General features: G+C 66.9%; 47 protein-coding genes and 2 pseudogenes (1 of these 49 only partly in view). 21 read left to right on the top strand and 28 right to left on the bottom strand.

Annotation, left to right across the window (positions count from 1 at the left end):
* The 4 genes and pseudogenes from ASE48_RS03255 to ASE48_RS33295 form a co-directional block, all read left to right on the top strand.
* A partial coding sequence (locus ASE48_RS03255) for a fumarylacetoacetate hydrolase family protein (protein WP_327049638.1) occupies positions 1-282 on the top strand: 282 nt, incomplete at its 5' end.
* A 9-nt stretch (positions 283-291) separates the two neighbouring features.
* Positions 292-1416, top strand: a complete 1125-nt coding sequence (locus ASE48_RS03250; RefSeq protein WP_082613953.1) for an acetaldehyde dehydrogenase (acetylating) — start codon at positions 292-294, stop codon at positions 1414-1416.
* Positions 1413-2206 (top strand): annotated as a pseudogene (gene dmpG, locus ASE48_RS03245) (4-hydroxy-2-oxovalerate aldolase); the annotation flags it as partial. The gene ASE48_RS03250 and the pseudogene dmpG, both read left to right, overlap by 4 nt.
* 84 nt (positions 2207-2290) lie before the next feature.
* A pseudogene (locus ASE48_RS33295) lies at positions 2291-2566 on the top strand (4-hydroxy-2-oxovalerate aldolase); the annotation flags it as partial.
* 23 nt (positions 2567-2589) lie between these two features.
* Here ASE48_RS33295 and ASE48_RS03240 read toward each other — a convergent pair.
* Positions 2590-3150, bottom strand: a complete 561-nt coding sequence (locus ASE48_RS03240; RefSeq protein WP_268766270.1) for a TetR/AcrR family transcriptional regulator — start codon at positions 3148-3150, stop codon at positions 2590-2592.
* A 297-nt stretch (positions 3151-3447) separates the two neighbouring features.
* Here ASE48_RS03240 and ASE48_RS03235 point away from each other — a divergent pair, with 297 nt between their 5' ends.
* The 3 genes from ASE48_RS03235 (at position 3448) to ASE48_RS03225 (ending at position 5183) form a co-directional block, all read left to right on the top strand.
* A complete protein-coding gene (locus ASE48_RS03235; protein ID WP_268766268.1) occupies positions 3448-3882 on the top strand; it encodes a nuclear transport factor 2 family protein in 435 nt (144 codons plus the stop codon).
* A 92-nt stretch (positions 3883-3974) separates the two neighbouring features.
* Positions 3975-4700: a peptidase E gene (locus ASE48_RS03230; protein WP_057165529.1), complete on the top strand. Its 726-nt coding sequence runs from the start codon at positions 3975-3977 to the stop codon at positions 4698-4700.
* A 3-nt stretch (positions 4701-4703) separates the two neighbouring features.
* Positions 4704-5183, top strand: a complete 480-nt coding sequence (locus ASE48_RS03225) for a GNAT family N-acetyltransferase (protein WP_057165527.1) — start codon at positions 4704-4706, stop codon at positions 5181-5183.
* A 1-nt stretch (position 5184) separates the two neighbouring features.
* Here the strand turns inward: ASE48_RS03225 and ASE48_RS03220 are convergent, their stop codons facing one another.
* The 5 genes from ASE48_RS03220 to ASE48_RS03200 all read right to left on the bottom strand — a co-directional run bounded on the left by ASE48_RS03220 (position 5185) and on the right by ASE48_RS03200 (position 10283).
* Complete coding sequence (locus tag ASE48_RS03220; RefSeq protein WP_156409025.1) at positions 5185-6009, bottom strand: alpha/beta fold hydrolase; 825 nt, start codon at positions 6007-6009, stop codon at positions 5185-5187.
* 130 nt (positions 6010-6139) lie between these two features.
* Positions 6140-7132 (bottom strand): SIS domain-containing protein, encoded by a 993-nt coding sequence (locus ASE48_RS03215; RefSeq protein ID WP_057165524.1) that lies wholly within the window; start codon positions 7130-7132, stop codon positions 6140-6142.
* Entirely contained in the window at positions 7129-8328 is a 1200-nt protein-coding gene (locus ASE48_RS03210) for a glucosamine kinase (RefSeq protein ID WP_057165523.1), read from the bottom strand. Before ASE48_RS03210 ends, ASE48_RS03215 begins: the two co-directional genes overlap by 4 nt.
* A gap of 21 nt (positions 8329-8349) precedes the next feature.
* Positions 8350-9663 carry a glycosyltransferase gene (locus ASE48_RS03205; protein WP_057165521.1) on the bottom strand — a complete coding sequence of 438 codons (1314 nt, stop codon included), beginning with the start codon at positions 9661-9663 and terminating at the stop codon, positions 8350-8352.
* Positions 9663-10283 (bottom strand): TetR/AcrR family transcriptional regulator, encoded by a 621-nt coding sequence (locus ASE48_RS03200; RefSeq protein WP_057165520.1) that lies wholly within the window; start codon positions 10281-10283, stop codon positions 9663-9665. Before ASE48_RS03200 ends, ASE48_RS03205 begins: the two co-directional genes overlap by 1 nt.
* 208 nt (positions 10284-10491) lie before the next feature.
* Between ASE48_RS03200 and ASE48_RS03195 the strand changes: the two genes are divergently transcribed.
* The 3 genes from ASE48_RS03195 (at position 10492) to ASE48_RS03185 (ending at position 14995) form a co-directional block, all read left to right on the top strand.
* The gene (locus ASE48_RS03195) at positions 10492-11880 is read left to right on the top strand and encodes an NAD(P)/FAD-dependent oxidoreductase (RefSeq protein WP_057165518.1); all 1389 of its coding nucleotides are present in this window, start codon (positions 10492-10494) and stop codon (positions 11878-11880) included.
* A 13-nt stretch (positions 11881-11893) separates the two neighbouring features.
* Positions 11894-13351, top strand: coding sequence for an aminobutyraldehyde dehydrogenase (locus ASE48_RS03190; protein ID WP_057165612.1), 1458 nt, complete (start codon positions 11894-11896; stop codon positions 13349-13351).
* A gap of 216 nt (positions 13352-13567) precedes the next feature.
* Positions 13568-14995 carry an APC family permease gene (locus tag ASE48_RS03185; RefSeq protein ID WP_057165516.1) on the top strand — a complete coding sequence of 476 codons (1428 nt, stop codon included), beginning with the start codon at positions 13568-13570 and terminating at the stop codon, positions 14993-14995.
* 7 nt (positions 14996-15002) lie between these two features.
* Here the strand turns inward: ASE48_RS03185 and ASE48_RS03180 are convergent, their stop codons facing one another.
* The gene (locus ASE48_RS03180; RefSeq protein WP_057165515.1) at positions 15003-15362 is read right to left on the bottom strand and encodes a hypothetical protein; all 360 of its coding nucleotides are present in this window, start codon (positions 15360-15362) and stop codon (positions 15003-15005) included.
* 78 nt (positions 15363-15440) lie between these two features.
* Between ASE48_RS03180 and ASE48_RS03175 the strand changes: the two genes are divergently transcribed.
* Entirely contained in the window at positions 15441-15935 is a 495-nt protein-coding gene (locus ASE48_RS03175; RefSeq protein WP_057165514.1) for an NUDIX domain-containing protein, read from the top strand.
* A gap of 5 nt (positions 15936-15940) precedes the next feature.
* Here the strand turns inward: ASE48_RS03175 and ASE48_RS03170 are convergent, their stop codons facing one another.
* Positions 15941-16384: a hypothetical protein gene (locus tag ASE48_RS03170; RefSeq protein WP_057165513.1), complete on the bottom strand. Its 444-nt coding sequence runs from the start codon at positions 16382-16384 to the stop codon at positions 15941-15943.
* A 330-nt stretch (positions 16385-16714) separates the two neighbouring features.
* Between ASE48_RS03170 and ASE48_RS03165 the strand changes: the two genes are divergently transcribed.
* Positions 16715-18781 carry an adenylate/guanylate cyclase domain-containing protein gene (locus ASE48_RS03165; RefSeq protein ID WP_057165512.1) on the top strand — a complete coding sequence of 689 codons (2067 nt, stop codon included), beginning with the start codon at positions 16715-16717 and terminating at the stop codon, positions 18779-18781.
* Positions 18778-20187: a mechanosensitive ion channel domain-containing protein gene (locus ASE48_RS03160; RefSeq protein WP_057165511.1), complete on the top strand. Its 1410-nt coding sequence runs from the start codon at positions 18778-18780 to the stop codon at positions 20185-20187. The genes ASE48_RS03165 and ASE48_RS03160 overlap by 4 nt, the downstream gene beginning before the upstream one ends.
* An 86-nt stretch (positions 20188-20273) precedes the next feature.
* On the opposite strand, the gene ASE48_RS03155 is transcribed toward ASE48_RS03160, so the two are convergent.
* The 3 genes from ASE48_RS03155 to ASE48_RS03145 form a co-directional block, all read right to left on the bottom strand.
* Positions 20274-21269, bottom strand: coding sequence for an esterase family protein (locus ASE48_RS03155; protein WP_057165510.1), 996 nt, complete (start codon positions 21267-21269; stop codon positions 20274-20276).
* A 169-nt stretch (positions 21270-21438) separates the two neighbouring features.
* Positions 21439-22836, bottom strand: coding sequence for a mechanosensitive ion channel domain-containing protein (locus ASE48_RS03150; protein WP_057165509.1), 1398 nt, complete (start codon positions 22834-22836; stop codon positions 21439-21441).
* The gene (locus ASE48_RS03145) at positions 22833-25001 is read right to left on the bottom strand and encodes an adenylate/guanylate cyclase domain-containing protein (protein ID WP_057165508.1); all 2169 of its coding nucleotides are present in this window, start codon (positions 24999-25001) and stop codon (positions 22833-22835) included. Before ASE48_RS03145 ends, ASE48_RS03150 begins: the two co-directional genes overlap by 4 nt.
* Positions 25002-25092: 91 nt before the next feature.
* On the opposite strand from ASE48_RS03145, the gene ASE48_RS03140 reads away from it, so the two are divergent.
* Positions 25093-26424: an NAD(P)/FAD-dependent oxidoreductase gene (locus ASE48_RS03140; protein WP_057165507.1), complete on the top strand. Its 1332-nt coding sequence runs from the start codon at positions 25093-25095 to the stop codon at positions 26422-26424.
* A gap of 10 nt (positions 26425-26434) precedes the next feature.
* On the opposite strand, the gene ASE48_RS03135 is transcribed toward ASE48_RS03140, so the two are convergent.
* The 10 genes from ASE48_RS03135 to ASE48_RS03095 form a co-directional block, all read right to left on the bottom strand.
* Positions 26435-27715: an alpha-amylase family protein gene (locus tag ASE48_RS03135; protein ID WP_057165506.1), complete on the bottom strand. Its 1281-nt coding sequence runs from the start codon at positions 27713-27715 to the stop codon at positions 26435-26437.
* Positions 27712-28191 carry a nucleoside deaminase gene (locus ASE48_RS03130; RefSeq protein ID WP_057165505.1) on the bottom strand — a complete coding sequence of 160 codons (480 nt, stop codon included), beginning with the start codon at positions 28189-28191 and terminating at the stop codon, positions 27712-27714. Before ASE48_RS03130 ends, ASE48_RS03135 begins: the two co-directional genes overlap by 4 nt.
* Before the next feature lie 9 nt (positions 28192-28200).
* A complete protein-coding gene (locus tag ASE48_RS32535) occupies positions 28201-28407 on the bottom strand; it encodes a hypothetical protein (protein ID WP_156409010.1) in 207 nt (68 codons plus the stop codon).
* 134 nt (positions 28408-28541) lie between these two features.
* A complete protein-coding gene (locus tag ASE48_RS03125; protein ID WP_057165504.1) occupies positions 28542-30218 on the bottom strand; it encodes a tetratricopeptide repeat protein in 1677 nt (558 codons plus the stop codon).
* A 20-nt stretch (positions 30219-30238) separates the two neighbouring features.
* Complete coding sequence (locus tag ASE48_RS03120; RefSeq protein WP_057165503.1) at positions 30239-31282, bottom strand: hypothetical protein; 1044 nt, start codon at positions 31280-31282, stop codon at positions 30239-30241.
* Position 31283: 1 nt separating this feature from the next.
* The gene (locus tag ASE48_RS03115) at positions 31284-31883 is read right to left on the bottom strand and encodes a TetR/AcrR family transcriptional regulator (protein WP_057165502.1); all 600 of its coding nucleotides are present in this window, start codon (positions 31881-31883) and stop codon (positions 31284-31286) included.
* A 162-nt stretch (positions 31884-32045) separates the two neighbouring features.
* A complete protein-coding gene (locus ASE48_RS03110) occupies positions 32046-33641 on the bottom strand; it encodes a hypothetical protein (RefSeq protein WP_057165501.1) in 1596 nt (531 codons plus the stop codon).
* 12 nt (positions 33642-33653) lie between these two features.
* Positions 33654-34349, bottom strand: coding sequence for a cysteine hydrolase family protein (locus tag ASE48_RS03105; protein WP_057165500.1), 696 nt, complete (start codon positions 34347-34349; stop codon positions 33654-33656).
* Positions 34346-35746, bottom strand: coding sequence for an allophanate hydrolase (locus tag ASE48_RS03100; RefSeq protein ID WP_057165499.1), 1401 nt, complete (start codon positions 35744-35746; stop codon positions 34346-34348). Before ASE48_RS03100 ends, ASE48_RS03105 begins: the two co-directional genes overlap by 4 nt.
* Positions 35747-35803: 57 nt before the next feature.
* Positions 35804-36475, bottom strand: a complete 672-nt coding sequence (locus ASE48_RS03095) for a GntR family transcriptional regulator (protein WP_057165498.1) — start codon at positions 36473-36475, stop codon at positions 35804-35806.
* Between the two features lie 131 nt (positions 36476-36606).
* Here ASE48_RS03095 and ASE48_RS03090 point away from each other — a divergent pair, with 131 nt between their 5' ends.
* Positions 36607-37230: a PaaI family thioesterase gene (locus tag ASE48_RS03090; protein ID WP_057165497.1), complete on the top strand. Its 624-nt coding sequence runs from the start codon at positions 36607-36609 to the stop codon at positions 37228-37230.
* Here the strand turns inward: ASE48_RS03090 and ASE48_RS03085 are convergent.
* On the bottom strand, positions 37202-39220 hold the full coding sequence (locus ASE48_RS03085) for an FUSC family protein (RefSeq protein WP_057165496.1): 2019 nt from the start codon (positions 39218-39220) through the stop codon (positions 37202-37204). The genes ASE48_RS03090 and ASE48_RS03085 overlap by 29 nt on opposite strands.
* 61 nt (positions 39221-39281) lie before the next feature.
* On the opposite strand from ASE48_RS03085, the gene ASE48_RS03080 reads away from it, so the two are divergent.
* Entirely contained in the window at positions 39282-39992 is a 711-nt protein-coding gene (locus tag ASE48_RS03080) for an EthD domain-containing protein (RefSeq protein WP_057165495.1), read from the top strand.
* Positions 39989-40744 (top strand): enoyl-CoA hydratase/isomerase family protein, encoded by a 756-nt coding sequence (locus ASE48_RS03075; protein ID WP_057165494.1) that lies wholly within the window; start codon positions 39989-39991, stop codon positions 40742-40744. Before ASE48_RS03080 ends, ASE48_RS03075 begins: the two co-directional genes overlap by 4 nt.
* Before the next feature lie 4 nt (positions 40745-40748).
* On the opposite strand, the gene ASE48_RS03070 is transcribed toward ASE48_RS03075, so the two are convergent.
* Together ASE48_RS03070 and ASE48_RS32530 are read right to left on the bottom strand one after the other, a co-directional pair.
* Complete coding sequence (locus tag ASE48_RS03070) at positions 40749-40943, bottom strand: (2Fe-2S)-binding protein (protein WP_057165493.1); 195 nt, start codon at positions 40941-40943, stop codon at positions 40749-40751.
* A gap of 4 nt (positions 40944-40947) precedes the next feature.
* Positions 40948-41157, bottom strand: a complete 210-nt coding sequence (locus tag ASE48_RS32530; RefSeq protein ID WP_156409009.1) for a hypothetical protein — start codon at positions 41155-41157, stop codon at positions 40948-40950.
* Between the two features lie 260 nt (positions 41158-41417).
* Between ASE48_RS32530 and bfr the strand changes: the two genes are divergently transcribed.
* Genes bfr through ASE48_RS03050 form a run of 4 tightly spaced genes read left to right on the top strand, consistent with a single transcriptional unit; the run spans position 41418 to position 45016 of the window.
* Complete coding sequence (bfr, locus tag ASE48_RS03065; RefSeq protein WP_057165492.1) at positions 41418-41909, top strand: bacterioferritin; 492 nt, start codon at positions 41418-41420, stop codon at positions 41907-41909.
* A gap of 54 nt (positions 41910-41963) precedes the next feature.
* Positions 41964-44060 carry an MDR family MFS transporter gene (locus ASE48_RS03060; protein WP_442928665.1) on the top strand — a complete coding sequence of 699 codons (2097 nt, stop codon included), beginning with the start codon at positions 41964-41966 and terminating at the stop codon, positions 44058-44060.
* A 42-nt stretch (positions 44061-44102) separates the two neighbouring features.
* Positions 44103-44585 (top strand): carboxymuconolactone decarboxylase family protein, encoded by a 483-nt coding sequence (locus ASE48_RS03055; protein ID WP_057165490.1) that lies wholly within the window; start codon positions 44103-44105, stop codon positions 44583-44585.
* Between the two features lie 47 nt (positions 44586-44632).
* A complete protein-coding gene (locus ASE48_RS03050; RefSeq protein WP_442928664.1) occupies positions 44633-45016 on the top strand; it encodes a hypothetical protein in 384 nt (127 codons plus the stop codon).
* On the opposite strand, the gene ASE48_RS03045 is transcribed toward ASE48_RS03050, so the two are convergent.
* From ASE48_RS03045 to ASE48_RS03030, 4 genes are all read right to left on the bottom strand, one after another.
* Positions 44967-45833, bottom strand: a complete 867-nt coding sequence (locus ASE48_RS03045; protein WP_057165488.1) for a cytochrome c biogenesis CcdA family protein — start codon at positions 45831-45833, stop codon at positions 44967-44969. The two genes, ASE48_RS03050 and ASE48_RS03045, sit on opposite strands and share 50 nt — an antisense overlap.
* Positions 45834-46316 (bottom strand): protein disulfide oxidoreductase, encoded by a 483-nt coding sequence (locus ASE48_RS03040; protein WP_442928663.1) that lies wholly within the window; start codon positions 46314-46316, stop codon positions 45834-45836.
* Positions 46317-46399: 83 nt separating this feature from the next.
* On the bottom strand, positions 46400-47755 hold the full coding sequence (locus tag ASE48_RS03035; protein WP_057165487.1) for a cytochrome P450: 1356 nt from the start codon (positions 47753-47755) through the stop codon (positions 46400-46402).
* 30 nt (positions 47756-47785) lie between these two features.
* Positions 47786-47993, bottom strand: the 3' end of a protein-coding gene (locus ASE48_RS03030) for a limonene-1,2-epoxide hydrolase family protein (RefSeq protein WP_268766269.1). 260 nt of this gene lie beyond the right edge of the window; the window shows 208 of its 468 coding nt (coding positions 261-468); its start codon lies off the right edge, out of view; the stop codon is at positions 47786-47788.

Genomic DNA, 47993 nt, shown 5'->3' with positions numbered 1-47993 from the left:
CCGGAGCGGGTGTCGCCCAAGGACATTGACATCAAAAACATCAGCGCCGTGCTTAAACGCAACGGCGAGGTGGTGGCCGAGGGCCGCAGTGACGCTGTGCTGGGCAATCCGGTGACCTCGGTGGCGTGGTTGGCSCGCAAGGTYGATCAGTTCGGGGTGCGTCTTCGTGCGGGTGACATCGTGTTGCCGGGTGCGTGCATGCGTGCGATAGATGCTCGTCCCGGTGACGATTTCGTAGCAGATTTCGACGGGCTAGGTTCAGTTCGTCTTTCTTTCGAATAGGAGCCGTATATGGCTGAGAAGTTGAGTGTCGCGATTGTGGGGTCGGGCAATATCAGCACCGACCTGCTGTACAAGYTGTTGCGGTCRGACTGGTTGGAGCCGCGCTGGATGATCGGKATCGACCCGGMSTCTGAGGGTCTGGCCCGGGCCCGCAAGCTCGGGCTGGAGACCAGTCATGGGGGCGTGGACTGGCTGCTGGCGCAGAATGAGAAGCCCGACATCGTCTTCGAGGCGACCAGTGCCTATGTGCACCGYGATGCCGCRCCGCGCTATGAGGCGGCCGGGATCACCGCGATCGATCTGACCCCGGCYGCGGTGGGGCCGGGGGTGATYCCGCCGGCGAACCTGCGCGCGCATCTGGATGCGCCGAACGTGAACATGGTGACCTGTGGTGGGCAGGCGACCATCCCGATGGTCTACGCCGTGAGCCGCGTGGTGGATGTGTCCTATGCCGAGATCGTGGCGTCGGTGTCCTCGGCGTCGGCGGGTCCGGGGACGCGGGCCAATATCGATGAGTTCACCAAGACCACCAGTGCCGGTGTGCAGCACATCGGWGGSGCGCGTAGCGGTAAGGCGATCATCATYYTGAACCCGGCGGAGCCGCCGATGATCATGCGCGACACCATTTTCTGCGCGATCCCCGAGGACGCCGACCACGACGCGATCACCGCGTCGATCAAGGAGGTCGTCGCCGACGTGCAGACCTATGTGCCCGGCTACCGGCTGCTCAATGAGCCGCAGTTCGATGAGCCCACGGTGTTCAACGGCGGCAATCATCTGGTCACCACGTTCGTGGAGGTGGAGGGCGCCGGTGATTACCTGCCCCCCTATGCCGGGAACCTGGACATCATGACCGCGGCGGCCACCAAGGTCGGCGAGGAAATCGCCAAGGAACGTGTCTCGGCAGCCTATGTGCCCGGCTACCGGCTGCTCAATGAGCCGCAGTTCGATGAGCCCACGGTGTTCAACGGCGGCAATCATCTGGTCACCACGTTCGTGGAGGTCGAGGGCGCCGGTGATTACCTGCCCCCCTATGCCGGGAACCTGGACATCATGACCGCGGCGGCCACCAAGGTCGGCGAGGAAATCGCCAAGGAACGTGTCTCGGCGACGAGCGCAGGAGCACAGGCATGAGTGGCACAGGCGAGATTTTCTTCAACCCGGTGTGGGATGTCCGGATGACCGACACGTCGCTGCGCGACGGGTCCCATCACAAGCGCCACCAGTTCAGCGCGGACGAGGTGCGCTCCATCGTGGCCGCACTCGATGCGGCCGGGGTGCCGGTCATCGAGGTCACCCACGGYGACGGGCTGGGCGGCTCGAGCTTCAACTACGGGTTCTCCAAAACCCCTGAGCAGGAACTGATCAAGCTGGCGGCCCAGACCGCCACGAACGCCAAGATCGCCTTTTTGATGCTGCCGGGTGTGGGCACCAAGGAGGACATCAAGGAGGCGCAGAACAATGGTGGTGAGATCTGCCGGATCGCCACGCACTGCACCGAGGCCGATGTCTCCATCCAGCACTTCGGGCTGGCCCGCGAACTCGGGTTGGAGACGGTCGGGTTTTTGATGATGAGCCACACCATCAGCCCGGAGAAGCTGGCCGCCCAGGCCCGCATCATGGCCGATGCCGGCTGCCAGTGCGTGTATGTGGTCGATTCCGCGGGAGCGTTGGTGCTCGACCAGGTCGCCGACCGGGTGGCCGCGCTGGTCGCCGAACTCGGCGAGGACGCCCAGGTCGGCTTTCACGGGCATGAGAATCTCGGGCTCGGGGTGGCCAACAGCATCGAGGCCGTGCGCGCCGGGGCCAAGCAGATCGATGGCAGCACCCGCCGCTTCGGCGCCGGTGCGGGCAACGCACCCGTGGAGGCCATGATCGGTGTCTTCGACAAGATCGGCGTGAAGACCGGTATCGATTTCTTCGANCCCGCCGCTTCGGCGCCGGTGCGGGCAACGCACCCGTGGAGGCCATGATCGGTGTCTTCGACAAGATCGGCGTGAAGACCGGTATCGATTTCTTCGAGATCGCCGATGCCGCCGAGGATGTGGTCCGCCCGGCCATGCCTGCCGAATGCCTGCTCGACCGTAACGCCCTGATCATGGGTTACTCCGGGGTGTACTCCAGTTTCCTCAAGCACGCCATCCGCCAGTCCGAGCGCTACGGCGTCCCGGCGCATCAGCTGCTGCACCGGGCCGGGCAGCGCAAGCTCATCGGCGGCCAGGAAGATCAGCTCATCGACATCGCCCTGGAAATCAAACGCGAACAAGAGGCGCAGAACGCCTGACTTTCGGCGGGCCGAGTGCAGCGTCAGCCAAGATTGATAGCCACCATGGCGCGCTCCAGGCGCTCGAGCAGATCCCCTACAGAACTGCGCTGCTGGATGATGGCCGGAACATTGGTAGCCCACACATCCGCGATCAGGTCGACGAGCAACCCGCTATGCTCGTCACGAGTGGCACCGAGGGCATTGATGAATATGCTGGCCAATGTATTTCGGCATAGAGCCGCGTTCTCCGCAGCATCGCCATTCGCATAGAGATAGGCGCGAACGGCAGCGTCTGCAAGCACTGGTTGAGCGCACAGCTCGCGCGTCGTCTTCTCGACGACAACCAGCACCCGTTCGATCGGACCGGTCAACAGCCCGAGGTCGCCGTGCCGCGAAGAGATCTCAAGTAGCCATTGGTGCAGACATGCCACGAGGAGATCGTCTTTCGACGCGAAGTACCGGTACACCGTACTCGCCGATACCCCGGCACGTGCAGCCACATTGCGAATCTGCACCGCCGCGTGTCCACTGGTGGCCAAAGCCCTTGCGGCCGAGATGATTCTCGACCGGCGCTGGAGCCGCCTGGGTGCAATCGCGATCACGGCGTGGGTCGGCTGGTCGTACTGAGACTCGAGTTGAGTCGGCAAAAGCACTCCCCGTTTCGAAATCCGCCGACGGCCCGACAGTCGGCGGGTGTCCCTGAGGGGGTATGGATGTCAGCCGTGATCAGTCCGAGGCTCTGGCCCTACCCGATGGCACTGTACGAGCGGACCATTCCGCCGGCGAACTGGTATCTCGGTGAACGGAACGCCGCAACAACGCTTGTCGAGCCCCGACTCAGAATCGTGTGAGGTCATTGCGTACGACGACGACCTCAGCCCACCGAAGGGAAGTGCGCCGTGACACGCGAGGCCATCAGCCGGATCATCGACGAGCGGTGTATCGAGCGGGCTCTGATCGAAGTCGCTCGTGCCATGGATGAACGCGACTGGGACGCGATAAACCAGATACTGGCGTTCGACGCCGTCGGCGACTTCGGCACCGGACGACTCGACGGACGCGCGGCGATCATCGAGATGATCCGAGGATTCATGGACAATTGCGGGGTCACCCAGCACCTGCTCGCCAACATCCTCATCGACGTGGACGGGGATCACGCCACCAGTAGGGCCTACGTACGAGACCTGCACCTGTCGCATAGCAACCCGGACCTGACGTTCCACACTCTCGGCGACTATCACGACCGGTGGGAACGCCGCGACGGACGTTGGTGGCTGGTTGAGCGGATCAAGGACAACCGTGGCACCGTCGGCTCTCTGGACGTCTTCGCCTAGGCCGAGGCTGTCAGCGTGGGTGGCAGCCAATCGGTCCGCGACGAGTCGATAAGTGGGTTGATCCGACCGGATTCCGCGCCTACCGTCGCACCATGCCCGCAGACGCACCGACCATCCTGGCCACCAGTGGAGGTATCGGTCCTGGACTGCGCACCCGGCTCGCCTTCACCGCATTGACCGACCTCGCCGTCGAACTGGCCGGGGTGACCGGCCGCGCACCGCGGATCTGCTTTCTTGCCACCGCAATGGGCGATGACAAGACGGTGCTGCATTACCTGACCGAGGCCGCGCAGAGCAGAGGCTTCTCGGCGTCGCACGTATCGCTGTTCCCGATGCCGACGGTCGAGGATGTCACCGCGCACCTGCTCGATCAGGACGTGGTGTGGGTGTTCGGTGGCAGCGTCGCCGGTCTGCTGGCGATGTGGCGCCTCCACGGGGTCGACGCCGCGATGCACGCGGCGTGGCAGGCGGGGGTGGTCTTGACCGGGATCTCGGCCGGTTCTATCTGCTGGCATGCCGGTGGCACCACCGATTCGTTCGGGCCGCAGTTGCGTCCGATCACCGACGGTCTGGGTTTTGTGCCCTATGCCAACGGCGTGCACTACGACTCGGAGCCCCAGCGCCGCCCACTGCTGCATTCCCTGGTCGGCGAAGGGGTGCTCCGGGCTGCCTACGCCACCGACGACGGCGCCGGAATCCTCTATCGGGGAACAGCATTCGTCGAGGCCGTGGCCGAGAATGACTGTGCCGGCGCCTACTTCGTCGAAGCCCGCGACGGTGTGGCGGTGGAGACGGCCCTCGATGTGCGGCGGCTGTAACCGATGCACCACACCGATTTCCGGCCGGCCACCGCCGATGACTTCGCGTTCTTCTTCCAGTTGCACAAGGACACCCTGGGTCCCTATGTCGAGCAGGTCTGGGGATGGGACGACGAGGTTCAACGCACCTACCTGCAGCGCACGATCGACTACGACACCACCCAGGTCATCGTCGTCGAGGGGACCGATGCCGGACGGCTGAAGGTGGAACGGCGACCGCAGGGGGTCTACCTGGGCCTGATCGAGATCGCCCCGTCTCATCAAGGACGCGGCATCGGCACACAGATCGTGCGCAGCCTTCTGGACGAAGCCTTCGCCGACGGCAAGCGCGTATGTCTCAATGTGTTGCGCGTCAACACTTCTGCCTACCGCCTGTACCGCCGGCTCGGATTCGCCCAGGCGGCCGCCACAGAAGTCAGGTTCCAGATGGTGGCAGAGCCGCCGCCACTTCGCCACGGACTGAACCAGACTGCCCGCCGCTGATCTACGTGATGGACCAGAACTCGAGCAGGGTTCGGATTGTCGCCACCAAAGGGAGCGGTTGGTCCAGCATCGGGTGGTGCCCGGCCTCGGCGAGTTCGACGAATGGACCCCGCAGCTGCAGCAGGGAACGAATCTGGTCGGCCATCGGCGGTGGCACCAGGCCGTTCTCACACCGCAAATACCCTATCCGGCAGGGAATTCGGGCGAAGACATTCTCCAGGATCTCCTCGTCTGCCGACGTCTCTTCAAGCCGTAGCCCGCCGAAGATCTCGGGGTCGAACTTCCATACCCACCCGCTGTCGGCCTTGCGGACGGACTGCGCGGCGATATGGCGTTCGATGAAGGGCAGTGTCACCGGTTGCGTGGGCACCGCTCGGAAGCGGGCCAGGATTTCTGCCTCGGTGCGGTATCCGGGAGTGTCTCGGCGACGGGTGGCCAACCGCGATTCCTCGGGAATGCGGTCACGCAGCGGTGAATCGATGACCAGCACGCTGTCGATCTGCTGCCCGTAGCGGGTGGCGGCCGCCGCGCCGACCCATCCGCCCATGCTGTGACCGACGACGGCGGGCCGGGCCGACGATCCGGAGGCCTCCGCCGCGGCGAGAACCTCGCGCGCCCACATCGACATGGAGTATTCCGGACGTGTGCCGCTGTCACCGTGCCCGCTCAGGTCGAGAGCGACGACCCGGTGGGTGGGGGTGAGCAGGGGAGCGATGTGATCCCACCATCCCGAGTGCGCGCCGCCGCCGTGGACGAGCACCAGCGGTGGCCTATCGGTATCGCCCCACAGCCGCAGCTGGATGCGGCACCCGCGGACGTCGACCATGGAGTGTTCCGGCCGCACAGCAAGGGCGGTGTTGAACCATTCCGGTACGTCGACCAGCGGTTCCGGACCCGACGGCTTACCGCGCCGGAAGTTGAGACTCACCTTGAGCAGTGTGTCGCATCCGCCTGACCTACCCGTCACCCGGCCCCGCGGAGTCCCCGTTCGCCGCCTGCCAGTCCCGAGCCGCGACCAGTTCCGGAATGAGCGGCTCGGTCAACAACCGGACATCGTCGACGTCGTCCCCCGGGTAACGCACCGTATGGGTGGCGGTGGGCACATCGCCACCCACCCCGACCACCGTCGTACCGCGCGGGCCGGTCCATTCGGCCATCTGGGCTTCCCACTTCGACCCGGCGAACACCAGCATCCGCAGATCGCTGTTCTTGGTGCGGTACACGTCGACATGACTCCAGTCGCCGGTCTCGCACCCGATCGCTGAGCGCCGCGGTCCCTCCCGGAGCATCAACGCACCCTGCTGGGCAGAGGAGAAACGATGTGCCGGGGCCACCAGATGTGTCTCCGCCTCTCCGAGCAGCGATTCCGAAACCTGGGGACGCCAATCGCTTTCGGCGGCCAGCAGCCACTCACTCGCGTGCGCCGCCGACTCCACGGCCGCGATCAGGTCGGCGGTGGAGGTCCCGGTCAGTTGACATTCGAGCGCCATCAACATCGCCAGGGTGTGCTGGTAGCTGCGGCAGGCCACGCCGCCCACTTCGGGTTCGGCCAACAACTCGACGGTGTCGGCGCAGCGGGTGGTGATGGTGGACCCGGGTGTGTTGGTCAGCGCCACGGTATGCGCCGAACCATCGAGGCGTTCCAGAGCATCGAGCGTCTCGACCGATCCGCCGGTCGCCGAGGTGGCCACCACGAGGGTGCCCGGCCCCCATCGGGGCAGCAACTCCGAGGACGCGATCTCGGACACCGCGCAGATGCCGCGGGCCCGCAGCCGCGCGGCGGCGATGCCGCCGGCGTAGGCCGAGGAGCCCATGCCCAGCAAGACGACGCGTTCGACATCGGCGGGAACGGTGTGCGCCCACGGGTTCCGTGTCGCCAGTGCACCGGCCAGATTGGTCAGCACGTCGGGCTTGCGGGCGAGATCGGTGGCGAATCCGTCGGGTTTCATCGGCTCGTTTCGTTGAGTAGGGCGGGCAGCGCCGCGTCCGGGACGTACATCCAGCGCGGTAGGTGACGGCCCGCGTAGACGATCTCACGCAGCACCTGTTGCAGGCGGAAGGCGCCGAGGGCGTTATCGATGTGCAGGTCGGTATTGCCCCGGTGGGTCAACCTGCCGAGGTACGCGTCGTACAACGCCGCCCGCGACACCGCGTCGACCTCGGCGAGGGTGTCCGCACCGAGATCGGAGCGTTTGACGGCGACGATGGCGACGTGGGACAGCGACTGCAGGATGCCGGCAAGATCGACGGCGGCCGGTACGGGTAGGACGCGTTCGGCAGGCGGGAGCACCGGATTGCCGTCGAAATCGGTGATGAACAGCCGATCGTCGGCGCGCAACACCTGACCGACGTGCAGGTCACCGTGTGCATCGAGCACCGGCACATCCACCAGTCCGGACAGTCCGTCCAGGATGCGCTCGATATCGTCGGCGCGCTCGGTGAGCAGCACGGCGTTGGCCGGACCGGCGAGCAGGCGTGCCTGGGCCAAGGTGTCGAAAGCGCTGTCGCGCCAACGTGTCGCGTCCTCGGACGTCGACCGGGTCGATGTGCTGCCCAGCGCCGCGTGCATGTCGGCGACCACGATTCCCAGGGCGCCGCAGGTTTCGGTGACGACACCGAGATCGCCGCTGGTGGCCGCGGCGATGAACAGATCCTTCGCCCAGGTCCAGCCGTCGACGGCACCCGGAAGGTAGCCGTTCACCGTGGCGACCAGGGTTTCGTCGCCACCCTGCGGTGTCCAGGTGACCACACCCCACGGGGTCGGCATGGATGTGAACCCGGCGGCAGTGAGGGCCGCGAGCCTGCCCGGCGCGGGATGCGGCCCGGGCTGCAGATGGGTCGCCCACTTCACCACGGCCAGCTCGCCGACGATGACCGACTCGTTGGTCTGGTCGACGGTGACCGGACGTTCGGTGCCCGGCCGGTACCGCTCGGTCCATGACACCACGGAGAACCGGCCGTGCGACGAAGTGCCGGGGGCCTGGGCGAGCAGGCGCAACAGCGCGTCGGCGGTGCCGTCGCCCGCCGTCGCGCGCTGCCAGCCACCGGATGCCCAGACCACGGGAACAGCCGACAACGTCCCGTCGTGATCGACGATGGCCAGCGCGTGGCCATCGTCGAGCGCGAGGAGATCGGTGGGATCCATTGACCCGTCGGGCAACACGGGTCAGCCGCTGGCCGTCTGGTGCGACAAACCGGTGCGTTCGATGACGTCGGCGGCCACGCTGAGGCCATCGCGTGCGCGGACAGCCGCACCGATCTTGGACACCCGGTCGCGCAGTTCCTGATCGGCCAGGATCGTGTCCACGGCGGCGGTCAGTTCGGCATCGGCGAAATGGTAGGTGTCCAACCGCACGCCCAGCTTCAATTCGTCGATGCGCTGGGCATTTTCGTACTGATCCCAGAACAGCGGCAGCACGATCAGCGGCTTCCCGAAATGCAGGGCCTCGGTGGTGGTGTTGTTGCCGCCGTGCGAGATCACCGCATCCACGAGGGGGATGATCCTGGTCTGCGGCAGCATCTGCGCTCCGACCATGTTGTCGGCCAGCGTGATCTTGTCCGACTGCGGGCCCTTGCTGACGATGAAGCGGTGCCGGGTGGTCCCGAGGATGTCGACCAGCCGCTGCATCAGCGACACGTCAGCCGCGCCGAGCGAACCCAGCGACAGATAGAGCAGTGCGCTTTCCTCCGGGCGGTCGGCCATGGCGGCGGGCAGTTCGTAGTCCTCGTCGGTCTCGCGGATGCTGGAATCCACTCGCGTCCACGATGCGTCCAACGGCCGCCTGTCGACGTAGTCCGCCTCGGCCGGATAGATGTAGATGGTGGCCGCGTTGTCGCGCGGCATGAACTCCAGATCGGGTAACGGCGCCCCACCCTGTTCGCGTACCCAGGCGTCGAAGTCTTCCCACAGCGGCCGCAACGCGCGGTCCAATTCGGCACGATATCCCGGCCATTCGGATCTGTCGTCACTGGGCAGACCCGAAAAAGGCGGCGGGACATCAGGTCCGGGCACTTCCAGCGGGCTGCAGGAGATGAACCGCACGAACGGCTTACCCGCGGTGGACAGCGCCGGAAACAGCACCACGTTGTCTTCGACGATCACATCGGGTTGGTGCTTGTCGATGATCTCGCGTAGGCGTGGTTCGCAGTACTTGGCGCCGTCGATGAGCGCCTGGTAGGTGGGACCGATGAAGGTCTCCAGCTGGTCGAGGGTCGGCTTGGCGAATTCGGGGGCCGTCTCGGCGATGAAGTCGGTCCAGAACTGGCCCGCGTCACCGTCTTCGGCGCCCTCGACAGGAGCGGCCAGATCGACGAGTTCCTCGATGAACCCGTACTTGGCGATCTTTCCCGCCCACGAGGATTCGGCGGCGAAGACGATGGTGTGGCCGCGGTCGCGGAGCTTGGCTGCGACGCCGATGCATTGATTGGTGGGTCCGTAGGCGGACTCCGGCCAGAACATTATGGTCAACGCCTGGGACATCATTCGGTCCTTTCGCCGTCAGCGCAGCGGGGTAGGGGATGGCCGGTAGCCACCCGCGCGTAATCGAGAATCAGTTCGGTGGACGCGTCGGCATCCAGACTCGGATGGCGGGCCACCATGCGGTATCCATAGGCGTCTTCCAGCGCCACGATGTTGCGCGCGATGGTCAGCGACGGTGACGTCAACGTGAAGACGCCCCGGGCGGCACCCGATTCCAGGATGACCTGGTACATCGCCACCTGGCGGTCGAAGAGCGCGGTGAGCAACACCGCGTAGGTCGGGTACCGGCCGGCGGCCCCGCCGAGCTCGCAGAGCAGTTTGACTGCCGGGTCATCGGAGTCGACCGGCAGACCGGACTCGATGGTGAGCACCAGACGGCGGTCGGGTTCGGCGATGCCCTCGATGCGGCGGAGGCGGTCATCGTAAAACCGCTCCATGCCCGCCCTGTTGGCCTCCACGAGGAGCGTCTGCACGTCGGGAAAGTGGTACAGGACGGCGCCCGAGGTGAGCCCGGCCTCGGCCGCGACCTGATTGAGCTGGACGTCCGCGCCGTGTTTCATCACCGCCCGTTGTGCGGCGTGCAGCAGGTTGGCGCGTCGTTCGGTGCGGCTGACCGCCACGGGGTCCCTCCTACTCGTCTGTCATGAGTCACCGTGCCAGACAGGCTGCCATAGCGGAAGCATTTCTTGAAGAGAAACTCAGGTTTTACATAAGTAACCACATTGACATGCAGTTTTTGGTGTTGTGTTCTCTGAACGACAGTGCAACTATCGTCCTGCCATCGACCGAATCAACGATGGCGGTCACCGATCGACAACGGAGCAGGACGTGAGAACCACCGACGAGTTACGTGACGCAGAACCACGGCCCGTGTGGTGGGACGGCGTGCACACCGAACCGCAGACGCAGCCGTTACGCGGGCGTGTCAGCGCGGACCTGGTGGTCGTGGGCGGCGGATATACCGGTCTGTGGGCGGCGATCGAAGCGCTCACCGCGGACCCGGGCCGCCGGGTGGTCGTGCTCGAACAAGCGTGGGTGGGTGCGGCGGCATCGGGGCGCAACGGTGGCTTCGTCTCCGAGTCGCTCACGCACGGCATCGCCCACGGCCAGGCGATGTGGCCCGACGAACTCGACGAGTTGCAGCGCCAAGGCCGGCAGAACGTCGAGCAGATCGCAGATATCCTGCAGCGCAACGAGATCGATGCCGATCTGCGCTTGGTCGGCAAAACGACGCTGGCCAGAACTGCGCACGAAGTCGAGGCGCTGCGCAACGCCGTGCCGAGCTATGCCCGCCACGGCGAGGACGTCGAGTTCCTCGACCGTGAGCAGGTCCGTGCCGACATCCACTCGACCGCCTTCCACGGCGGGCTGCGGATCCACCGCGGCGGCCTGGTCGACCCGATGGCGCTGGTGCTCGGATTACGCCGCTTGGCAGAGGAATTGGGTGCCGTCATCTTCGAACGGTCGCCGGCCACCGGGATCACCCGGACCGGTGGCAACCTCACCGTGCGCAGCACATACGGCGAGGTCGACACGTCACACATCGTGCTCGCCACCAACGCCTATCCGCCGTTGTTGCGGCGGCTGAAGTCCTGGATTCTTCCCGTCTACGACTACGTGCTCGCGACGGCACCGCTGACCGCCGGTCAGCTTGACTCGATCGGCTGGACGCAGAACCAGGGACTCACCGACGCCGGCAACCAGTTCCACTACTTCCGCCGCACCCGCGACGACCGCATCGTGTGGGGCGGCTATGACGCGATCTACCACTACGGCAACGCCGTCGCCCCCGAACTCGAACAGCGCGACCGGTCACACCGACTGCTGGCCCGGCACTTTCGCGAAACATTCCCTCAGCTTGAGGACCTGCCGTTCACCCACCGCTGGGGTGGCGTCATCGATACCACCAGCAGGTTCACGCCGATCTTCGGAACAGCATTCAACGGGCGCCTGGCCTACGCGGTCGGCTTCACCGGCCTCGGTGTGGCATCGACGCGTTTCGGCGCGCGCGTAGCCCTGGATCTGCTGGGCGGGCGGCCGACCGAACGCACCAGCCTTCGGGCCGTCACCAGCAGCGCCGTGCCGTTCCCGCCCGAACCGCTGCGCTGGTCGGCGGTCGAGATGACCCGTGCGGCCTTGGCCCGTGAGGACGAAACAGGCCGCAGGGGAATGCTTCTGCGCACCCTGGACCGCTTCGGTGTGGGCTTCAACAGTTGACAGGAGTATGCGCATGACCGCAGGACTGTTCCATCGGGGTGAACGGATCGCCGGCTCCGGCGGCGAACGCACTCTGGTCGACCCGTCGACAGGGGAGCCCACGACGACGATCTCCGAGGCGTCGATCCAGGACGCCGAGTGCGCCGTCACGGCCGCGGCCGAAGCCTTCCCAGGGTGGTCGCGCCGGACTGCCGGCGAGCGCGCGCGGGTGCTGCTGCGCTGGGCCGACCTGATCGACGCCCATGCTGCCGAGCTCACCGCACTGGAGGTCGCCGAAACGGGCAAGCCTGAGTCGGTTTTCCGCGACGGTGAGCTGCCTTTCGGCACCGACAATCTGCGCTTCTTCGCAGGGGCGGGCCGCTCCCTGGAGGAGACCGGTGCCGGCCTGCTCAGCGAGGGGTACACGTCGATGATCGTGCGCCGGCCCGTGGGTCCCGTCGTCGGCATCGCGCCATGGAACTTCCCGATGATCATGGGGCTGTGGAAGATCGGGCCCGCGCTGGCCGCCGGCAACACCATCGTCATCAAGCCGGCGCCCTCGACCCCGTCGACCACGCTCTACATCGCTGAACTCGCGATCGAGGCGGGTGTTCCACCAGGGGTGCTGGAGGTGGTGACCGGTGATCAGGCCGTCGGTGCGGCCCTGGTCGCCGATGAGCGGATACAGCTCGTCTCGATCACCGGATCGACACGTGCCGGTCGTCAGGTCATGTCGACCGCATCGGTCCGCGGCGCCCGGGTTCATCTCGAGCTCGGCGGCAAGGCACCATGTCTGGTGTTCGAGGATGCTCACCTCGACGACGCGGCGCACGGTATCGCGATGGGCGCGACCTACAACTCGGGGCAGGACTGCACCGCGGCGACCCGCGTGTATGCGCACGAATCGATCATCGACGATCTCATCGAACGTCTCACGGTGGCTTTCGGTGCCATCCGCGTCGGCGACCCGCACAAAGCGTCCACCGACATCGGCCCGCTGATCAGTGTCGAGCACCGGGCGCGGGTTCACGGTTTCGTCGAACGTGCCGTCGAGGCCGGCGCCACGGTGCGTACCGGAGGTGTGCTGCCGGAAGGCCCCGGCGCGTATTATCCGCCGACGCTGATCACCGGAGCGGAGCAGTCCGCCGAGATCGTGCAGGACGAGGTCTTCGGGCCGGTCCTGGTGGTGTTGCCGTTCGGCGATGAGGCAGAAGCGATCCGGCTGGCCAACGACTGCCGGTACGGCCTGGCGTCCTCGGTGTGGACCTCGGATGTGGCACGCGCACTGCGCACCGCGCATTCGATCGAGGCCGGTGTGACATGGGTCAACGACCACCTGCCGATCGCCTCCGAGGCGCCACACGGCGGCGTCAAGGCAAGTGGTTTCGGCAAGGACATGAGTCAGGCCGCGGTCGCCGAATACACGGTCGCCCGGCACATCATGGTCAAGCACGCGCCGCGGGTGGCGCACAGTTCGTTCCGACCGTCCTGAATATCACTTCTCCGAGACCGTTCTGGCGCAGCTGTGGCCAGGTCGGTGACGAGTGCTGCTCGACAGCTCGAAAGATGTTGCGCCACAATAATTCAAGAAGCGCTGCGACATTGACGTCGAAGCCTTAACGTGTGAACAACACGCGCGGCCCCTCCTCCCAAGAGGACGCCGCCGGCCTTTCGGATCCACGACCCCACGCACTGGAGGAACACACCTATGACAACCAATAGGGAAGCAGCAGAGCTGCATTCGGTGGACGAGGTGCTGCCGCGCAAGATGCGCTGGTTCGACGGTTTCGCGATGGCGATGACGATGCCCGCCGCGCTGGTAGCCACCCTGGGCGCCTCGATCGCCGGGCTCGGCGGCTGGGGCGCCGCGGTGCTGTGGGCCATCTCGATGGCGATCTCGTTGGCGGTCAACTGGATCTACATCGAGTTGGCGGCGATGTTCCCCAACGCCTCGGGAGGCATCTCGGGCTACGCGGCCGAGGCATGGAAGAAGCGGGTGCCCTGGTTCGCGCCCCTGGCCGGCGTCGGATACTGGCTGCCGTGGGGGTCCAACCTGGCGACCTACGGCTCGTTCACCGGCCTGCTGGTGCAATCCCAGTGGTTCCCCGACCAGGAGTGGACGTATGACCTGGGGCCGCTGCACTTCAGCTTCCCGATCCTCATCGGACTGATCGTCATCTTCGTGCTGTACGGCATCAACGTCATCGGCGTGCGGGTCACCATGGCCTTCGTCTATGTGACCGCGGCGATCCTGATGATCCCGCTGGCCGTATTCATCTTCTTCCCGCTCTTCAACGCCGACTGGGCGCCGATGGACCTGACGTGGAACCTGCACGGCCTGGAGGGTCTGCACACCGCGATCGTCTGGCTGTACGTGATGGCCTGGACCACACTGGGTATCGAGGTCTGCGCGACCTTCGCCTCGGAGTACCGCGATCCGGTCCGGGACACGTCGCGGGCGATCCGGGCATCGGCGCTGTTCTGCCTGGGAGTGTTCTTCCTCGTTCCGCTGACCCTCGGCGGATTCGCCGGTGAAGAGGCGATCGCGGCGGACCCCTCCACCTTCTTCGTGGCGAGCTTCTCGCAGTTGACCGGGGCAGGTGCGGACGTCATGGTGCTGTGCCTGATCGCATCTCTGGTGCTGGTGATGTTGACATCTGTAGCCGACGCGTCGCGGGTCCTGTTCAACATGGGCAAGGAAGGCATCACCGTGCGCTCCATGGGCAAGCTCAACCGCCGCGGTGTTCCCATCCGCGCACTCAACGTGATGCTGGTGCTCAACATCGTTCTGCTGGTGGTCCTTCAGCAGCCGCTGGCGATCATCGTCACCGGCAACCTCGGCTACATCCTGGCCCACGTGCTGGCGGTGACCGGTTTCGCGCTGTTGCGCAAGGACCGTCCCGACGCGGTGCGCCCGATCCGCCTTCCGCGGGTCTTCGTGCCGGTGTCGATCGGTCTGGCGATTCTGCTCTCGGTGATGCTGGTGGTCGGCGCGACCGGGTTCTCGGTGACGGGATACGGCGGCGTGCTCGAACTCGGCATCGCCGGGTCGATCCTGGCAGCCGGTGTGGTGCTGTGGTGGTTCGTCCAACGCAGTGACCGGCGAGACGATGCCCGGGTGAACGCGACAGACTGAGCGACGGTCACTGACCGTAGGTGAAACGTAGATTGGCGTTGATGAGTTCGCCGAGACGGTGCCGTATACGGCTCACCAGGTCGGTGTCGGGTTCGGGCTCGTCCATGCACAGGGTCCAGCGCAGGTCTGTGCCGCCGTCATCGGTGGCCGTGAGGTCGAACCGCACGATCGCGTCGGGGCGCTCGGGCCACAGCGACGACCAGACGACCAGGCGTGCCGGATCACTTTCGAGGACGGTCGGTGCGATCTCGTCATCTTTCACCTCGAGCCAGGGACGTGCCGGTTGGCGGTGAGGGTCGCACAGATCCTCGAACAAGGCCCATGGCGGCGCGGGCTGGCTGCGCCTTCGGGTTGCGATTTCCTTCATGCGTTGCCCCGGTGTCTGGATTGTCGTCGATTGAGGTGACCGCACCTGGTGTGCGATTCCACCCCTCATGATGGTGTCATGGGCGACTCGCAGGTATCAGCCGATCGGTACTACGCGCATCTAGCCCGTGTCCGCCAAGGCGCCGGCGCGCTCATCACGACCGACGACGGCCGCATCGTGATGATTGACACGACCTACCGCGACTTCTACGAAATCCCGGGCGGTGCGGTCGAAGCCGGAGAGTCCGCACCGGCCGCATGCGCGCGGGAGTGCCGAGAAGAACTCGGAATCGACGTGGCGGTCGGGCGGCTGCTCGCGGTCGAACACCAGAACGACGGCGACGAGCGCGGCGATTCGGTCATGTTCGTCTACGACGGCGGGTCGGTCGCATCCGGGGACCTCGCACGACGTAGTCCGGATCCGGAAGTCGCGGCTGTGGTACTCGTCGAGCCGGCGGACCTGGACGCGGTGACTGTCCCGCGCTTGGCCGACCGCATCCGTGGAGCGCTGAGCGCACGTGAGAACCGTTGCCTGCACGAGGCTGTCGACGGCAGGTCCCGCTTCGACGGCTGAAGCCGCTACTTCACCCGGTCCAGCCAGCGTGCGATGCGTGGCTCGAACACCGCGAGCAGAATTCCCGCGACCAGCCACACCCCGGACAGCGCGACGGTGGTGTTCCACGCGTCCATCGAGAAGCCCTCGTCATCTTCGGTGTGGAAGTACGGGGTGACGATGCCGTATTCGATGGCCGGTGCCACCGCGATGCTGAACGCGAGACCCGTTGTGGCGCCGAAGGCCCCGCGCAGCAGGTAGGAGCGCGGGCTGCCGTTGGTCGGCGCGGCGTGATGGTGGGCGAGCAGGATCAGCAGCAGCATCAGACCGATGACGACCGCCAGGATGTCCCAGTCCTCGCCGGCGAAGATGAAGGCGACGGCCCCACCTACCGTGGCCAGGGCCAGCGCGCCGGGATCGACGCGGTGCTGCACATGCAGGGTTGGTGTGCCCTGGTCATCGGCTGCCATGACTGAACTTTATTGCGGCTGCGCAGATAATTCGGCGCGAATCGCCGCCGCACAGCCAAAAGCCGCGGCGCCGGCGCGGTGCCTCGTCGTCTCGCGCCCGAGCAGTGGTTTGGCTTGATTCGCGAAAGGTCGCCGCGTATTCGGTCATCGCGGCATATCTTGATGACCTAATCAGTCGGTACGCGGTGGGTGCGGCAGCGCGTTCTTTGCGTCTCGGCGATGGTTCCGATCGTCCGATGGAAGAGGTCGCTTGTGGCATCACGCTTCGCCCGTTCAGGTGGGCCGCGTCGGTCGCTCGGCATTCAATCCAAATTGTTGATCGTATTGCTCGTGGTCAGTGTCTTGTCGGTGCTCGTCGCCGGCGCCATCGGATATGTGTCGGGCACAGACTCGTTGCGTAGCGCGGAATTCGCCCGGATGACGCAGCTCCGGGAGTCCCGGGCGCGGGAAATCACCGCCTATTACCGAATGATCACCGACGCCGCCTCGATCGTCACGCACGGGACGACGACGGTGAACGCTGCCCGCGAATTCGGTGCGGCCTTCGCCGAACTCGAATCCACCCCGCCGCCGCCCGACGCCGAGGCCAACGTGGCGAAGTTCTACGAAACGGTGTTCGCACCCGAGTTGAGTGCCCGCACCGGTGAGCCGGCCGACCCGACGCTGTTCGAGCCGACCGGCAACGCGGCCATCTACCTGCAGAACGCCTACACGGTTCCGGCCGGGGGCGACTTCGAGAAGGCACTGGCGGTGCGGACAGCCGGTGATCCCAGTGCGTGGTCGGCGGTGAACGCGCGCTATCAGAGCTTTTTCGCGGACCTGACGACGAGGTTCGGTTTCGAGGACGCGCTGGTGCTCGATACCAACGGCAATGCCGTCTACACCGCCTACAAGGGTGCGGACCTCGGGACGAATTTGTTCACCGGGCCCTACCGGACATCGTTGTTGGCCGACGGTTATCGCGAGGCGCTGCAAGCCACATCGGTCGACCAGACCTTCGTCACCGACTTCGAGCGCTATCCGCCCTCCTATGACAAGCCGACGCCGTGGGTACTGTCACCGATCGGCAGCGGCGGCAACATCGTGGGAGTTCTCGCCCTGCAGATGTCGCTGGACGGCATCAACAATGTGATGACCGGTGCCAACGGCTGGGAGCAGGACGGACTGGGGGCGACCGGCGAAACCTATCTCGCCGGCTCCGACAAGTTGATGCGTTCGGCCTCCCGTGAGCTGGTGACCAATCCTGACGGTTATATCGACGCGGTGGTCGACAACGGCACGCCCACCGACGTCGCCGAACGGCAGGTGGCGGTCAACGGAAGCGTCCTTCTGCAGCCCGTCGACACGCTGGCGGTCAACAATGCGCTGGCCGGTGAATCCGGCGTGGTGACCGATGACGACTACATCGGTCCGGCCTCACTGGTGGCCTATATGCCGTTGGACATTCCGGGCCTGGATTGGGTGCTGGTCGCCAAGATCGACGAGAACGAGGCACTGGCCCCGGTCAACAGGTTCGCCCGTAACATCGCGCTGTCGACCGCCGCCATCGTGTTGGTGGTGTGCATCCTGGCGTTGCTGCTCAGCCGGATGCTGACACGTCCGTTGACGCAGTTGGCTTCGGCCGTGCGCCGGGTGACCGGAGGTGAACTGGGAGTCAGCGTCCCGGTGACGACCCAGGATGAGTTCGGTGACCTGGCCGCGGAATTCAACAATATGAGCGACAGCTTGAGAACGAAGCAGGCACTGATCGACGAACAACGCCGGGAGAACGACGAACTTCTGGCCTCGTTGATGCCGGAGTCGGTCGCCCGTCGATTCCGCGGGGGCGAGAAGACAATCAGCAGCGATTACCGCGACGTCTCGGTGATCTACGCAGAGCTGTTGAACTACAAGGATTTCAGCCGGTCGTTGGCGTCCGACGAATCGGTGCGGCTGCTCAACACGCTGTTCGAGTCCTTCGATGCGGCAGCCGAACACCACGGCATCGAGCGGGTGCGTGGCTTGCACAACGGATTTCTGGCGACCTGCGGGCTGGTCACTCCGCGAGTCGACCACGCCAGCCGCACCGTCGCTTTCGCGATCGAACTCGCGGAGGTGATCGAGCTGTTCAACAAGCAGCACAACGCGGGGTTGACGGTGCGGGTCGGCATCGACAGCGGCCCGGTGTCCAGCGGGCTGATCGGCCAACGCACCAGGATCTACGACCTGTGGGGTGAGGCGGTCGATCTCGCGCACCGGGTGCATGCGGCCGCAGATCGACCCGGCATCTTCGTCAGCGACCGCGTGCACACCAGCCTCACGGGCTTCTACACGTTCGAAGAAGCGGGCACGGTGACGACCAACGACGGCACCGAAACCGTCTGGGCACTGCAGATTCCGACCCGGGTGACGTCATGAACGCGCTGATCTCACAACCGTGGTTCTGGCCGACCGCCATTGTCGTGGTCGCGCTTCCCGTGGCGCTGTTGATCCTCAACGAGGTGCAGCAATATCTGTCCCGCCGGCACAGCAGCTACGCCCGTCCGGTGGCGCTGCTGCGCAACGCGGTGTTACCGGCGCTGGCGCTGCTCATCCTGGTCGATCAGCTCAACGACACCGACGCCGAGGCAACCTGGCCACGGCTCGCGGCGACGATGTTCGGTTTCCTGGTCATCCTGTTTGCCCTGTCGGGGGCCAATGCGGCCCTGTTCGGTCAAGCCCGTGCCGGTAGTTGGCGGGAACGGCTGCCCTCGATCTTCATCGACCTCGGCCGGCTCATCGTCATCGCGATCGGACTGGGCGTTCTGTTCTCCTGGGTGTGGGGGACCGATATCGGGGGGCTGTTCGCCGCGGTCGGTGTGACATCCATCGTCATCGGTCTCGCGGTGCAGACGGCGGTCGGCCCGGTCATCGCCGGGCTGTTCCTGCTCTTCGAGCAGCCCTTCCGCATCGGAGACTGGCTGGACACCCCGTCGGGGAAAGGTCGTGTCCTCGAAGTCAACTGGCGTTCCATTCACATCGACACCGGCAACGGCATCCAGATCGTCCCGAACGCGACGTTGGCCGGCGCGTCGTTCACCAACCTCAGTCGCGTGCACGGTGCCGCTTTCTATACGACCGCGACACTCGCGTTTGCCGCCGATGACCGGCCGGGCACCGTCGTCGAGACCCTCAGGGCCGTCGCCGATGCCCTTCCCGCCAAACTGGCCGACGTCGACTCGCGAGTATCCGCGTTGGGCGCCGGCGAATACCGGGTGTCGGTGCCGATCGGATCACCCGCCGAGGACGGCTCGACCAAAAATGCGCTGCTGCAGCGGACCTGGTATGCGGCGCGGCGCGCCGGTTTGCACCTCGACGAAGCCGACGGCGGATTCGGCGACGACACTCACATCGCCGCCCACCCCCGCCGGATCGCGTCGGCTCTGGGCCTGGACGAGGAGACCGTCGCCGACATGATCGCCGAAAGCCGTCAGCTGATCTACTGCCGGGGGGAGGTCGTCCAAGAGGTCGGATCGGTGCCGGATGCGCTTGCTTTCATCGTCGCCGGGGAACTGGAGCTGACGGTGATCACCGACATCGGCGAGCAGGTTGCCGTCGGGCGACTCGAGGTGGGGGACTACATCGGGACCACCGCGTTGACCCGTCAGCCGGTCCTCACCGGGGCGGTCGCGCTGACCGACACCACCTTGCTCGCCATTCCCCGCCGCACCATCAGCTCTGTGGTACAGAACAATCCGCAGCTGGCCAGGATGTTGGGCGAAGCCATCGAACTGCGCCGCCGTGCAGCAGAGGACGCGCGCGGCGCTCAGGTGCAACCGACCTGACCGGGCCCCCCGAACACACAAAAGCAGGGAGCCTGCCGTTCGGGGGGTACGGCAGGCTCCCTGGGTTTTGGTGGCTCAAGCCCTCATCAGGCGACGGCTTGAGCTCCCAGCACACGCTGGATATCCGGCTTCATCATCTGGAGCTGCTGGCCCCAGTAGCCCCAGCTATGGGTGCCGTTCGGCGGGAAGTTGAACACGCCGTTGGTGCCACCGGCTGCGATGTACTTGTCGCGGAAGGCGACATTGGTGCGCAGCGTGAAGCCCTCCAGGAACTGGGCGGCCATCAGGTTGGCGGCGTTTCCGGCGGCATCCAGATCCGACGGGGTGCCGGTGCCGCAGTAGATCCAGACCCGGGTGTTGTTGGCCACCAGCTGGTTGATGTTGACCATCGGGTCGTTGCGCTTCCAGGCCGGGTCACTCGACGGGCCCCACATGCTCTCGGCGTTGAAGCCACCGGCGTCGTTCATGGCCAGACCGATCAGCATCGGCCACCAGCCCTCGGACGGGTTCAGGAAGCCCGACAGGGTTGCCGCATAGATGAACTGCTGCGGGTGGTGGATGGCGTAGGTCAGCGCCGCGCTGCCGGCCATCGAGATGCCGACCGCGGCGTTGCCGGTCCGCGACACGCCCTTGGCGGCCTCCAGGTAGGTGGGCAGTTCCTGGGTCAGGAACGTCTCCCACTTGTAGGTGTAGTTCTGCCCGTTGCCCTTCGACGGCTGGTACCAGTCGGTGTAGAAGCTGGACTGGCCGCCGACCGGCATGACGGTCGACAGACCTGATTCGTAGTAGTACTCGAATGCGGCCGTGTTGATGTCCCAGCCGTTGTAGTCGTCCTGGGCGCGAAGACCGTCGAGCAGGTAGACCGCGTGTGGCCCGCCGCCCTGGAACTGCACCCGGATGTTGCGATTCATGGACTGGGAGAACACGTCCAGGTACTCGACGGGCAGGCCCGGCCGCGAGAACGCTCCAGCGGTCGCCGAACCCCCGGCGAAGCCGATCAGCCCGGGCAGCACCAGGACTGAAGCGGCGACCACCGCCGCCCTGCGTAGCACTCCGCCTCGGATATTTCTGATGAACTTCATAACGGCAACCAACCCACCTTTCTTCACGTGTTAAGCAAGCGCCGCTGCTTTCTTCGTGAGGTAGTTGAACATGCGCCTCAGCAGTCACACGCGTAACAGCGCGGCGTGGTGTGGTCGCGGGTTGCTAACGATTGCGACTCGGAGTCGAGACCAGCTCCGACACCGGTGTTCAGTCGGTCGCGGACAGCGCCTGCCGGACGGCGGTCTGGCGTTCCTCGATGGCCCTGCCGAATTCCTGCAGCAGCACCGGTTTCCGGGCGACGAGCTGCTCCAGGTCACCCCGGTCGATCTGCACGACGGTGACCTCGTCGAGCGCATACGCGCCCGTCGCAACGGGCTCCCGGGTCAGCGTGGTCTGGCCGAGGAAGTCGCCTTCCTCGGCCGTGCGGACCGTGACGATCACGCCGTCGTCACGCACCGCCGTCAGTTTCACCCGGCCCTGCACGATGAACGTCATTCGGGTCGGGACCTGGCCGGGTGACTGAATGGACTCCTCGGCGCCGTACCGCGCCAGCCGCACCCGGGACGTCACATCGTCGAGCTCGGCACCCTTCAGGCGCAGGCTGGACGCCACGATCGTCATGGCGTCAGCGACCCGCTCCGGAGTCGCGAAATCGTCATCGGCCTCATCGAGATGAAGCTCGGCCCGACGCGATGCGTACCAGACCCAACGCAGGAACGTCGCCCTGGCGGCGACGTCATCGGTGGGGGAGCGCAGCGGGATGGAGGCCTGGTAGTCCAGCCCACCGCTGTACACGGCGGTGGCCGTCGCACCGGCACGCAAGTGCGGTAGCGCATTGGCCGCCCGGGCCAGCAGGGCGCACACCACATCCGGTGAATCCTCCACACCGAACACGCAGCGCACCGTGATCGAGTGCTGACCGGCCGGCCGGCTCAGATTGGTGAACGACGCACCGGCGAGCACCGAGTTGGGGATGATCTGCATGCCGCTACGGGTGTCGATATGCGTTGCGCGCCAGTTCACCTCGATGACACGTCCACGCGCGCTCGGGGTGTCGAGCCAGTCGCCGAGGCGGAACGGCTGCTCGAACAGCAGCAGGAGACCCGAGACGATCTGGCCCACCGAATTCTGCAGCGCCAGACCCAACACGATCGACGTGATACCCAGCGCGGTGAACAGACCGCCGACGTTGGCGCCCCATACATAGGAAAAGATCAGGGCCAGCCCGACGGCGATCACCGCAAAGCGGGCCACGTCCAGAAAGATCGAGGGCATACGTTTGCGCCAGCTGTCGTCGGGAGCGCCCTGGAACAGGGTGGCGTTCAGCCCCGACAACAACAGGATGAGAACGACGAATCCGAACACCGTGGCGATGATCCGCACCGGCGTGGCATTCGCGGACACCTCGTTGGCCTTGGTGAGCAGCAGCAACAGTGCGCCCAGCGGCAGGATGTAATTGCGCAGCAGTCCGACCGCGCGAGCCAGCATGCTTCCTCTGCGCACCAGTGCGTTGCGCAGTTCGGTCAGCAGCACGATCGTCAGGGGCAGGCCGACAGAGATGCCCACCGCCCAGGCAAACCACGGTGCTCCGGTGATCTCGTTCACGGCTGGGTCTCGACGAGCCGCCACACCGGCTCGGCCCCGTCGGCACCCACGACCTCCCCGGTCTGGACGAACCGGTGTTCCTCACCGAGGGCGTCATACACCCTGGCCGTGACGTAGATGCCGCCCTGATCCGATCCGGTCTGCACCCGGTTGGCCAGATCCACCGTGGCGCCCCACATGTCGTAGGCCAGGGTCGAGCGCCCCACCAGGCCGCTGGTGACGGTGCCGGTGTCGATACCGGCCCGGAGCGTGAGCGCGCTGCCGGTCTCGCCGTTGAAGCGGTTCACGATCAGCTGCATCTCCATCGCGAAATCCACTGTGCGCCGGACATTGTCGAGACGAGGTACGTTCAATCCGCAGCTGGCCAGATACCCGTTGTGCAGGGTGCGGATATGTTCCACCCCGAGACTGTCGGCCGCGGCGTCGAACTGGCGGACCAACCGGTTGACGATGGCCAGCGACTCCTCGGAGCTCAGCTCCGCCGAGAGTTCCTCCAGGCCGACGATGTCGGCGAAGATGACGGATACGTCCTGATGATCCTGGGAGATGGTCTCTTCACCGTCGCGATAGCGCGCCACCGCCGTCTCCGGCATCAGGGACAGCATGATTCTGTCGTTCTCACTGCGCTGCTCGTTGAGCAGATCTTCCTTGATGGCCAGGTTGCGGCTCATGTCGTTGAAAGCCACTGTGAGATCGCCGAATTCATCTCTGGACAGCACCGGAACGGTGACGCCGTAGTCCCCGGAGCTGATTTGTCTGGCTCCGGCTTCCAGCCGTCGGATGGGTCGCACGAAGAACCGCGCCAGCAGCATGGCCGCGATCGAGACCACGAAGATGATCGCCGCGGTGGACAGCACCAGGGTGCGGGTGAATGCCGACACCGGCGCGAAGGCCTCTGCGGTATCGATCTCGGCGATCACTCCCCAGTGCAGCCCTTCGATCTCCACGGGTCCGTACGCCTGCAACGACTGCTGCCCGAGGTAGTCGTCGGTGACGACAGTGCCGCGTTCACCGCGCAGGGCGCTGTCGGCGGACGGACCATCGACCGGTTGCACCAGGGTGGTGCCGTTCTGCCGAAGCGAGTCCTCCGCGACCTCCGGGGGCGTCCCGGCCTCGATGACGGCGCGTTTGAACGCTTCGCGATCCTCCACGAACAGCCGTGAGTCCGAGCGCATCAGGCCGTCCGGCCCGACGATGTAGGTTTCTCCGGTCCGGCCCATCCCGGACGCCTCCCACTGCTTGTCCACCGTCATCAACCGGTTGATCTTCGAGATGGGGAACTGCATGGCCAGCACGCCCGCGGCGCGGCCGGCGTCCCCGACCGGAGACACCAGCCACGCCGTGGGAGCGGGTGCCGGCTGGTATTCACCGAAATCGGTGATCGCCACGTAGTCCACCGCGTTGGACTGCATCGCCTTGACGTAGGCCTCGGTGAGGTTACCGCCCTTGTAGGGACCGCTGAGAATGTTGCTGCCGAGTTCGACACCCTTGTTCGCGGTGTAGACGATGTTGCCGCGGGTGTCGATGAGCAGCGCGTCCTCGTATTTGAAGCGGGTGACGATTTCGCGGAAGAAGTCGTTGTACTTCGCGTTCGCCGCCGACCATGCGCTGCGGTCACCGGCGTCGTCGAACAGAATGGACTGCTGGTCGTCGGTGAACGGCGTCGTGTACAGGGCCTGCAGGTAGCGCTGGGCATTGCCGTAGGGCAGCAGCGCGGCCACATCGATCTCGTTGCCGGTCTGTTCCTTTTCCTTCTGCGCGAATGGTCCGGTGTAGTAGTCGGTGAGGCGTTGTTGCTGCTGTGGGTTGATCGTGGCGTCGGCCAGCTGGTCGAAGCCGGCGGTGAAATCCTGGAGCGCCTGGGTCGCCGTCGCGCCGCGGCTGTAGATCACCAACGAGTCCTTCAGATCCGCCACGCCGATGCCCAGAGTCCGTGTCTGCGCCTCCCGGATCTCGGTCAGCCGGTCGAACACCGACTCCCGCAGCGACTCGTGACCGGACTGATATCCGATGAAGCCGACGATCGCCGCCGACAGCACGCTGGTCGCGAGCAACATCAACAGCAGTCTGGATTGGATACTGGCTCGGGAGAACAGGTGGCGCCGGCTCAGGTGCGGTGTCGACGCTGTCGCGTCGAGGTCGCCGGGCGCAATCGTGGTCGGCATCAATTCGGCAGCCTATCCCGGCGACGAGCGGTGGCGCTCCGCTTGGCGGATGCCGGCCGTCGGCCCCCACGATGCAGCTACCCTCGAAGCGATGAGCGACGAACGCACCAGGGTGCTCATCATCGGCGGCGGATTCGGCGGACTGTTCTGTGCACGCAGGCTCGGCAGACACGACGTGGATGTCACCCTGCTCGACCGCGGCGCGGGCCATATCTTTCAGCCGCTGCTGTATCAATGCGCCACCGGAACGCTGAGCATCGGGCACATCAGCCGGTCGCTGCGTGAAGAGCTTTCACGCCACCGCAATGTGACCACCCTGCTGGGCGAGGCGATCCGGCTGGACCCCGGCACCCGCACCGTCACAGCCATGCGTCCCGATGAAACCACCTTCACGGTCGGCTACGACGTCCTGGTGGTGGCCGCGGGCATGAAGCAGTCCTATTTCGGCAACGAGCATTTCGCCGAATGGGCGCCGGGAATGAAGACACTCGATGACGCCTTGTGTATCCGTCAACGGTTGTTCACCGCTTTCGAGATCGCCGAGACGTTGCCCCCGGGGCCCGAACGGGACAGCTGGCTGACCTTCGCGGTGGCCGGTGGCGGACCGACCGGTGTGGAGATCGCCGGGCAGATCCGCGAGGTGGCCAGCAGGACGCTGGCCAACGAGTTCCACAGCATCGCCCCCGAGGACGCCAAGGTGTTGTTGTTCGACGGCGGCGACCGGGTGCTCAAGAGTTTCGCTCCGGGCCTGGCGGGCAAGGCCACCCGTACCTTGGAGGCGCTCGGAGTCGAATTGCACATGGGTGTACACGTCACCGATGTAGGACGCGACGGGGTGACCGTGACGCCGAAGTCCGGTGGGGCAGCCGAACAGTTCGCCGCGCGCACCGTGTTGTGGACCGCTGGTGTCGAGGCCGTGCCGTTCGCGCGGCACGTCGCCGAAGTGCTGGGGGCGCAGGCCGACCGCGCCGGCCGGATCAGTGTCGAACCCGATCTCTCGGTGCCCGGGTACCCCGAGGTCTTCATCGTGGGAGATCTGGTCGGCCGCGACGACCTACCCGGCGTCGCCGAGAACGCCATGCAGGGCGGGCTGCACGTGGCCGCCTGCGTGCGCCGGGACCTCGATGGCAAACCGCGCAAGCGCTACCGCTACCGGGATCTGGGATCGGCGGCCTACATCAGCCGGGGCAACGCGCTGCTGCAGGTCGGGCCCGTCCGGGTGTCCGGTTTCGCGGGCTGGCTGGGGTGGGGCTTCATCCACATCGCGTTCCTCACCGGGCTGAGCAACCGGGTCAGCACCCTGTTCACCTGGATGGCAGCCATCGGCCGGGCCGACCGCCACCATCGGGCCTTCATGCTCGGTGGCGGAACGGCGGCCGAACAGCACTACACGTGGTCCGAGTGTGACGAGACGCCCGGCTGATCGAGCCGGATCATCCGGCGTCGACGATCACCCAACCGTGTGCGGGCACCACGAGCTGCTGCACCCGTTCGGCGGGTGGGGCGCCGGAACCGGCGACGACGTGGCCCGGGTCGGGTAACTGCGCCGACAGCGGCTCGTCGTCGATGTTGAGCGCGACCACCAGCGCGCGGTCGCCGGCGCTGGTGCGGTAGATGTAGCCGGTGTTGGTCAGCTGCAGGGACTCGGTGGTCGCGGTGTGCAACCACGGGTTCCGGCGGCGCAGGCCGATCAGATACTGATGCAGCGACAGAATGTCGTGCGGGCCCGGCTGCGGATGCCCGAATTCGGGGCGCACCGCGTCGTCGCCACCGACGCGTTCCTCCTTGACGCCGTGGGCCGCCCATTCGTCGCCGGCGTAGATACTCGGCGTCCCGCCGGTGGTCAGCAGGAGCACCAATGCGTGTTCCACGTGCCGCACATCGGTCAGCTGGCTGGCGATTCTGCTGACATCGTGGTTGCCGATGAAGGTGAGCGGGACGAAGGTGTCCAGGAACTCGTTGTGCCGCTGCAGGGCCCAGTCGAGTTCGTGGAAATTGCCGTCGTTGAGGCTGCTCCAGATCGCCTTCCACAGCTCGTACTGGGTGATGGAATCCAGCGTGCCCGCACGCAGCTGCGCCGGGTAGTCGCCGTGGATGACCTCCCCGACGAACCACGCATCGGGGTGCCGGCGGCGCACCTCGGGCAGTACTGCGGCCCAGAACGACGGGTCGACCGCATAGGCGGCGTCGAGGCGCCAGCCGTCGGCTCCGCGTCCGAGCCAGTGGTCCATGACCTCGATCGTGTAGGCGATGACATCGGGGTTCTCATGGTTCAGGGCGATCAGTTCGCCGTGGCCCTCGAAGGTGGCAAAACCGTTGCGGCTTTTGCGGAACCAGTCATCGGGGCCGTTCGCCAGCGCATCGCGGTAGCGCGGAAAATCGGTGCCGACGTGGTTGAACACGCCGTCGAGCAGCACCCGCAGTCCGCGCCGGTGGCATTCGCCGATCAACTCGTCGAAGTCGGCCTCGTCGCCCAGTCGCGGGTCGATACGCAGGTGGTCGGTGGTGTCGTAGCCGTGGGTCCGGGAAGCGAATACCGGGCCCAGCGCGATCCCGGAGGCGCCGAGTTCCACTGCGTGGTCCAGCCATTCGACGATGCGCAGCAACCGGTGCTCATCGGCGGTCGGCGGCTTCTCGGAGGGAAACGCCCCGACGAAGCCGAGGGGATAGATCTGCCACCAGATGACGTGCTGCACCCAGCCTGGATCGGTCACGGGCGGAACGTCGCTTCGTAGAGTGCTCGCATGTCGTCCTCCAACTCCGGTGCCGGCCCGTCGCAGGGGATGCCGGGCGCGACGACCGTGATGGGGAGTGCGGCGACCGGCGCGGGCGGGGTACCCCACTCGGTGCACCACCGGCTCAGTTGCTCCGAGGAGGTCGCGTAGACAATGCGGCCGAGGCCGACCCAGGCGTGCGCGGCCGAGCACATGGCGCAGTGCTCACCGGAGGTGTACACCACCGCGGTGGCGCGCTGCTGCGGTGTCAGGCGTTCGACGGCCCACCGCGCGATGGCGAACTCGGGATGTCGGGTGGCATCGCCACCCTGGACCCGGTTGTGATCTTCGAACAGCACACTGCCCGACTCGTCGACCAGGATGGACCCGAACGGTTCATCGCCACCCTCGTGGGCGGTGCGGGCGAGTCCTACGCAGCGGCGCAGATATTGCAGGTCTTTGTCGCTGATCGGCACACCGGCAGTTTACGCGGGCATGCTCGCCAGGCCGGGAGGCTCGGCATCGGCGGTCGGGGCGGACCCCCAGCACCATGCCGCGTAGGCCGCCGCGACGGCGATCGCCTCGAGGTCATGATCGTCGCCGCCGGCCGAACGAACGGGGTCCTCGACGGCACCCCGGATCATCCGGACAAGGGCGAACAAGGGTTCTTCTACATGGCGTTCGCACGTCATCGGGCGTCCTCTCCACAGCGGAGGGCAGCACCTCACCCAGATGTGTGCAAGCCCCCCGTATCGCTTCTGCCGCCAACAGTAGCCCTCACCACCGCAAATGGTGGCATGACACGTTGAGAGGCAACCAAATTCATTCAATCGCAACATTGGGTCGGCTGGTTCGTGACCTCCAGCCGGCAAGCGCAGGACGCCAGCACCGGAACATCGGCCCGTGCCCGCGCCACGTCGAGCTCCGCGGCGATGACGTCGGCCTCCTCGTCGCGGCCCAGGCGGCGCAGGCTTTCGTGGTATCCGTGCAGGCTCCAGACGTTCCCGGGGTGCTGGCACGAACGCCGCAAGGTGTCGTCGAGCCCCAGGTCGGCGGCGTAGACGCCGGCGGCCTCCTCGACGCGTCCCTGTTCGAGCAGCAGGGCCCCGTAGGCGTGCCGGGTCGGTTGCATCCAACCCCACGGCTCGTCGTAGGGCAGCGCGTCGTCCAGTGCGATGGCACGCCGCAGATGGCTGAACGCTTCCTCGAATCGTCCTTCCCGGTAAGCGATTTCGCCGTCGAGCATGGCCACGGCTACCGCGAGGATGTCGCGGCTGGTGTTGTTGAACAGGTAGCGGGAATCGGGGATACGCGCGTAGCTCGCAGCCAGCGCCTCCTGTTCGGCATGCGCCTGAGGTAACTGGCCTTTCGCGGCGTGCGCGACACCGCGTCCGTAGTGAATGGTCGCCGTGGTGGTGCAGTAGAGGTCCGGGTCCGCGGGCAGGGGCAGGGCGGTCAGCTCGTCCCACCGGCCGAACCGCACCAGGACGTGCACCCGCAGCGGGACGAACGCCTCCAGCCAGTCCGCCATCGGTGGCGATTCGATGGCCAGCAGCTCGGGTGTCAGCTGGCCGGCGAGCTCGGCGGCCGCATCCTCGGCGACCTGGAACCGGCCCTCGAACATGGCCGAATAGACCACGAAGTGCAGATCGTGCGCGCGGTAGAGGGAGTAGAAGTTCAGCGGGCCGGACCGTTCGACGAACTTCCGGTCTGCCCGCACCGCAGCGTGGTTGGCGATCACCGAGGCCCGGTAGTCGCCGCAGAGCACATCGATGTGACTCGGCATGTGCTGCAGGTGCCCGGCGTCGGGGACCAGATCGCGCAGCAGATCGGCCGCGGGCAGCGCTTCCTCGGGGTGCGCCGACATCTCCATGGCGTGGATGTAGAGGTGCAGTACCCCGGGGTGGGCACGCCCGATCGGGGTGGCAAGGGCGGCATCGAGAATGGCCTTGGCCTCGACGACCCTGGATCCTTCCGCGGGATCCCCGGTCGCGCTGTCCCACAACGCCCATGCGGTGACATTGAGCAGCGCGTCGGCAGTCAGGGTCTGGACGTCGACGTCATCGGGATGGTTCTGCACCACTGCGGACATGGCCTCGGCGTAGGCGAGGTGGCCCGCGGCGAGCGCTGCCGCGTCATCGGGGTCGTCGGTGGGGAAGCGCGTCGCCAGCGCATCGATGAGCGCGCGCTCGGTGGCTGATGCCCGGCCGCCCGCCGCGGCGGCCAGCTCCGCCCGGGCGCGGGCCAGCGAGACCGCGAGTTCGACCGGGTCGAACGCGTCCCACGCCTTGTTGTAGTTCGGGCCGACGGCGTAGGCGATGCCCCACCGGGCGATGGCGAGGTCGGGATCCAGTTCGAGGGCCCGTTCGAAACAGTGCACGGCCTCTTCGTGATTGAACGCGTAGGCCCACACCAATCCGCGGTCGAACCACATCTGAGCCTGCGGGGCAGTGGTGTCGATCGGCCGGTGATAGGACCCGAGGTCGTAGTACGGCTCGCTCATGGCGAGAACGATAGTTGTCCTCAGGTGCGGGTGGCGATGCGTTGCCACAACTGCTTGGTGCCGGGCATTCGCAAGGTGGTGGCCAGCACCGCCAGGATGCAGCCGGTTGCGGCCCAAATCATCAGCGTCCCAAGCGGTGTCAACGCACCGTTGCCGCCGAAGTATTCGATGCTGCGCAGCAGTGAGACCCCGGATCCCTGCGGAACGACGTGATTGAAAGTCGTGTAGAAACCCGACAGCAGCGGCCGCCCGATCGGTCCGGCGGCAGCGGCGTTGCCGACGACCACCAGAAATGCGGTCACCGCCATCGCCGCCGCCGTCCCGAACGCGGCGGCCACCCCGGTGACGGCGCCGCCGACGGCCATGGCGTAGAGCCACAGTGCGCCGAACACCTGCCAGGGATGGCCGGTCAGCGCGCCGAGTGCGGCGTCCACGTACACGGTCACCACGCCGGCCAGCAGCGCGGAGTAGGCCGAGAGCGTCAGGGTGCGCAGTCCCAGCGTCCAGGGCCGCCGCACCGCGCCGACCAACCGCCCGAACGCGGCGGCACCGACCGAGGCCCCGATGGACACGAAGATGACCGCATAGAACTCGACGGTGCCGGACGGGTCGCCCGCCGACGTCGGCGCAATGTCGGTCACCACGGGTGCCAGGCCGGCCTCGGTCGCGGTTGCGCGTCCGACGGTCTCGGCGGCGGTGGCGACGCTGCGCCCGCCGCCGCCCGCGACATAGACATCGAGGCGTCCCGATGGCTGGACCACGAACGCGGCGTCGGCCTTGCGCTCGAGGACCTGGGCACGGGCCGCGGCGTCGTCACCGACGGCGGTCACATCCAATTCGGAGCGCGTGTCGAGCGCGTCGAGCATCTGCTGCGGTGCGGCGACGGCGATGTCGAGGTGGTGCAGGGTGGGTTTGGCGAAGGCGCCGGCGTAGCTCGCGATCATCGCGAGCACCAGCAGGGTGAAGGTGACCATGGCCAGCACCACATGGCGGACCTGGGTGCGGGTGATCCCGTGTCCTGTCGGGATGGACGGTGCGGTGGTCTGGCCGTTGTGCTTGCCCATGTCATGCCCTCCCAGCGGTGTCGGGCAGCGTCAGAAGCGCGTTGACGGTGTCGAAGGCGGCGGCGACACGGTCGCGGAGGTCTCGGGCGTCGCGCGCCTCGGGCTCCTCCATCCAGGACCGCAGTACCTCCATGAAGCCGCCCACCAGGAAGCGGGTCACGGCTTCGACGGTCAGTCCGGCGATCGGCGTCACGGTGCCCCCAGGGCCGGTGCCCGCCCGCGCGATCTCGGCGCAGGCGGGGGCGAGTTCGGCGCGGAAGGCGCTGACCACCCGTTGGGTGACCGAACTGGGCACCACATTGCGGTACATCGCGCGGTGTTCGCCGGCGAAATCGAACAGGCGCATGATGCGCACCCGTGCGTCGCCGCCGTTATCGGCGCATGCCTGTCCGAAGGCGACCGAGAAGGCCGCCGCGACGGCGTCGTCGCGGTCGCGGAAGTGTTGGTAGAAGACCTGCCGGCTGACACCCGCCCGGCCCACGATGACGGCCACGGTGAGTTCATCGACCGGGCGTTCGTGGGCGAGCGCGAATGCCGCCTCGTGCAGGAGGGTGCGGACCCGCTCGGCGCGCGGGTCGGCGCTGTGTGTGCGTGCTGCCATGAATCACAGCGTAAGCCACTTCGTGGACAGATGACTACGAAAGCTTAGGTTATCTATGACACCTGCTGAGCTGCGCTGTGACCCGCGTCCCAGGCCGGGCGAAACTCGCGTACCCGTAGTTGGGAGCGGGGTTTTACGACGGGTACGCGAGTTTCGCCCGGTTCAGTGGCCGGCGACGATATCGGACTCGTCGACGACCACCGGGTCCTTCGCGCCGGGCAGCAGCGAGTACGCCAGGCAGACCACGGCGAAGAACAGATAGCCAAGGGCCACTGCGGGACTGGCCGCCCAGGAGACCTCGGGTGCGTGGATCAGGCCGATGAAGCTCAGCGCGGCGCCGACGGTCGCCGCGATCGCGGCATAGCGGAACTTCTTGTCCAGGATGAAGGTCACCATGGTGCCGAGGATCAGGCCGACGAGCACCGCGCCCTCGCCGAGGGTCTTCAACCCCTCGTAGACCACGCCGGCACCGTTGAGCGCCTCCATGCCGACCTCGGACGCCGAGGTTCCCGCCGCGTTGAGCGCGTTGTCGACCTGGGTCTTGGCCCACTCGGCGAGGTTGGGCAGTATGGCGGCGACCACGGCGATGGCGTGCAGGCGGGGGACCGCCTGGAAGGCCTGCGCTCCGATGAGCAGGCCGATGTAGAGCAGGATCGGCACGATCGCGGGCACCGGCAGCAGCGCATCCAAGATGCCGAACAGCCCGACGAAACAGAAGATCCCGATCATCAGACCGCTGGCCAGGGAGTAGCTCGCCCGGCCGCCGGCGTCCTTCCAGCCGGGGTGGCCGATGTAGACCGCGGGCGGGAACGGCGATCCGAATGCCGATCCGACGACCGCGCCGGCACCGTCGGCCAGCAGCACGCTGCGCAGGTTGTAGTTGTCACCCGCGGCGGCCGCACTCTCGACGTTGCTCATCGCCTCGGTGAAGTTGTACACACCCAAAGGAATTGCGGTGCCCAGCAACGGCGCCAGGTTGGACAGCCCGGAGAACAACAGGTCCAGACGCAGATCGGGGATGCCGACGGCGATGTCGGAGAAAGCCTGACCGACATCGGGTGCCGACATGTAGCCACCGATCCAGCCGATCGCGGTGCCCACCAGTAGCGCCGCCAGTCCCACGGGGATGCCGAACGGCAGTTTCACGTCGGTGAAGAACCCGATCAGGATGATGGCCAGCACGGGCAGGCCGATCCAGGCCGCCTCCCACATCTGCGCGGCCGGTCGCATCGAGATGAAGGTGATCGAGATGCCGGCCAGGGTGCCCAGCATGGCCGCCCGCGGCGTCAGCTTGCGGATGTAGGGGCCGACGAACGCGCCGATCATCACGATCACACCGATCATGAACGCCCAGGCCAATCCGGCCGACCAGGCTTGGACCGCATCGTCGGTGTTCAGGTACACCGGCAGCATCACGACGAACACCACGATGAACATGTGCGGCACCGACGGCCCGTACGGCAGCGCGGTGACGTCGGACCGGTTCTCCCGCTTGGCAAGCCGCCGGGCCAGGAAGGTGTAGTACAGGTTGCCCAGGATCAGTGCGACGCCCAGGGCGGGCAGCACGGTGCCGAGCACGTCTCCGGCCGGCACGGCGATGACGCCGATCATCAGGCCGGTCAGGGTGAGGACGTTGACCAGGATGTTGAAGCCCAGACCGAAGAAGGCATTGGTGTCGCCACGGGTCCACCAGGCGACCGTCGGCGCGGGCTTCTTGGTGGGCGGGTCGACGGGGGGATCGGAGATCTCGGTGCTCATGACTGGGTCCTTTCAGGCGGCGGACAGCGCGAGGTTGTGTAGTGCGGGAATGACTGCCGAGCTGTCGGCGACCCAGCCGAAGATGCCCCCCTGGGCCTTGATCATTTCCAGCCCCACCCGCTGGAACTCCGGGAAATACGAACCCACGCAATCGGATACCACCAGGCATTCGTAACCGCGATCGTTGGCCTCGCGGGTGGTGGTGTGCACGCACACCTCGGTGGTGACACCGGTGACGAGCAACTGGGTGATCCCGGCGCGTCCGAGCACGTCCTGTAGCTCGGTGGCGTAGAACGCGCCCTTGCCGGGTTTGTCGATCACCACCTCGCCGTCGACGGGGCTCAGTTCGTCGACGATGTCGTGGCCGTACTCGCCGCGGATCAGGATGCGGCCGTACTTCCCGGGATCGCCGATGCGTTTGGACGGGGCGCCGCGACTGAGTTTGGCCGGCGGGCAGTCCGACAGGTCGGGAACGTGTCCTTCCCGGGTGTGGATGACCAGGATCCCGGCCTCGCGGGCCGCGGCGACCAACGCGGCCAGCGGCGGCACCACCTTGAGCAGTTGGTCGACATCGTTGCCGAGGCTTTCGCCGAATCCACCGGGCAACAGGAAGTCCCGCTGCATGTCGATGATGATGAGCGCGGTTCGGCCGCTGATGAGAGGGAACGGCGATGGCTCGGCGGGCACATCGACGGAAGTCGTACTCATACCTGCTCCTTGTGGCGCGTCGTGGCTGGTGTTGCGGCGGGGGCGCGGGGTTCGTCGAGGATCTGTGCGGCCAAAGCCAGTGCGGTGTCATCGGATCCGGCGTTGGCCAGCAGCATGGCGCTGTGCGGCCGTCCGTCGGTGGTGGTGCCGGCCGGGACCGCGATGCCCAGCAGATCGAGCAGGTTCCCGAAATGGGTGTAGTGCCCGAGCATGGTGTTCGTGTCGATGGGACGTGCCAGCACCTCGTCGACGGTGAAGGTGGTGCCGATGGTCGGGACCACCAGCACGTCCATGGTCTGCCACACCCTGGCCACGTGCGCCTTGAGTTCCTGCAGCCGTTGCAGCGCGGCGAACGCATCGACCGCGGTGTAGGCCAGTCCGCTGCGGAAGATGTCGCGCACCACCGGGTGAATGGAATCCGGTCGGGTGGAAAGGAATTCGCCGAACTCGACCAGGCGCTCGGCCACCCAGGGCCCCTGATACAGCAGGGCGCCAGCGGCGAGGAACGGTTCCAGCGACACCTCGACGACCGTCACCTGACGGCTCAGCTGTTCGCGGAAGTTCAGGTGCGCCGCGCGCACCGCGTCATCGCCGAAGAACTCCAGGTCGTCCACCGGCGGCAGGCCGACCCGGATCGTCCGTCCGTCATAACGCGCACCGCGGTCCCGAGACCAGGCGTCGTCGTCATCGCGGCCGGCCATCACCTCGAAGACGCGGTCCACATCGCCGATGCAGCCGGCCATCACGCTGAGGCAGTCCAGCGATTTGCACGCCGGTACCAGGCCGACGGTGCTGATCAGGCCGCGTGACGGCTTGAACCCGACCACCCCGTTGAGTGCGGCCGGCACCCGTCCGGACCCCGCGGTGTCGGTCGCGACCGCGAACGGAACCTGCCCGAGGGCCACTGCCAGAGCCGAACCCGAGCTGGAACCGCCGGAGATCATCTCATTGCCGAAGACGCTGCGCGGCACCGGGTACGGGGTCCGGGTTCCGTTGAGGCCGGTGGCGAACTGGTCCAGGTTCGTCTTGCCGACGTAGAGCGCGCCGGCATCGAGTAGCCGCTGCACGGCCGGTGCGGTCCGCTCGGCGAGGTAGGCGTAATCCGGGCAGGACAGTGTCGTCGGTATCCCGGCGACGTCGATACTGTCCTTGACCCCGAACGGAACGCCGTACAGCGGCAGCGTGCGCGCCGCCGGGCGGCTCTCGATCTCGGCCGCGGCCGCCAGCAGCTCCTCGCGCGGCACCGTGGACAGCCAGGTCCCGTCGTCCCCGCGTGCGGCAATGGCATCGGCCACCCGAGCGGCCGTCTTCGTCGGCGAACCCGTCCCGCCCGCATGCGAGGCGAGGATCTCCGCTACCGACGGGCCGATGGACGGGCCGTGCGCTTCAAAACCCATAGTTGGAAATTGTCGACAAAATGATGGCGTTCGCGGAACGCCCGTGTGTCGATCGTGTTAGCGATTCGGCCGCAGGTTCAGATACTGCAGGTGGCCGTGATCTTCCAGCGCGGTGATCACGGTGTCGGAATTGTTGCTCTCCAGGGCGGTGAGGATGGCCAGATGCCGGTCGATCCCGTCACTGGACCGGTGGTGCCGGGCTTCCTCACGCAGGTTCATCGCCATCGGGAGCTGCAACTTGATCAGGATCGGTTCCAGGGCGATGTCGAGCTGACGCCGGCCCGCCAATCCGACGACCGCGGCGTGAAAGCGCCGGTGGGCGTCGTCGCGTTCCAGCTCGTCTGTGGCGCTGCGCATCTCATCGAGCACCCGGCGTACCGGTTGCAGTGCGGTCGGCGGATCGGCCAGCGGTAGCGCCGTCTCGATCGCATGCCGTTCCAGCACGTGCCGCAGCGCGAACAACTGCAGGATCTCGTCCGGGGACCAGTCGGCCACCCGTGAGCCGCGACGGGGGACCCTTTCGACGAGTCCCTGCTGGGTCAGCAGGCGCAGCGCCTCCCGCAGCGGGGCCCGGCCGATGCCGAAGTCGGCGCACAACTGTTCTTCGACGAGCTTGTCGCCGGGGCCGAGCGCGCCACTGAGGATGGCGGCACGCAGCCTGCTGCCGGCGACATCGACGAGCGTCGCGGGCGACTCGTGCTGCGATCCGTCAATCCTCGGTGCCGCCATGGCAGGTTCGGTGCCCCCTCATGCCGGCCTGTGCCGACTCAGTGGCCATCGTAGGAACTTTTGCGGTGCGCTGCCGGGTCGGCCGCGGCCGGTGACTCGACACCGCCGATAGAACGTGTTCTAGTTCTCGGATGCTGGACTTCACTCTCGAGGACCTCAGTGCCGAGGACGTCGAGCGCCTTCGCCACATCTACCGGCCCCTCACCGAATCGGTGCGCGAACTCATCGACGCCACCATCCGCACGGCGGCAGATGCCGAGACGGTGGCCGCCGCGAAGGCCCAGATCGATGCCGCGACGGCAGCCCTGCGCACCGATCAGCTCGACGGGCCGTTCGGGGTGCGATTCACCGCGCATGGAGACCGGATGCCGTGGGGTAACGCCGTCATCGGCCTGCGCAACCCGATCGCGCCGCCGCTGCACATTCAGCACAAGGACGACGGCGGGGTGTTCGCCGATTTCACGCTCGGCGCCGCCTACGAAGGTCCGCCGGGGCATGTGCACGGGGGAGTGGCCGCGCTGATCCTCGATCATGTGCTCGGTGAATCGGCGAGCCCCGCCACCAGCCCGCGATTGACCGGGACGATCAGCATGCGCTATCTGCGTCCGACGCCGCTGGGCGCACTGCACGTCGAGGCCGCGATCGTTCGTACCGAAGGTGTGAAAACCTATGCCGCCGGCATCATCTCGGATGCCGAGGGGCCTACCGTTCAGGCCGAGGGCGTCTTCATCCGGCCGAAGTGGGCCCGGGACTAGACAGCCCGATATCGCGTGTCGCGATCTCGGTGACCACCCCGGTGATGGTGGCGATCTCGCCGACCAGCAGCCGTTCCGCGGCGTGCGCGTCGGTCAGCGACGACGCGGCGTCGCGCACGCTCGCGCTGGCTGCCAGCAGTGCGTCGGTGTCCACACTCCACGGCGCGGCCGGAGTCGCCGGTTCACCGGACAGTGCTTTGACGTAATCGTCGACGGCGGCCACGAATTCGCGGTTCAGGTTGGGGGGCGGGTGCGCAGGCAGATGCGCCTCCAGGGCGGCACACGATGTGGTGACCGAGTTCAACGCGGCCCGGTAGGAGCGCATCCACCGCCGCAGCGATCCGGACTCCGTGCCGGTGGCGCCCGCGGTGGCCTCGAACGCGGCGCGCGCGCTGACCGCACGCCCCCACGCCGATTCCAGCTGTTCCTTCGGATGGTCGAGGTCGTGCACGAAGGCCTTGATGACGGTTGCCGCATAGTCGATTTCGGTCTTCAGGAGCTCGCCGGCGCGTTGCCGCAACCGGACCAGAGCGTTGTCCGGCACCAGCACGTGCACGGCGACGGCCAGTCCGCCACCGGTCACCACCGCCAGCAGCTGATCGCCGATCGCCCCGGCCCCGCCCGGGCCACCGGTGTCGATCAGGAAGACGAGCGCACCCGCGATGGCCGTGTTCACCCCGACGTAGCTGAATTCGGAGGTCAGATAACCGACCGCCAGGAAGGTCACCGCCAACAGCGCCGACACCAGTGCCGTGGGTTCGGTCAGGGACGCCAGCACCGCGGCCACGGCCACCCCGGCTGCGGTGCCGCCGATACGACCGACGCACCGGGTGTAGGTGTGCGCTGTCTCGGGGCGCAGCACCATCAGCACCGTCAAGGGCACCCACACGCCGTGCGGCATACCGCCGAAGCGCCACAGCGCCACCCCGACGGCCGTCGCGGCGGTCAGCCGCACCGTGTGACGCAGGATGGGCGAGTTTCCGGTGAGCTGGGAGCGCACCAAACCGGCGGTCGCGGTCAGCGCGTCGGGCACCACTGCGCGTCCCAGATCCGCGACCTGCTCGGGTTCGAACTGCCCGAACCGTAGTTCCACGGCCTCGCGGAGCTGGGTCGACAACCGCAGCGCGATTTCCCGTGCGTCACCCTGGACGCCGTCCGCCGCACCATCCAATTGGCCGGTCGCGTAGCCCAGTTCGCCTCGGGACCGCCGCCTGGCGTGGGCCACGATGACGAGCAACTCCGAGGCACTGTGCAGCACTCGCACGACGGCGTCGTCGTCATTGTGCGCGCCGAGCCCGGCCAACGACTCGGCGATGCGCTCGGGCAGGCTGTACCAGCCGCGGTAGATCGGTGGTCGACGTTTGGCCAGCGCCTCGCTCACGGTGAAGGCGTCCCGCAGCCGGATCATCGGTTCCGTGTCGATCCGGGTGTCGGAGTCGACGGCGATCCGGTCGGCATCGGCGGCCAGGGACAGGTAGGCGCGGGTGAGAGCGCTGCGCTGGGTGCGCCACCGGCGTTGCGGCCAGGCCGCGATCAGGACGGCCTGTGAGAGTCCACCGACCAGGGCGAGTGCCACGGTGGCCGACACCGATCCCACGGTGTGCGCGGTGGGGGCCGTCGTCAGGATGAGCGCCGCGCCGGCGGCGGCCACCAGCCCGGCGTTGGCGCTGATGGCCCAGTGCAGCCCGGCCGCGACGCACCACAGCGCCGTCACGACGACGAACGCGATGCTGTTGCCCTCGGTCACCGACCCCAGCAGGACGGCCAGGGCCATCTCCAGCGACACCACCACGACGGTGGGGAACCGGCTACGCGGACTGTCCTGCAGGGCGCTCGCGCCCGCGACGATGGCGGCAGCGCCGGCACTGACCGCGGCGGCGGCCGAACTCACCCAGGCCGCCACCAGCACGACCGCCAGCACCCCGGCAAGACTGCGCCCGACCGCGCCGGCGTCATACAACGTCAGTCGCAGTTGACGGCCGATGGTCACCCCGCCATTGTTACCCGGCGGACGGGTGTGGCAGGTGCGATCGTCTTGTTAGGTTCAGCGGGTGGAAAAGGTCATGGTCACGCTGCGCTCCGCGAATCCCGACGAACAGTGGTGCACCCGGTTGCGGACCCGGGTCGCCACCGAGTTGTCCGAGCTCGATCTCGCGGGCCTGACGGTGAACGTGCGCGACGCGGCGGTCAGCGCCTCGATGATGACGCTCACCACGCTGGATCCGCCGGTGGCGGCGGTGGTCAGCATCTGGACCCAGCAGTATTACGGCGCGGCGCTGCGCAGAGCGCTGGAGCTGCTCGCGGCCGAATGCCAGGTATCGGCCGCCTATCTGGTGACGGAGTCGGTCCCGCTGCCGGGCCCGGAGGTGGCGCCGAGCGCCCGCACCCCGGGCCTGGCCAACGTGGCATTGCTGCGACGGCCACCGGACCTGGACATCGCAACGTGGCTGCAGCGCTGGCACATCGACCACACGCCGGTGGCCATCGCGACCCAGGCGACCTTCGGCTACACCCAGAACACCGTCGTGCGGGCATTGACACCGGACGCGCCGCCGATCGACGCCATCGTCGAGGAACTGTTCCCCATCGAGGCCGTGTCGGATCTGCATGCGTTCTTCGGCGCCGCTGACGATGCCGATCTCGGCGACCGGATGGGCAAGATGGCGGCCAGCGTGGCGCGGTTCGGCGCGGACCGCGACATCGACACGGTGCCGACCAGTCGCTACGTGCTGTGGACCCCGACCCTTACGCTGCAACCGTGACACTGTTGATCGCCGATGAGAATCGGGTACGCACGCTGACGTTCAACCGCCCCGAGGCGCTCAACGCCTTCAGTGAGGCGCTCTACGACGCGACCACCGAGGCGCTGCTGGCGGCGGCCGAGGACCCCGAAGTCTCGGTGGTGCTGCTGACCGGCGCCGGGCGCGCCTTCAGCGCCGGCAACGACCTGGTGGAGATGCAGAAGCTGGTCACCGACCCGAACTATCAGCCCGGTAAGCACGGGTTCCGCGGCATGCTGGAAGCGCTGGCGGCCTTCCCCAAGCCGCTCATCTGCGCGGTCAACGGTGTCGGACTGGGCATCGGCACCACCATCCTCGGTTATGCCGACCTGGCCTTCATGTCCAGCACTGCCCGACTGAAGTGCCCGTTCACCAGCCTGGGCGTGCCGCCGGAGGCCGCGTCCTCATATCTGTTGCCGCGGTTGATCGGCCGGCAGAACGCGGCCTGGCTGCTGCTGTCCTCGGAGTGGGTGGACGCCGCCGAGGCGCTGCGCATGGGACTGGTGTGGAAGGTCTGCGAGCCCGACGAGTTGCTGGCGGAGGCCCGACGGCACGCCGAGGTGCTGTCCTCGCGGCCGCTCAACAGTCTGCTCGCGGTCAAGCAGACGATGATGGAGCCGGTCCGTCCGGGTATCGCGGCGGCGAGCGAACGGGAGAATGCCCTGTTCGCCGAGCTGTTGGGGCAGGCGGCCAATGTCGATGCGCTGGCCTCGTTCGTGGACGGTCGCGGGTAGGCCGTCAGCGCCCTGCGTGCACCGGGCAGTCGACGGCGGTGCGGGAGGCCGCCAGGATGGCCCGCACCGTGCGACGGCACCGGCCGCAGTCCGAACCGGCGCCGCAGGCGTCTGCGACCTGCCGGGAGGTGGTGGCACCCGCGGCGACCGCGTCGTGGACGGCCTGGGTGGTGGCTCCGGTGCACAGACAGACGAACATGCGCTCAGGCCGCCGTGTCCGTGGACAACATTGGAACGGGCTGCGGTGCGCCATTGTTTTCGCGTCCGGGCAGCGGTGCGTATCCGGAGAAAAGGCGGGCATTCATATTCGCCGTCGAATGGCGATCATTCATCTCGAATGTCAATGCGGAAATGGCGTTGCGCGGCGATAGCGCGACGGCGGGAACGGACGACTGGGAATTGAATTCCGCCACCGTTCCTCCCATTGCATCCGCGTTGATCCGGGCTGCCGACGTCGACCGTCAGCGGGTTAGGTCAGTGTAACCTAACTAAGGGTAGCCAGTCCATAACAAGGCCTCTGACTAGGGTTAGCCTCACCTACGGCGCGCCGAACCCGTCTGAAAAATGTCTCCGAACCGCCGTCGCCGCTCTCGCCGCCACCTGTCCACTGGACTAGATTCAGAGGCGCACGGCTTTAACAAACTTGACCAGCCCTCAGGTGCCTAGGAGCGACATGCAAGGCGATCCAGACGTTCTCAAACTGCTCAATGAGCAGCTGACGAGTGAACTCACGGCGATCAACCAGTATTTCCTGCATTCGAAGATGCAGGACAATTGGGGATTCACCGAATTGGCCCGCCACACCCGGGAAGAATCATTCGAGGAAATGCGTCACGCGGAAACGATCACCGATCGGATTCTGCTCCTCGACGGCCTGCCGAACTATCAGCGGCTGTTCTCGCTCCGTGTCGGCCAGACCCTGCGCGAGCAGTTCGAATCGGACCTCGCGATCGAATATGAGGTGGTGGCCAGGCTGCGTCCCGGCGTCGTCATGTGCCGTGAGAAACAGGACGCCACCTCGGCCGGCATCCTGGAGACGATTCTCGCCGACGAGGAAAGTCACATCGACTACCTGGAAACCCAGCTGCAGTTGATGGACACCTTGGGCGAGGAGCTGTACTCCGCGCAGTGCGTGTCGCGGCCGCCCAGCGTGGGTACCGGGTAACCGCGCGGTCGGCGGACCCGGCCCCCGCGTATATTAGGTAGCAAAGCTAATATTCTGCTGGGTCGGGGAGGACCGAGGATATTTGTGACGGCCGCTGACACCGGCACGGTGAGTGCGCTGATCAGTCCGCAGCGGCGCAACATCATCTTCGTCGCGGTGCTGCTCGGCATGCTGCTTGCCGCGCTCGACCAGACCATCGTCGCCACCGCGCTGCCGACGGTGGTATCCGATCTCGGGGGTGCGGGCCACCAATCCTGGGTGGTCACCAGTTACCTGTTGGCCTCGACGATCGCCACTGCCGTCGTGGGCAAGCTGGGCGATCTGTTCAGCCGCAAGTCGGTGTTCCAGGTGGCGGTGGTCTTCTTCCTGTTCGGCTCGGTGCTGTGCGGGCTGGCCGGATCGATGTCGATGCTGGTCGGCGCCCGAGCGCTGCAGGGCATCGGGGGCGGCGCTCTGATGGTCACCGCGACGGCCGTGATCGGCGAGGTGATCCCGCTGCGCGATCGCGGCCGCTATCAGGGAGCACTGGGGGCGGTCTTCGGCGTCACCACCGTGATCGGGCCACTGCTCGGCGGCTTCTTCACCGATCACCTGTCGTGGCGCTGGGCGTTCTGGATCAACGTTCCCGTTGCCGTGGTGGTGTTCGTGGTCGCCACGGTTGCCATCCCGGCGCTGGCCCGCAAGTCCCGGCCGGTGCTCGACTACGCGGGCATCGCGCTGGTCGGTCTGGGCGCTTCCGGCCTGACCCTGGCCACCAGTTGGGGCGGCGGCGAGTACGCCTGGACCTCCCCGATGATCATCGGGCTGTTCGTGGGATCGCTCATCGCGCTGGCGGCGTTCGTGCGGGTGGAACTGCATGCGACGGAACCGATTCTGCCGATCCGGCTGTTCGCCGGACAGGTGTTCTCGGTGTGCTGCGTGCTGGCGTTCATCGTCGGCTTCGCGATGCTGGGCGCCATGACGTTCCTGCCGACGTTCATGCAGTTCGTCGACGGGGTATCGGCGACGGTGTCCGGTCTGCGCACCTTGCCGATGGTGGCCGGCATGCTGATCACCTCGATCGGCAGCGGTTCGATCGTCGGGCGCACCGGTCGTTACAAGATTTTCCCCGTCGCCGGTACTGCCATCATGGTCGTCGGCTTCCTGCTGTTGTCGACGATGGACGCGCAGACGGCGTTCTGGATGCAGTCGCTGTACCTGTTCGTGCTGGGCTCCGGTATCGGCTTGTGCATGCAGGTGCTGGTCCTGGTGGTGCAGAACACCGCGAACTTCTCCGATCTGGGGGTGGCGACCTCGGGTGTCACGTTCTTCCGGACCATCGGAAGTTCCTTCGGGGCGGCGATTTTCGGGTCGCTGTTCGCCAACTTCCTGTCCGGGCGGATCGCGGATGCGCTGGCCATCAGCGGGGCACCGCCGATCGCCGCCGAGTCCCCGCAGGCGTTGCGCGAGTTGCCGCCCGAAATGGCCGCGCCGATCATCGAGGCGTACGCGGATTCGCTGGGGCTGGTGTTCCTGTGTGCGGCCCCGGTGGCCCTGGTCGGATTCGTGGTCTCGTTGTTCCTCAAGGAGATCCCGCTGCGCGAAATGGATGCGGTCTCGGCCTCCGATCTCGGCGAAGGCTTCGGGATGCCCGCACCCGAAACCTCCGATGAGATCCTGGAGATCGCGGTGGCCAGGGTTTTCCGGGACTCGCCCGATATCCGGTTGCGCAGGCTGACCGAGTATCCGGGCTGTGAACTCGACGTGGCCAGGTTGTGGGCGGTGGTCCAGATCTACCGGCACAGCCAGGTGTACGGTTCGGCGACACTGAGCCAGATTGCCGAACTGCGACGGCTGCCACCGGAGGTGTTGGAGCCGGCCTTCGACCGGTTGGTGGAGACCGGCTATGCGCTGCGCACCGGGGATCAGCTGTGGCTGACGCAGGCCGGCGCGCACCAGGTGGGCGTGGCGATCGACGCCTTGGTCAGCAAGTTGGTAGACCGGCTTGCCGGGGTGACGGGCATCGACGAGACCGCGCCGGATCGCCAGGGGCGGCCGGATCGGCTGCAGGTCGAGGCCGCGCTGGAACGCATCGCGCACCGGATGGTGCTGCAGCCGCAATGGGTCGAAGACCGTGCTGAGCTGACCGCTGCGGCCGGTCCAAAAAACTAGAACACGTTCCAATTCGAGGTCATCGGGCGTATCTTCGTTTCCATGAGCCGTATCGGAGATTTCGCTGACGACGATGCCGCCGCGTGGATCACCAAGTCACCCGACATCGGTGTCGCGATGGCCGGATTCACCCACGCCGTCTACAACAAGAACCGGCTGCCCATGCGGGTGCGGGAACTGGCCAGGATGGTGATCGCCCTGGACAACGAGTGCGTGGTCTGCCAGAACACGCGTGACTCGGCGGGGATCGAGGCCGGCGTCGACGAAGACCTCTACGACCACGCCGCCGTGTGGCGCACCTGGCCGGGCTACAGCGAGCAGGAGCGCGTCGCCGCGGAGTTCGCCGAGCGTTTCGCCGGCGATCACACCGGCCTGCGTGATGACGACGAATTCTGGGAGCGGTGTCGCGCCCAGTTCAGCGATGAGCTGCTGACCGACCTTGCCCTCTCGTGCGCCATGTGGCTGGGCATGGGCCGGATGCTGCGCACCCTCGACATCGGCCAGTCCTGCAAGATCACGCTTTGACCGTTGCTTCGGCGGTCGGCGCCGCGCTGACCTTCGTGTGGCTCGGCATGGTGCTGGCCATCTCGTTCCTCGAGGCCCCGCTGAAGTTCCGGGCACCCGGCGTGACGCTGCAGATCGGGCTCGGTATCGGCCGGGTGGTCTTCCGTGCGCTCAACGCTGTCGAGGTGGTGTTGGCCACCGCTGTCGCCGTCGCGCTGGTGTCGGCGGCTCCGCCCCGCCCGGCGCTGATCGCGGGCGTCATCGCCGCTCTCGCGCTGATTGCCCAGTTGACCGTCGTACGACCACTTTTGAGCAGACGCGCCGATGCGGTGCTGGCCGCCGGTCCGGTCGCCCAGCTACCCCGGTCCCGGGCCCACCATGTCTATGTCGTCCTGGAGCTGATCAAAGTTGCGTCGCTGATCGTCGCCGGGACCGTGCTGCTCGCCGGCTGACTCCGATCGCCACCGCCGGCGCCAGTACCACCAGAAGCAGTGCCAGCCAAGGCCATCCACCGTGGTCGTGCACCCAGCCGGCCAGCGCCCCCTGTAGGCGCCCCGCCGCGCCGACCACCGGGTCGGCGGGGTCGCCGGCGCCGTGGAAGAGCCGGATCTCGTAGACGCCGTAGTACGCCACGTACGCACCCACCACGATGAGCAGGGCGCCGCTGATCCTGTTGACGTACGGCAGTATTCGGCGGATCCGGTCGAGCAACGCGGAACTGGCCAGTGCGGTGGAGACCGCCAGCGCCCCGACGATCACCGCGAAGCCGCCCGCATACGCCAGGTAGACCAGCACGCTGTCGCGCCATGACGCCGAGCGGGCTGCGCCGGCGGTCACCGCCAGGAACGGCCCGACCGTGCAGGACAGTGACGCCAGCGCGAACCCGACCCCGTATCCGAGCATCGATCCGACGCGCGCGGTCGGTGCCCACCGCGACCCCGGTTGCACCGGCAGCTTGAGCGATCTCCCGAGCAGCAGCCACCCGCCGAGAACGACGAGTGCGACGCCGATCAGCACGGTGGCGAACGGCACGTATTGCTGGACCGTGGACGCAACGGACACCGTGAGCGCCCCGAACGCGGCGAACACCACCAGCACGCCGAGCGTCATGGCGGCCGTCGCGGTCACGGCGCGCCCGACCGCCCGTCCGGTGCCCACATCGGGCTGAATGACCAGACTGAGATAGCCGGGCAGCATGGCGAACCCGCACGGGTTGACCGCCGCGATCAACCCGGCCCCGAACGCCAGACCGAGCAGATCACCTTCCATCTAGGCGGTGAGTGCGCTGACCCGGGCCGCCAGATCCTGCTCCGACATCGCCGAGGTCGGGTTGTTCACGAAACTCGATGTGCCGTCGGCCGTGACGAAAAGATAGGCCGGCTGCCAGGGCACATTGAACTTCGTCCACAGGGACCCGTCGGCGTCGTTGAGGTTGGTGAAGCCGAGGTTGTAGCGCGTGACGAATTCCTGCATGGCGCCGACATCGGAGCGCGCCGCCACCCCGACGAACGTCACGTCCGGGTTGGCCGCCGCCACCTTGCTGACGGTGGGCGCCTCCTGGTTGCAGAACGGGCACCACGGCGTCCAGAACCACAGCACCGCAGGCTTGCCCTGCAAGCTCGCGCCGTCGAAGGGGGCACCCGACAGGGTGGTACCGGTGAACTGGAGCCGGTCGTCGGCCACCGCCGTTGGGGCGCCGGCGATACCCAATATCAGCCCGGAGGCGAACAGTGTGACGGCGAGCGAACGCAGCCGCCGAGCGAACGGAAATGTCACGGGGACCTCCGGAGATTTCAGCTGGTCCACAGCCAGGATGCTGCGGGCCTCAGCTGGTATCACGTACCCCGTGCCAGTCCGGTTCGAACATCGGCGCTCTCGTGATGCGGGCATGACGCCACCGGTGCGGTGTGGACCGCCTTGGCGCGGATCCGGGCGCCGCGGTGCGGGATGAGGATGACGCCCTTGACCCGTGGGCGCTCGGCACGAGCGGTGCTGGTGTGCAGATCGACGCGGCGCAGCACCTCGCGCAGCACGACCGCCATCTCCACCAAGGCGAAATTCGCGCCGAGGCATCGGCGATTGCCGCCGCCGAACGGCAGCCACGTCGTCGGTCCCAGCGAGGCGCCGAGCATCCGGTCCGGGTCGAATCGATCGGGATCGGCGTACTGGCCGGCGTCGCGGTGTACCAGTCCGATGCCCGGAGCCACCATCACCCCCGCGGGCAGCCGGTAGCCGGCGACCTCCGTCGGCTCGGTCAGGATGCGCCCGACATCGAACACCACCGGCCGGATCCGCAGTACCTCCTTGCACACGGCATCGAGGTACTCGTCGGTGCCGCCGCGCGCCGCGTGCACGGCCCTGCTCAGCACCCCCGGGTGCCGGGTCAACCGTTCCAGCGCCCATGACAGCGCGGTCGCGGTCGTGTCGTGACCGGCGACCAGCAGGGTCATCAGCTGATCGCGCAGTTGGACATCGGTCATGTCGCCGGCGCGGATCATCATGGCCAGCGCGTCGGTGCGGCTGTCCAGTTCCGGGTCGGCCCGGCGCTCGGCGATTTCGGCGTAGAGCAGACGGTCGGCCTCCCGCAGGCGATCCCGGAACGGGCGCCACGGCGCCAGGCGTTGCAGGCCCGGGGTGTTGATCGCCAACGACTCCCAGACCCCGACGCTGAGCAGTTTCGGCATGATGGCGCGCAACTGCGCCAGCCGGTGTTCGTCGGTGGCGCCGATGACGGTCCGCAGGATCACCTCAAGCGTGATCTCGGACATCCTCGGGCCCACCGCGAAGCTACGGCCGACCGGCCAGCCCGCGATGTTGTCCGCCGCGATCGCGGCGATCAGTCCGGTCTGACGGGTCACTGCCTCGCGGCGGAAGGGCGCCAGCATGAGCCGCCGGCGGTCGCGGTGTTCCTCGTCGTCGACGACCAGTACCGAGCTGGAGCCCAACAGTCCGGCGAGCATCGAGTTCGCCTCGCCCGCGTGGTAGACCGCCGGGTCGCCACCGAACACGGTCTTGATGTCGTCGGGCCGGGCCAGGTAGATCAGGGTGCCCATGGAGGCCACCCGCAGCGTGAACACGTCCCCGTAACGGCGGCGGCAGGTCGAGACGAACCGGGGCCAGAACTTCATCAGCAGCGCGGCCTGGATGCCTGGCGGCAGCGGTGGCCCGGGCGGCAACGCGATCTCGGTCACGTGTATGAGTCTAGGCGCGGACCGCGGTCCTCAGAGCAGATCTGTCGCGTCGTACACCCAGGACATGTCGGCGGTGGCGAAGTCGGCCAGCCAGTTCGGCGGCGCGAAGTTGGCCAGCGCGCTCATGTCCCAGTAGTCCTTCCAGATGGTGATCCTGTCGTCGACGACCTCGTGCACGGTGACGAAGCGCAACTGAGCGACCTCACCGGTCGGCCACGTCCAGGTCTCGGAATGCTCG

Source organism: Mycobacterium sp. Root265 (genome assembly GCF_001428895.1).
Taxonomy (GTDB): domain Bacteria; phylum Actinomycetota; class Actinomycetes; order Mycobacteriales; family Mycobacteriaceae; genus Mycobacterium.
The sequence above is the reverse complement of the archived record's forward strand: the minus strand, read 5'-3'. Positions and strand labels throughout refer to the sequence as shown.

Excerpts from the sequence above, each read along its gene's own strand:
- ASE48_RS03190 (WP_057165612.1), top strand. The coding sequence starts at position 11,894 with ATGACCGCAGGACTGTTCCATCGGGGTGAACGGATCGCCGGCTCCGGC.
- ASE48_RS03110 (WP_057165501.1), bottom strand. The coding sequence starts at position 33,641 with ATGAGCACCGAGATCTCCGATCCCCCCGTCGACCCGCCCACCAAGAAG.
- ASE48_RS32535 (WP_156409010.1), bottom strand. The coding sequence starts at position 28,407 with ATGACGTGCGAACGCCATGTAGAAGAACCCTTGTTCGCCCTTGTCCGG.
- ASE48_RS03225 (WP_057165527.1), top strand. The coding sequence starts at position 4,704 with ATGCACCACACCGATTTCCGGCCGGCCACCGCCGATGACTTCGCGTTC.
- ASE48_RS03170 (WP_057165513.1), bottom strand. The coding sequence starts at position 16,384 with ATGGCAGCCGATGACCAGGGCACACCAACCCTGCATGTGCAGCACCGC.
- ASE48_RS03160 (WP_057165511.1), top strand. The coding sequence starts at position 18,778 with ATGAACGCGCTGATCTCACAACCGTGGTTCTGGCCGACCGCCATTGTC.
- ASE48_RS03180 (WP_057165515.1), bottom strand. The coding sequence starts at position 15,362 with ATGAAGGAAATCGCAACCCGAAGGCGCAGCCAGCCCGCGCCGCCATGG.
- ASE48_RS03155 (WP_057165510.1), bottom strand. The coding sequence starts at position 21,269 with ATGAAGTTCATCAGAAATATCCGAGGCGGAGTGCTACGCAGGGCGGCG.
- ASE48_RS03125 (WP_057165504.1), bottom strand. The coding sequence starts at position 30,218 with ATGAGCGAGCCGTACTACGACCTCGGGTCCTATCACCGGCCGATCGAC.
- ASE48_RS03070 (WP_057165493.1), bottom strand. The coding sequence starts at position 40,943 with ATGTTCGTCTGTCTGTGCACCGGAGCCACCACCCAGGCCGTCCACGAC.
- ASE48_RS03050 (WP_442928664.1), top strand. The coding sequence starts at position 44,633 with ATGGTGCTGGCCATCTCGTTCCTCGAGGCCCCGCTGAAGTTCCGGGCA.
- bfr (WP_057165492.1), top strand. The coding sequence starts at position 41,418 with ATGCAAGGCGATCCAGACGTTCTCAAACTGCTCAATGAGCAGCTGACG.
- ASE48_RS03100 (WP_057165499.1), bottom strand. The coding sequence starts at position 35,746 with ATGGGTTTTGAAGCGCACGGCCCGTCCATCGGCCCGTCGGTAGCGGAG.
- ASE48_RS03175 (WP_057165514.1), top strand. The coding sequence starts at position 15,441 with ATGGGCGACTCGCAGGTATCAGCCGATCGGTACTACGCGCATCTAGCC.
- ASE48_RS03105 (WP_057165500.1), bottom strand. The coding sequence starts at position 34,349 with ATGAGTACGACTTCCGTCGATGTGCCCGCCGAGCCATCGCCGTTCCCT.
- ASE48_RS03210 (WP_057165523.1), bottom strand. The coding sequence starts at position 8,328 with ATGGATCCCACCGATCTCCTCGCGCTCGACGATGGCCACGCGCTGGCC.
- ASE48_RS03145 (WP_057165508.1), bottom strand. The coding sequence starts at position 25,001 with ATGCCGACCACGATTGCGCCCGGCGACCTCGACGCGACAGCGTCGACA.
- ASE48_RS03230 (WP_057165529.1), top strand. The coding sequence starts at position 3,975 with ATGCCCGCAGACGCACCGACCATCCTGGCCACCAGTGGAGGTATCGGT.
- ASE48_RS03090 (WP_057165497.1), top strand. The coding sequence starts at position 36,607 with ATGCTGGACTTCACTCTCGAGGACCTCAGTGCCGAGGACGTCGAGCGC.
- ASE48_RS03205 (WP_057165521.1), bottom strand. The coding sequence starts at position 9,663 with ATGTCCCAGGCGTTGACCATAATGTTCTGGCCGGAGTCCGCCTACGGA.
- ASE48_RS03095 (WP_057165498.1), bottom strand. The coding sequence starts at position 36,475 with ATGGCGGCACCGAGGATTGACGGATCGCAGCACGAGTCGCCCGCGACG.
- ASE48_RS03045 (WP_057165488.1), bottom strand. The coding sequence starts at position 45,833 with ATGGAAGGTGATCTGCTCGGTCTGGCGTTCGGGGCCGGGTTGATCGCG.
- ASE48_RS03215 (WP_057165524.1), bottom strand. The coding sequence starts at position 7,132 with ATGAAACCCGACGGATTCGCCACCGATCTCGCCCGCAAGCCCGACGTG.
- ASE48_RS03055 (WP_057165490.1), top strand. The coding sequence starts at position 44,103 with ATGAGCCGTATCGGAGATTTCGCTGACGACGATGCCGCCGCGTGGATC.
- ASE48_RS03185 (WP_057165516.1), top strand. The coding sequence starts at position 13,568 with ATGACAACCAATAGGGAAGCAGCAGAGCTGCATTCGGTGGACGAGGTG.
- ASE48_RS03140 (WP_057165507.1), top strand. The coding sequence starts at position 25,093 with ATGAGCGACGAACGCACCAGGGTGCTCATCATCGGCGGCGGATTCGGC.
- ASE48_RS03220 (WP_156409025.1), bottom strand. The coding sequence starts at position 6,009 with ATGGTCGACGTCCGCGGGTGCCGCATCCAGCTGCGGCTGTGGGGCGAT.
- ASE48_RS03120 (WP_057165503.1), bottom strand. The coding sequence starts at position 31,282 with ATGGGCAAGCACAACGGCCAGACCACCGCACCGTCCATCCCGACAGGA.
- ASE48_RS03115 (WP_057165502.1), bottom strand. The coding sequence starts at position 31,883 with ATGGCAGCACGCACACACAGCGCCGACCCGCGCGCCGAGCGGGTCCGC.